This is a genomic window from Vibrio sp. 070316B, assembly GCF_013114115.1.
Taxonomy (GTDB): Bacteria; Pseudomonadota; Gammaproteobacteria; order Enterobacterales; family Vibrionaceae; genus Vibrio; species Vibrio chagasii_B.
The window spans coordinates 1-57671 of sequence record NZ_VTYC01000007.1 but is presented as its reverse complement, the minus strand read 5'-3'; the positions used below and the strand labels follow the sequence as shown (position 1 = coordinate 57671).

Sequence of the window (57671 nt, the reverse complement as noted above, 5' to 3'; positions counted from 1 at the left end):
GGTTAATCTTCTCCAGTTCAACGACTTGCTCCAACTTAGTTATTTATCAAACATTAGAATTTTTGCTCTAGTTAGAGCGTGCAGTTGTGCCTTCAATAGATGTTGAGGGCGCTCAACTAATTTTGAGTGGATGATACCAAGTTTAACGTTTGCTTTTTTGATTTTGATGCGAAATCGGGACATTAAGCACGTTGAATGTGTGCTTTTGTTTCATGAGTTATTTATTATTAACGAACTTCCTCTTGTTGAGGGAGATCTTGTTGTCTCAATTTCTCGTTTTTTAGTGTGCGGTTGAGGAGTTGGCTGTAAATCGGCTGACCACCTAACATTTGGGCAATGATTACGGCACCAAGACAAGTGATGATCAACGGTAAGATCAGGTAGTAATTATTGGTCATTTCGATAACCAGTAATATCCCTGTAATCGGTGCACGTACAGTAGCTGCGAACAGTGCGCCCATACCTGCAATCGCAAACATGCCCGGTTCTATATTCAGCTCAGGAAAGAGTGCTGCCGCGATAAGCCCGAATGCGTAACCAAAGAGCGTGCCCAGTGCTAGCATCGGCGCAAAGATACCGCCCGGTGCGCCAGAGCCGAAACAGAGTAACGTGGTTAGTACGCGCCCTAAAAAGATAAGCAGTAATATATTGGCACTGTAATTGCCGTTGGTGACATTTGGGATAATGCCAATACCACCACCAGTCAACTCTGGAATATAGAGAAGCAATAGGCCAAAGCACCCGCCAAGCAAAGTACCTGTAATCAAGTAACGTTTACGGTCGTTCTTATGTATTGCGACAAACATGTCTTGTGAAAGGGTGATAAGTTTATTGAATATCACCCCAAACATACCGAACAGTACGCCCAATAATAAGAATAACCAAAGCGCACTCAGATCCGGTTGTTGATACTGAGGCATGGTAATAACAGCCGACTGCCCATTGATAGAGCGAAATACAATGTTGGCTGAAACGGCAGAAATGATGACGGCTTTGATAGAAATAAGCGAGTAGCGAAACTGCGGTCTCATCTCTTCGACAACGAACATAATCCCAGCTAGTGGTGCGTTGAATGCAGCAGCTAAACCGCCAGCCGCACCCGAAGCTAGTAAAGAGTGGCGGCTGTCATCATCTTTTACACGGAAGATGTCAGTGACCATACGACCAATGCTACCACCCATTTGCACGGTTGGCCCTTCACGACCTAACACCATACCTGAACCGAGTGCGCCCATACCGCCAAAGAACTTCACGGGCAAAACTCGCCACCAACGAACCGGACGCATCCCGTCCATTGCGCCTTCAATCTCAGGAATACCAGACCCTGCGGCTTCAGGAGCAAAGCGATGAACGAGGAAATAGCCAATAAAGGCGAATGCAGCACTGATAAGAAAGGCAGCTAGCCAAAGTGGTAAATAGCTTCCAATCTCGTCTTTTAGCCAATCGGTACGTGTTTCTGTGATGAAATGAACCGCAACTTCGAAATAGGTACCAACGACACCGGCAAGGACACCAACAATGCACGAAAGGATGAGCACTGAAACGGGAGCTTTGTCTCTAGAAAGAAATTGGTTGATAGCACCCCTTGGCATTTTTGCTAAAAGGGATTGCTTAAATTTCTCTCTATTGGTCATTGAAGGTTGGTTCCTGAGTTGATGCGGTGGGACTGTCGTAAATTATACGCCTCCCTTGCTTATCCTATAGCAGCAAAGATGCAAAGTTGAATTTCATTTATGAAAGTAGTGTATTACATAAATAAGATCTATGGACAATATAGTGGAATCACCGTCACAATTTTGATCGTTTCTCGGGTGGTAACTTGAATTACCGCAAAAATGAACCATAGTTAAATCGTAAAGCAACATAACGAACCGCAAGGAGAAGTGAGGTTTTACACACAATTTGGATGGATTCAGAAACAAAGTTTTTAGTTCCTCGTTAAATGTTCAGGTCGATATTTAAGGCTTCCTGATTCGCGAACTCACGATTGAGTAACGAGGGTGAGGCGTACTCATGAAGTACGCCTTTAGTTCGTTTGGAGCATCCAAAATCTGCTTTTCTTTATTTTGCTAGCCATCAGCCAACACTCATCTCTCCCTGGATGTTAATTCCTTATTGGTCAATTTTCAGCTTCTCAGCCCGACTCTCCATTTTGCGAACCCACGCTTTGCGATTCAATATGAGTATAAACAAGTGATTGGGGTCAACTTTTCGGTAATTGTGTATATACTCCCTAAAAAAGGAGAACTGATATGACCAAAAAAGTTCCTACAAACATAATTACGGGTTTCTTAGGTGTTGGTAAGACGACAGCGATTTTGAACTTACTTAAAAACAAACCTGAGAATGAAAACTGGGCTGTACTGGTTAATGAGTTCGGTGAGATCGGCATTGATGGTGCATTGATGACAGACCAAGGTGCTTTGATTAAAGAAGTACCGGGTGGTTGCATGTGTTGTACTGCTGGCGTGCCGATGTCGGTGGGCATTAATGCGTTGCTCCGTCAAAAGCCAGACCGTTTACTTATTGAGCCAACAGGTCTAGGGCACCCAAAGCAGGTTATTGCGACCCTGACTTCAGATCAATACACGCCATACGTTGATCTTAAAGCGACGCTAGGTTTGGTAGATCCGCGTAACTTATCCAACGAAAAATACACCTCTAATCAGAACTTTAATGATCAGTTAGACAGTGCCGATGTGATTCTTGGTACTAAAGTTGACCTTGTTAACTCTGAAGACATCGATGTATTTAATGATTGGGTAACGGATCAAACGCCAGCGAAAGTGTTCCATAAGTTGATTCACGATGGTGAAGTGCCTCTAGAAGTGTTGGACATTGAACGTGTGTACGGCAGTGCGTCAACTCATCTTGAATCACACCATCATGATCACGCTGAACAAGAACCTCAATTTGAACTTCCTCCGGGCGAAGCGTTCATCCGTAAGGAAAACAAAGGGCAGGGTTATTTTAGCTGTGGTTGGCTGTTTGGCGCAGAGTATAAATTCGATTTCGATGCGCTATTCTCAATGCTGTCTGATTTAACGGCTGAGCGCGTTAAAGCGGTGGTCAACACTGACCAAGGTTGCTTTGCTTTCAACGTCGCGAATCAAGTTGTTTCAGTCAATGAAATCACACTTGATGGTTTTGAATCACGATTAGAAGTGATCGACTCACAGCTTATGCCTTGGGGCGATCTAGAGCAGATCTTGCTCAAGCTGTGTGGCATCAAATAGGGTTTATTCCCTGTTTGAGCATAATAATCGGGTGTTTGCTTCGCAGTTAGCTAGGTAAACACCAGATTAAGTGAGAAAATTTGCGTTATATCACGATAAATGTGAGATAAATCACTCTAATTACTTTATAGTGCTCGGCTGAAATAAGAATGTAGGCTGTCTGCTTAAGGAACTCGTAACAATGTCATTTTCCTCTCAAGGTTTTGCTCCTGAATTAGTCAAAGCGCTGACTGAGTGTGGTTATGAAAAACTCACTCCAATTCAACAAAAAGCAATTCCAATGGCTCGTAAAGGCCATGATATTTTTGCTACTGCTCAAACCGGTACAGGTAAAACAGCGGCATTCTCATTGCCTGTTATCCAGCATCTACTGAACAGTGGTAAAAAAGCATCTCGAGGAACGGCTCGTGGCCTTATTTTAGCTCCAACTCGTGAGCTAGCAGCGCAGATTGCTCAAAACATTAAAGATTACGTTAAATACACAGAACTAAGCGTTTCTGCGGTATACGGTGGTAACAAGATGTCTTCACAGGTTCGTCAATTAGAACTGGGTGTGGACATTCTGGTTGCGACACCAGGCCGTTTAGAAGAGCACTTAGAAGCGGGTAACGTGTCTATTGCTAACCTAGAATTCCTAGTATTTGATGAAGCTGACCGTATCTTAGATATGGGCTTTATCAATGCAGTTCGCAAGATCATGTTAGATGTAGAAACTTCTCCACAAATCATGATGTTCTCTGCGACAACATCAACTCAGTTAAACCAACTGTCGGTTGATATCTTACGTAAGCCAAAACGTATCAGTGTTGAGCGTGAAAACTCAACAGCTGCAACGGTAGGTCACGTAGTTTACCCTGTGGATCAAGAGCGTAAAACAGAGTTACTTTCTGAGCTGATTGGTCGTAAAAACTGGCGCCAAGTGTTGGTGTTTGTGAACTACAAAGAAACCGCAAACGAAGTGGTTAAAGAGCTTAAGTTAGACGGCATTAAAGCTGTACTGTGTCACGGTGATAAAGCGCAAAGTGCTCGTCGTCGTGCTTTAGATGATTTTAAAGAAGGTAAAGCACGTGTGATGGTGGCAACCGATGTTGCGGCTCGTGGTCTTGATATTGAAGACTTACCACACGTGATTAACTACGACATGCCTTTCTTAGCAGAAGATTACGTTCACCGTATTGGCCGAACTGGTCGCGCGGGTAAACAAGGTCATGCTGTCTCTTTCGTTAACCGCGAAGAAGAACTGACAGTTGTTCAAGTTGAGAAACTGATTCAACAACGTATTCGTCGTGTTGAGCAACCAGGTTACGAACCTAAGAAGCGTGATGCTTACATTGAGAAGCTAAACACGAAAGCGGCATACAAAAACCGCCAAGGTCGTAAGAACAACGCGAATGATGCTCCACAAGACCAAGCAAGTGCAGAACGTCGCCTAGCGATGATGAAGCGAATTAAAAACCGTCGTAAGTAAAATTACGGTTGGTAATGAAAAAGAGCCACTGTATTGTGGCTCTTTTTCGTGGTGTCGCTAAATATAAGGTCGCTCCTTACAAAGACAGCTCAACAAGCTAAACAATCAAATAAAAATAAGTCGATAAGGTAATAATATGGATAGCGCGCTACTTTGGGCTTTCATCCCCACGTTTTTCTTTGTATCAATCACGCCCGGCATGTGTATGACTTTGGCCTTAACGCTTGGTATGAGTATTGGTTACAAGCGCACATTATGGATGATGATCGGTGAGCTGGCAGGTGTTGCTGTTGTGTCGGTCGCCGCTGTATTGGGTATTGCTTCAATAATGCTGAACTACCCGTGGTTATTTGCTGGCTTTAAGTTCGTTGGTGCAGCATATTTGTTCTACCTAGGTATTCAGATGTGGCGCTCGAGAGGCAAACTGGCGATCAGTACTGATAATCAAGACACCCAAGTGAACAATGATTGGGATTTGGTGGTTCAAGGCTTTGTTACTGCGATTGCAAACCCGAAAGGCTGGGCGTTTATGATTTCTCTGCTGCCTCCTTTTATTAACAGCAGTAAAGACTTAGCACCGCAGTTGTTCATTCTCGTGTCGATTATTCTTGTTTCTGAGTTTGTTTGTATGACTCTGTACGCGACAGGCGGTAAGAGCCTTAAGCACATGCTCGGTAAGGCTGATAATGTGAAGTTGATGAACCGCATTGCCGGCACTTTGATGATGGGTGTTGGTGTGTGGTTGTTCGTGAGTTAACTGTGATTAACGAGAGCTTGGTATGACGATGAACTTGAATGCTAGGATTCTTACTTAAACCGAAGATTGAATAGAATAGAAAAAGAGCGATAGGGCATTTGGCCTTATCGCTCTTTTTGGTTTTACATAGCTAGATGTTAGAAATGTTTCCGATCTCAGCCAGTTCTACCGATTAAACCGCGATTTCACCACCGTCCTCACGGCGAATCACAACGGTCGATGCTCTCGGACGAACGTTGCCTTGAGTCTGAGCCGTTGCATCGTCTGATGATGGCCAGTTCGCAGGGTGTTGAATGTTCACAAACAGTGATTTGAAGTCTGGGCTGATGGTAAAGCCAGTCACTTCACAACCGTTTGGACCCACAAAGAAGCGCTTTAGCTGTGCTTGATTGTTAGCATCAATTACCGCGCTGTTACCTTGGTCATCCGTTAACTGCGATGGAACGACAGCCAGCATTTGGTCATTGGTATAGCCCGTTACTTCGTCTGCGCCGTTGTCCGTTTGAATCCACAAAATGCCACGCGCATCAAACGCTAGGCCATCAGGGCTTGCGAATTGGTTCATATCTGTTAGACCTGAGCGGTTGATAGACTTATCTTCCACTGCAGGTGAACCGAATACAAAGATATCCCAATGGAATTCGCCCGCCGTTTTGCCTTCATCCCAACGGATAACATGACCAAATTTGTTGTTTACGCGAGGGTTCGCTGAATTGGCTTCTTTGCGCTTATTGTTGTTGGTTAGCGTTAGGTAAGCCGTACCTGTCATTGGATCTACAGAGCACCATTCAGGGCGATCCATTGGCGTTGCGCCTACAAGGTCGGCTGCGCCTGCGGTATTAACGATAAGTGCCGCTTGAGAATCAAACGTATCACCTAGCTTGCCACCATTGGTGGTTTTGCTGCTCAGAGTTAACGGTAACCATGTGCCTGAACCGTCGTCGTTGAACTTGGCTACATAAAGCGTGCCTTTGTCCATGTACTTGTCGCCAGCATTTAGGCGGTTGCTTGGCTCAGCGTCACGCGGGTCCCATTTCGCTTCAGAAACAAATTTGTAGAGGTATTCGAAACGAGAATCGTGACCAGAGTAGAATACGATTGGTTCGCCTTCGGTTAACTTACCAAAGGTACAACCTTCGTGACGGAAGCACCCCAGAGCAGAGCGCTTTTTCGCACGAGAGTTTGCAGTGTAGGGGTCGATCTCAACAATGTAGCCGTGACCGTGTGCTTCGTTACGATAATCGTCCATCGCTGACTCACCTGTTGGTGTTACGTCAAAGCGTGCAAATTCGTCTAAGCGTTCTTGTTTGTTACCTGAAAGTGTGTCCCAACCGTAACGTGTTTTGTCGGTAGCGATTCCAATACGTTCTTGCGCTGGCGTTGTCTCGCCTTTATTAACGAAATAACCCGGCCAGTTTTCTTCACACGTCAGGTAAGTTCCCCATGGCGTGTAGCCATTACCACAGTTGTTCAAAGTGCCGCGAGCTTGGCTGCCGTCTTGTGAGAATTTGGTTTTGGTAAACTCACTGTGAGCGACAGGGCCAGATAGATCCATTACTGTCGCGCCAGTGTAGCGGCGGTTAAGTGGGTCGTTATCGACCATTACCCATTGATTACCTTCAAGCTTAACGCGAACCACACTCACGCCGTGTGCGTTGATCTCTTTACGTACTTCATCAAGGCTAGGGCGAGCACCTTCATTATATGTCGGGCCGTTAGCGTGCAATGCTTTTTGGTCAATGTATTCGTGGTTGATTACCAATAAGCCATCGTTGCTGTTGCCATCAAGCGGGAAGAAGTGCATGCCATCGTGGTGCATTCCCAGTGCGTTAGCTTGGTCTTGTGCGTTGTTTGTACCGTCTTTTAACCAAGCATTGCCATGTTTGTTAAGTGGTGTGCCCCAAGGAACGAGCACTTGTGCTGTGTAGCCTTTAGGCACAACAACACTGTCAGTCAATGAGCCTTTAACCGATTCAAACGCTAAAGTTGCGGTGCTTTTTTGCGCGCCTGTTGCTTGCATTGTTGCGGCGTTAGCTGTGCTGTGACCCGCTAAACCAAACGCGCCAAAAGCGGTCATTGCACTGATGCCTAAACCGCCTTTTAATACGTTTCTTCTTGAAAGGTTTGCATCTAGAACTTCTTCGAAGGGTTTGTTTTTACTCTTGTTAAAACGAGTGCTATCAAATGTTTCCTTGCTCATCGCGACTGCTTCCTATTGGCTGATTTTATTATTCGTTATTTATGACTTACCCTCGTACTAACTGATTGGTTAATAAGTTGGGTAAATGTGTGACCAATCGTGAAGCAGTTAAGTGACAGATTTTTATAGTTTTTATTAAGTTTTTGTTTCTGTAGCACGATTTTTGCCATAAGACTTCTCATGCAAGACAAAACACTTGGGGATTGGGTTAGAACTGTGTATAAATGCTTAATCAAATGAAAAGAGAGACAGTTATGAAATTAGATAAAATCGAAAACAAAAATCGTCGCCTACGCAAAAAGCTATACCTAGGTGAATTCGCGATTCTGGGTTTTGAAGTAAGCTGCAAGACATCGATTGCTGATTTTGACCAATACGATGTGTTCATTGACGAGTTCATCGATTTCATCGACAGCATCGGCTTATGCTTTGGTGGCGGTGGCCTTGAGCTGTTTGAAGGTTTCTTATGTTCTATCGAGCGTTACCGTTCTGTAACTGAAGCAGAGCAACTGCAAGTTGCACAATGGCTTGAAGCGCGTGCTGAAGTAACAAAAGTTGAAGTCAGCGAGCTTATTGACGCAAACTACGCGTTCTAAATTGATGTTGTACTGTTAGCTTCACTTAGAGGCCTACACGGCTTTTAGAACGAGCAACAATACACCCAAACAGAGGCCGAATCGGTAAATCGATTCGGCCTTTTTGCGTTTTCTTCCTTTATTATTCTCTTTTTAATGTTTCTCTTTTGCTTTGCTTTGCTTTGCTTTGCGAGGCGACTAATTTCACTTAAATATCAGCGCTCTATGGGTACTTATCTGGGCTGTAATAAGTTTGTATAAACTTGTGAGACTTTTATGAGAATTCAATGAAGTTGCTGATAGATTTGGGCGTCATTCTTAGAGTCAACACCACAGTTCGTGGCTGACTAGATAACACGTATTTCGATGTTATTGATTCGTCAGTCACGAAAGGACTCAGTAAAGGATGGAATCAAAATGAATAAACGTACTCAAATCAGCTTAGTGATCGGCTCTGCGATGTTCGCTTTTGGAGCTGTTCAAGCCCAGGCAGCCCAGCTTGAGGTGACAGTGACGAATGCAACTAAAGGAATCTACTTTACGCCAATCTTGGCAGCGGCCCATGATTCAAGCTTGTTCATGTTTAGAACGGGGGAGGCAGCTTCTGCTGAGTTGGAATCCATGGCGGAAGGCGGAGACATCTCGGGATTATCTGGTGTAATCGCCAATGCGGGTGGTGTCGTCGTTGAGAACCCTGCGAGTGGCATTCTTAACCCAGGTGTCGCGACCACATTCGATATTGATACTGGAGATCTGGCTTACTTGTCACTCGGCGCGATGTTATTGCCAACCAACGATGGCTTTGTTGGATTAGACAGCTGGAAGATCCCAACTCAAGCAGGTACCTACAAAACCACACTGAATGGCTACGATGCCGGTACTGAAGCCAATGATGAGTTGGCTAGTAGTATGCCAAATCCTCCCTTTATTACCTTTGGTGCTGGTGGTACCGGTGTAGAGACTGCCGTGTCTAACGCTAAGGTTCATATTCATCCGGGCAACATTGGTGATAGTGATGCTGCAGGCGGTATTAGTGACCTCGATAGCAGCAGCCATCGCTGGTTAAACCCTGTGGCAACCATCACGATCGTTGTGAAGTAAGGGGGATGTATGAAAGCTAGAATTTTATTTATCGCTGCTTCTGTCGCCGTGTTAGCCGGTTGTCCTGATGATGACGATGATTACTACCGCTACGATGTGAGCGTTACCAACCTCACGCCCAACCAACCTATGTCACCACTCGCGGTACTGACACACAACACTAGCTTTGAGCTGTTTGAGATCGGCCAAAGTGCTTCTGTTGACCTTGAATACCTAGCTGAAGGTGGAAGCAATGCTGAACTCATCGCGCTAAGCGACAGCGACGCGAATGTTTATCAAGGCATTTCAGGCAATGGGCTGATCCTTTCCGGAGAACAAGACACAGTGTCTATTCGTGTCGACCCAAGCTTAGAAGAGTATATTTCTGTTGCTTCAATGTTGGTGAATACCAATGATGCGTTTGTCGGTGAATCTGGTTTATCGCTGAAATCATTAGCGGTGGGCGACACATTCGTGATGAACATGAATGTGTGGGATTCAGGAACCGAGCTTAATGATGAACTCGCAGCAACCATTCCTGGGCCTGCTGGTGGTGGAGAGGGCTTTAACAGCGTTAGAAACGACACCGATGTCGTCAGCTTCCACTCTGGTGTTATTAGCCAAGATGATGGTTTGGCGACTTCTGCACTAAGTGGCAATCATCGTTTCCTTAACCCCGGTGCGCGAATCACTATTACTCGCACAGAGTAGCTGGGTAAAAACACGATGAAAGAATTCCTGCTCTGTTCCGGTCAATTGAAAGGTGGGCAGACTCCGAATAGAGCAGGGATAATGAACAGTGCTGCGGTAAATTTGATGGCAAACATATTGTTAGTCGAAGACGATGACGACTTGGCTGAGCTGGTGCAGATGCATCTCAAGTTCCAAGGACATGATGTTGTAAGGACCAACTCAATTGAAATGGCTCAAGCGCTATATCAGGGAAGCCAGTTTGATTTGATCGTGCTTGATCGAGGCTTACCTGACGGCGATGGTCTCGATTTCTGTCGATTGTTACGCCAGCAAGAAGACTGGACGCCTGTGCTAATGCTTACAGCAAGAGACACTGAGCTAGATAAGGTGTCGGGCTTAGAAGCTGGGGTTGATGATTACATTACCAAGCCTTTTAGCGTGCTCGAGTTTCAAGCTCGCGTGAGGAACGTATTGCGTCGCTTAAGTCACTCTGAATCAACAGTGAAAGATGCACAATCAACCGAACCCGTAATGAGTTTTGGCGGGCTTACCATCCAACCTGAGCGTCATCAGGTTTCATTGAATAATCAAGATGTCCCACTGACTGCAACCGAATTTACCTTACTTCACTTTTTAGCCACCCGACCGGGGCGAGTCTATAGCAAAGACGAGCTGCTCAATCACGTTTGGAATACCGACCATTCTGGTTATCACCACACGGTGTGTAGCACGGTTAACCGCTTGAGAACAAAGTTGGCCATGCCGAATAGCGACGATGACTTCATCAAAACCGTTTGGGGTGTGGGCTATAAGTTCGAATCGAAAGTTTAGGCCTATGTGTCGCGTCCTAAGCTTAAGAGCCATCGAGGAGAGAACATGAGTTTCAAATCGCGTTTAGTGTTGTTTAGCAGTTTGTGGTTTCTGCTCGTGAGTGTGGTTATCGCCTATACCTATCATTGGCAAAAAGAGACCATAGAACAAAGAACTAAGCAGAGCTTACATAAAGATCTCGCGCTGCACATGCGTGATGATAACCCTCTGATGATTGGCACGGACTACAACCCAAAAGCCCTTAAATCCATATTTCATACCTTGATGTTGATTGGTCCCGATTTCGACATCTACTTTCTCGATAGTCAGGGTAATATCACGACACACGCGGCGCCAGAAGGGACAGTATTAGCGAGCCAGATCGACTTAGCGCCTATCAAACAATTTTTAAACAACGAGCCTTATCCTATTCTTGGGGATGACCCGATCAACCCCGGTTCTCACAAGGTATTCTCTGTTGCTGCGATTGAAGAGTTGGGTTCTACGGTGGGGTATCTGTATGTGTTGATTGGCAGTAACCGCCATACCGTCATTGCCAATTCACAAGTCGATACGCCTTATATGGCGCTAGCAGGACTTATGCTGATCTCTATCTTAGGCTTTGCGATTGGCGCTTACCTGCTCGTGAAACGTAGCCTGTTGAACCCTATTGAAGAGGTCACCAATAAGCTACAACAGCAAGCAGAGCAAGATTTCCGCCTCGACCCCAACTTCATACATCAAGTACCGGAGTTGGTGCCGATCGCACGTTCTTATCAGTTGATGGCGAAACACATTCAGCAGCAATTCTTACAGCTTGAGTATCAGTCTTCGCATCGTAGACAAAGTTTATTGCAACTGAGCCATGATTTGAAAACACCGTTATCAAGTGTGTTGGGTTACTTAGAAACATGGAAGATCCAAAACCCTCAATCGGATCCACTGATTGATGTCGCGTATCGCAATGGAAATAAACTGTCTGAACAATTGCATTCACTTCTCGACAGTGCCAAACATGACAATCCTGTCCCTACTTATCGATACGCATCGATAGATTTGAATGGGTTGCTTAGCGAGTGCTTAGAAACGATTCAGAGTCAGTACCGCCATAAAGATGTCGAACTTAAGGTTGATATACCTGATGGAGTAAAAGCAGCTGGTGACAATGACTTGCTTGAAAGGTTGATTTTGAACTTACTAGACAATGCGTTGAGGCATAGCCCAACTGGAACAGTAGTTTCACTGAGTGTTGATTTAGAACCGGATTCGAAGCGGGTGAGGGTCGTGATTCAAAATGAGGTGGAGCAGGAAGCACCGAATGGTTCATTGGGAATAGGAACCAAGATCGCGCAGTCTATACTGATGTTGCATCACAGTGTGTTAGAAACAACAAAGGCAGAGAACTCATTTCAGCAAAGCTTTTATTTGCCTTCGATATAGTTCTTTCTGCCTTTGGTATTCGCTAGGCTGTTTTTGGATTGCAGCCTGCTAAAGATTAAGCGAGGTTACGCGTCTTTCTTCTCTTCGTTGCCTTCATTTACTTTTGCATAGAAGTGAAGCAACTCAGTTAATTCTTTAACCCAACCAAAGGCATCTTTTGGTGCGTTCTTTAAGATCTTCTCTACTTTCTCGCAGTGTACTTCAATCGCAATAGCTTCTTCTAAGTTGAATGAGATTGAGTAGAAGTGCCAAAGCAGTAGGCGAGTCATGCGTTCGATGTTTTGCTGTGAGTTGTCCGATTCAGAAAACGCTAGGTTTACTTCACCAAGTGCGATTGCCGTCATACGCAGCATCGCATCGAATTTTGCCGATTGCATGCGTTCTTCGCTGGTGACTTCTTCTTGTTCAAACGTGAACAACTCTGTCATTGCGTCTTCAGGAACAAGGCGATGGATCATTCTTAAACTAAATTCTTCTAGTTCATGGCGAGGCATGGTGATTAAACAATTTAAGGTGTAGTCGCGTTGCATGGTGTTCTCTTGATTCAGCAAAAAGGTCGGACAGTTTAATGGAGAAGCGAGCTTAGAAAAAGCAGATTTTAGATAAGCCTACCTTTGTAGGCTTATCTGGATGCCGCATACCTGAAAACTAGCGGAAATGGTGAATATAAACAGCGCTACGCTTTACTATGACTTGGCGGCTGATATTGCATGGATTGGTCGTTTCTCATGAAGATATTGCTCGCGACCAAGCTACCAATACAAATAGAACCAAGGGCAAGCCAGGTCATCGCATCTGGGATCTCGTTGAACAATGGAATCGCCAATAGTGTCGCCACGGCAGGTGTCGCACTGCCAAACGCAGCAGAACGCTCAGCCCCTAAGGTATTAACCGCATATAGGTAAGTGAATGCGGCAATTAAACCCGCTCCGACACCTTGTACTGCTGAATGAATGGCAAGCTCTGCAAAAGGCCATTGAGCGAAAGGTGCGTCCATTAAGTGACTAGGGAGTGTTCCTGTCAGGATAAGAAGGGCTAATAACAAAGTCGAGCAGAGAGAGATAAAGCCCGCACTGACCAAAGCATTTAAGTTGGCAACGCGAGCTGAGATAGTGAAGGTTGCCCACATTAAGCTACCGCACAGGAATAGTAAGTGGCCTTTGGTGTGCTCAAAATTGAAGTTACTCAAACTGCTCCCAAGGAACAACACAATACCAAGTAAAACCAAAGCTAGACCAACGATTCGGTGGCGGCTAAGTGGTTGCTTGAAAAAGAGCACCGCAATCCCGGTTACAAACAGAGGAAGCGTGCCGGGCACTAAAGCACTTCCGTGAGAAACTGGAACGAATTGCATCGCTGTGCCAGCAACCAGCAAATAAGGCAGGCCACTACCGATGAACATACCTGCTAAGTAACGGTTAGGCACTACTGTAATGGTATTACGCGCTTTCCACACCAAAGGTAATAAGACCAAGGCAGGAATAAGAAAGCGTGTGAGTGCGATGTCTGCGGGCGTTAAAGCTGAATTCGCACCGCCTTTAAGAGAAAGGAAAAAGCTTGCCCAGATGAGCAGAGTGACGGTAATTGATAGATAGCCAAGATTCATAATAAACAATGAAAGTGAATGATGATTCATTATGAGGGAGAGCACCTGCCTCAAGTTGGCAAGTTTGGTTCTAACTTGATCTATCATTGAGGATTTCTGCTAACATTCCTTGGATTATTAACAAATTTAACTAATGGGTGGCTTTTGCTATGGACCGGATTGATAGGCATCTTCTCGAGTTGTTACAAAAGGATGGTAGATTGACCACTGCTGAGTTAGCGGATGAAGTCGGCTTATCCCCTTCACCTTGCGCGAGACGCATCAAAAGGCTAGAAGAAAAGGGCATTATCGACGGATATCGCGTGAGTTTATCGCGAGAGAAAGTTGGTGTGGCGATGAGTGTGTTTGTTGAGGTGAGCCTAAACAACCACCAAGAAGTGTCGATTGATAAGTTCGAAGGCGCGATTGTCGAGATGGAGGAGGTGATCAGCTGTCATGTCGTTTCTGGCGCTTATGATTATCTTTTAGAGGTGGTTAGCCCAAACCTAATGGCCTATGAAGCATTTACTAGAAAACTTCAGCGGCTATCTAACGTCAAAGACATCCATACTCACTTAGCAATAAGGCAAGTAAAAGGCAATGCGCCGCTTCCAGTGTATACAGACTAACACGATGGAGAGTGTGGTTGTCATTGGGGGGGAGTGAGCTGAAAACGAAATGATTTAGCCTTGGCGCGAGAGTGCGAGGTTCAACAAAGATGTTTCATAAAGTGCCAAACTCGCAGCAATAAAAAACGGAGCACCTCGTGAAAGGTACTCCGTATATGATAGGTGCAAAACTTAGTGATACTTAAAGTGAGAGATTGAACAATCCCCAGTTTGTGCATTAATTCTGAATGAAAAAGCATGTGAATGGTAATCCACACCATCATTCCAAATTGTTTCTCCAAATATCTTACATAGCTCTAATTCACTTACTGAACCGAACTCTTCCATGTGTTTAGCTACAGACAAAAGCTTAGCTCTTATCTCTGCAGTCCATTCCGTGTTACTCAAGCAGTTGAAAGCCATAGTTTTTTGCATATTACCTAGCCAAAATGTTTCTTGTTATTAAGTTATATGAAGATTCATGATAACAATTTTCTGGCGTTTGTAAATCTATTTTGTGATGAATCTCTCACATAATTACTTGCATTGGTTGGAAATTGAACTTTGTTGTTGATAATTAGCACATTAGTTTTACAAGTTATTGATAAAGCTTTGATTAAGGCTGGGTTGAATACATTTTCATCAGACGTGGCTGATTTTGCAGATAAATCTAGCGAAGCGGTTCGTTTGATTGAACGCTTTCCCGCTCATTTGATTGGCGCGCAGCATCGATCATTGTGGCTTCCTGACGATACCTAGACGATAGTTGCCTGAACTTCTCACTCAGGACATTAAGGTCTTGCGAGAGAGATTGCGAGCTCTTTACATGTGACAGTGCACTCTCTGATTGGCGCATTAGCTTGGCTTTATCACAATCTTGAGCCATTGCTTCCCATAATCGACCAAGAGAACGAGCGCCTTCTAGCTCGGTCGATACTACATATGACTGTTTAAGCAGAACTTCGGAGATATCGTAAGCGGTATTCATGTGACTGTTGAGCTGTGTGTTAAATCTTTGCTCGTACTTTGCCCAAAGTTCAACGACTTGATCTCCAGTGAAATGTTTAGACAGTAGGGTCTGTGACTCATAGGTTGAGAGAACTTGGTTAAATTCTTTTGTGTATTGGTTATAGCGGGTTTCAAAAGCGAACTGACGAGCTAGTAGCGTTTGCCAATCTTCACTGTTACATCCGCTTGCAAGTACGGTATTCGTACTCACAGACACACTTATGATCAGAACTTTTCCCCAGAAACTCATGACCTTCCTCTACTTATGGTGTTCTCTATAGAGAGTATAGATGAGCTGTACAATGAGTTGAGGTACACTGGACATTGACTTCAAACGGAAGAGCTGGTGGATTGAATGAAAAAAGCGCTGATCGCTTTACTTGTGTTGTTAGTACTAGGCGGAGGAGGAACTGCGTATTACTTCTTCGTTATGAAAGAAGACCCAACGCCACCAGAAAAGGTTGATGAGCCAGTTGTTGAAACGATTGAGCAACCCGAAGCTGATTTAAAGCCCATTATGGAGCTAAAACCGGAGCCAGAGCAGACAGAGTTTTATGTATCAGATAGGAAGCTGAAGGTGGTAGAGCAGCCTGAGGTTGACGGGTTAATAACGGACTATCTCTATAAAGGTGAAAAAGTAGAAGTGCTTGAGAAGCAAGGTGATTGGGGACGCATTTCGGATTACATTGTTTTAAAAGAAGGTGGCTCACAAACAGCAGAGTGGGTTTCCATGTCTGGCCTATCGAATGATGAAGTGATTATTTCTGAGAAAGAAAACAAAGAGATATTGGACTCTTATTTGGTTAAATCTGATGACCTTAAGCTATACCAAGAGACATTTCGCAATTCCGTTGCTAAGTTGATCTCTGAAGGTGAATGCGAACCTGGTGATTTTGAAGAGCTAGGTGGTTGGGTCAAATCAGTTCGGTATAAAGATCGTAATGTCTACTTTATTTACTGTGGTGGATTATCTCTTGAAAACAAAATTTATCTTGATGTAAATACAAATGAAATATTTAAAGATTAAGAGATGTAAAATTATTACCGTTGAGAATGTAAATAGTCGATAGACGTTAACTTATCAATTAAAATAAAAAGCCCACTCTGTAATAGAGTGGGCTTTTTTGTTGTTTGTTAAATTAGAATGTTTCTCCATTTTCCCCTAATTTATATTGACTGATTTATGAAGCAAATAAGATAGATTTATTAATAAGAAATAATTTCTTTACTACTATTTCGGTAGTCAATAAATTGTAAATTCAATATTGCATTCTTATTGAAACAAGGTGCGGATTATATTTTTATCTTGGTTTTACAGTGACTTATCGTTTTGTTGATACAAGTAATATTAAAAATATCTGTTTAAAATCAATGGTTTGGTGTGGCTTTACATATGTGCAACATTTCACGGTTTTTGAGATCCAAGTCAGGTTTCTAGACATCAATAGAAATTATTTTCTGTTTGTAATAATAAATTTTGATTTTGATATGTAGTGTTTAATTAAAGAGAAATGAAAAGATTAATTATCGAGTAAGACATTATCTTATTAACATCATTGTTATTTAATTGCTTGTAAGGGATGGAACCATTAATGAAAAAACTTGCTTTAATTACAGGGTCAAAGGGCGGTATCGGATCGGCTATATCATCTAAGTTGGTCGCCGACGGATATCGTGTAATTGCAACGTACTTTACCGGAAACTACCAGTGTGCATTGGATTGGTTCAACGAGAAACAATTTACTGAAGATCAAGTGAGATTGTTTGAATTGGATGTCACCAATACAGAAGAGTGCGCATTGAGCTTGAGCAAGTTATTAGAGGAAGAGGGAACCGTTGATGTTCTCGTTAATAACGCTGGCATCACACGTGATAGCGTATTTAAAAAGATGAACGCCGAAGCGTGGAAAGAGGTTATCGAAACGAACTTAAACAGTTTGTTCAACGTGACTCAACCGCTGTTCGCACCTATGTGTGAGAAAGGAAACTGCCGTGTCATCAATATCTCGTCAGTGAATGGCCTTAAAGGGCAATTCGGACAAACCAACTACTCGGCGGCAAAAGCTGGGATGATTGGTTTTTCGAAAGCCTTAGCTGCAGAAGGCGCTCGCAGTGGCGTAACAGTGAACGTGATTGCCCCTGGCTACACTGCAACCCCAATGGTTGAGCAAATGAAGCCTGAAGTATTGGATTCAATCAAGAACCAAATCCCAATGAAACGTTTAGCAACACCAGTGGAAATTGCCGAAGCGGTTGGATTCCTAGCAAGCGATTCAGGTGCGTATATTACGGGCGAGACTTTGTCTGTAAATGGCGGCTTGTACATGCACTAATTGGCGAAACTGACAGGAATTGAATGATGGAAAAAGTATTTATTGTTGCAGCGAAACGTACACCAATTGGTTCATTTACGGGTTCATTGAAAAACGTTAGTGCGGGTGAGTTGGCTGGCGTAGCAATTAAAGGTGCTCTGGATTCAGTAGCTCTTCCTCTAGATGTCATTGATGAAGTGATCGTAGGTAACGTGATCTCAGCAGGGCAAGGTATGGGCGTTGCACGTCAGGCTTCAATCTACGCAGGGCTACCTGAAGAGACTCCAGCTTACGGCGTTAATATGATCTGCGGTAGTGGTATGAAATCAGTCATGGACGCTGCAGCTCATATTAAAGCGCAAGATGCAGAAATCGTGGTTGCTGCGGGCGTGGAAGTGATGTCTCAAATCCCTTTCGTGCTTCCGCCAAGTATTCGTAACGGACACAAAATGGGCGACATTTCGATGAAAGATCTGCTTGTTGGCGATGGTCTGACGGATGCTTTCAATCATTACCACATGGGTGTGACTGCGGAGAACATTGCGAATGCATTGAATATATCGCGCCTTGCTCAAGACAACTACGCGCTAGAAAGCCAACAAAAAGCGGTAGCTGCGATTGAAGCGGGTAAGTTTGATGAGCAAATTGTGCCTGTTGAAGTGAAACAGCGCAGGCAGACCGTCACCTTTGATACCGATGAATATCCGAAAGCGGATGCAACGTTCGAAGGTTTGCAAAAGCTTCGTCCTGCATTCGACCGTGAAGGTACGGTCACTGCGGGCAACGCTTCAGGTATCAATGATGGCGCGAGTGCAATCATATTGGCTTCAGAGAATGCTGTAACAAAATACGGCCTGACACCACTGGTCGAGCTAACAAGCTACGCACAATCTGGATTAGACCCAAAGATCATGGGATTGGGTCCAGTAGAGGCTGTATCTAAAGCGCTGGATAAAGCTGACTTAACACTCGAGCAAGTTGATCTTTTTGAATTAAACGAAGCGTTTGCGGCTCAAGCTTTAGGTGTGATGTATCAGTTATCAGAGCAACACGATCTGCCTCTTGAAGCCTTTAAACCAAAAGTGAATGTCAATGGCGGCGCGATTGCCCTAGGTCATCCTCTAGGAGCGTCAGGCAACCGAATCATTGTTTCACTCATCCACGAAATGCTTGAGCAAAAGACCAGTTATGGCGTTGCTTCACTCTGCGTCGGTGGGGGAATGGGAACCGCTGTTCTGCTTAAGGGTATTGAAGGTTAACGCCGGATGTATCGTTGGCAAGCTAAACAATTTATCGCTGCAGTCTACAAGGTGCGTTAGCAAACCATCGCACCTTAACTGAAACGATATCAGTACCAATTTACTACACTATGTATTCATCAGGAGTTACTTATGTACACGGATATTTTTAAAACGATTACTGACCAAACTGAAAAGCAATTTGAACCGTACTTCAAGTTCAACAAGTTGGTTGCAAAGAACGTTCAAACAATGACGGAATTGCAAATGAATGCGATGCAGACTTACACGGATATGGGTCTTGCTCAAATGAAAGCAGTAAGTGAAATTAAAGATGTGAACAGCCTTACGGCATTCAACAGCCAGCAACTAGCAGCGTTAACTCAACTCTCTCAACAGATGATGAGTGACAGTGCTAAGCTTCAAGCTGTGGCAAAAGAGTTCAAAGAAGATGTTGAAACACTAACGACTGAAAACTTGAAAACAGTTACGCCTGCATAAATAAAATCGCCATCGAATCAGCACAGTGCTTACTGTGAGGCTCGGTGGCGATTTTCCGATTATTGGAGTCATGTTATGTTTCAACACTTCTTTTCGGACTACCTTGTTAAACTTCAACAAACAAACCTGCAATGGTGGGAAAACTTTGAACAAAACAAGGAAGCCGCGCAATCTCCCCTAAATCAAGCGATGCAAGAGTTGAATTTTGATGATGCGTCAAAAATCTTCGAGCAAGCCGCTAACCAACCCGCCGTTCTCCTTCAGTTACAATCCCAGTGGTGGGAACAGCAACTTAAGATTTGGCAAAATGCCGCACTGATGGGTAATACCGAAAGCGTCATTACTGAAGAGCGCAGTGATAAACGCTTTATTGATGAAGCGTGGAAAAATGACCCGTTTTACAGCTTTATCAAGCAGTCTTATTTGTTATTCAGCAAAAGCTATATAGACACCATTAATTCAATCGAAGGCATAGACGAGAAAACCAAGGAACGTGTGGCGTTCTTTTCACGTCAGGCTATCAATGCTCTTTCTCCTAGTAACTTCATTGCGACTAACCCAGAGTTGATGAAGCTAACGCTTGAGCGCAATGGTGAAAACTTGCTAGATGGGCTTGAACAGCTACAAGCTGATGTTGAAGCGAGCGCGGATATCCTAAAGATCCGTATGACCAACAATAATGCCTTCCGATTAGGTGTTGATGTTGCGAACACGGAAGGTGATGTCGTTTTTCAAAACGAGCTGTTCGAGCTTATTCAATACTACCCAAAAACACCTCAAGTGAACGCGACGCCTTTGTTGATCGTTCCTCCATTCATCAATAAGTATTACATTCTCGACCTTCGTGAAAAGAACTCAATGGTTCGTTGGTTGCTTGAGCAAGGGCACAGCGTCTTCATGATGTCTTGGCGCAACCCAGGTGAAGCGCAAAAAGACTTAGAGTTCGGTGACTATGTCACGGAAGGCGTAGCGAAAGCCGTGACGGCAATTGAAGATATCACGGGTAAAGAGCAAATCAATGCTGCAGGTTACTGCATTGGTGGTACTGTTCTCGCTTCAACGGTCGCTTACTATGCTGCTAAAAGAATGAAGAAACGCATTAAAACCGCGACCTTCTTTACGACTCTATTAGACTTCTCTCAGCCGGGAGAGGTTGGCGCATATATCAATGAAACGATCATTAACGCCATTGAGAAACAGAACGATGCTAAAGGGTTCATGGATGGTCGTTCATTAAGCGTGACATTCAGTTTGCTTCGTGAAAACAGCCTGTACTGGAACTACTACATTGATAACTACCTAAAAGGCAGCAGCCCAATGGAGTTTGATCTGTTGTACTGGAACAGTGACAGCACTAACGTTGCAGCTAAATGCCATAATTTTTTGCTGCGTGAACTCTACCTTGAGAATAAACTTGTTCAAGACAAAGGCGTGAAAGTAGGCGGTGTCTGGATTGACCTGAATAAGATCAAAATACCAAGCTACTTCATCTCGGCTAAAGAAGACCATATTGCCTTATGGCAGGGGACTTACCGCGGCGCACTGTATACCGGTGGTAATAAAACGTTTGTGCTTGGAGAGTCTGGTCATATTGCAGGCATTGTTAATCACCCAGACAAGAAAAAGTATGGATTCTGGCTAAACGATAACTTGGATGATTCTGCAGACGAGTGGCTATCGAATGCGACTCACAATGAAGGCTCATGGTGGACTCACTGGAATCAATGGCTGCAGGGCTTTGAAGCAGATGAGAAAATCGAACCGTTTAATCAAGGTTCTGAGCTGCACCCTGTAATTGGCAAGGCGCCGGGTAACTACGTAAAACAGGTACTTCCTATCGTCGATAAAGAGAACGTTGATACAGAAGTCGCAGAGAAAGACGTACCGGAAAGTGAAGCCTAAAGTACGTATACGTATTTGAAAGTACAGAACGTGAAACAATAAAAAAGCCACTGAATTCAGTGGCTTTTTCGTGTCAACCTATCTTAAGAATAACTGATAGCGTTGATGTAATGTCGATTCTTAATCGATTTCTTTGTCTTTACCCATAGATAAAATCCAAAGAGACACGGCTGCAACACCTACGAAGCCACCAAGAATGATAACTGGCATAGCACTGTAACCTAGGATATGCCAAATTACGCTCTCTAAAGTACTCATTCAATTGCTCCTTATTGCCAGCCTTCAACGCCATGCATGTCTGGTAGTTTATGTGCGATGCCTTTGTGGCAGTCTACACATGTCTTCTCACCAGAAGCCAGCGCTGTTGAGTGTTGTTTCGCACTACGAGGACTCTGTTCGGAGAAGTCCATGTAATCGAACTGGTGACAGTTACGACACTCAAGTGAATCGTTCTTCTTCAATCGAGCCCATTCGCGCTCAGCTAAGTGATGACGACGCTCTTTGAATTTCTCAGGCGTATCAATCGTCTTTGAAATAAAGTGAGCATATAGCTCTTTTGATGCTTGAACTTTACGAACAATCTTATCCGTCCACTCATGCGGTACGTGACAGTCTGAACAGATTGCACGAACGCCTGAACGGTTAGAGTAGTGAATCGTCTCTTGGATCTCTTCAACGATAGGTGCGTGACAGCCAGAACAGAACTCTTCTGTATTGGTTGCTTCCATACCCGTGTTAAATGCCCCCCAGAATAAAAGACCACCAGAGAACCCCAAGAAAAGTACAAGGCCTACGGCTGCTTTACTTGGAGTTGTCAGTCTTTTCCAAAACGCTTTCAATAATTTCATATAATAGCCTCTCTACAATACGGCTAAGATTAGCGTAGTGAGTCAACAGGTTTGAACTCGTTCTCTACTAATGGTTTCGCATTAGCTTGAGGAACGTGACACTGCAGACAGAAGTAACGACGAGGTGAAACGTCAGCAAGTACTGCATCTTCACGGTTCATGTAGTGAGTAACACTAATTTTTGTTGCACCCATCTCTTTCGCATTTTTCCAGCTGTGGCAAGACAGACATTTGTTTGCGTTCAGAGAGACTTCGTAGCTACGGATATTGTGAGGTACCAATGGTGGTTGGTATACGTAATCGCTCTCAAGCACTTGGTCGCGAGGGTACTTTTTGAAGTCGTCTGCTGCACGCGTTGCTTCAAGTTCACTTACACCACGTAAAGACTCTACGCCACCAATGCCGCCAGGGTTATCCAGCTCAGCTTGAGCCACGCCAGCTAGCAAAAGACCAGCTGATAGTAGGGCAGTAATCAGTTTTTTCATGTTAATTTCTCCGCCTAAAGGCTAATTCTTTGAGAGGGCTACTCTTTCTAAATGGTGAAAAAGTAGCCACAATATTAAATACTTAAGATCGTTTCTCTAAGCCTAGGGCTTAAGCAACTTTAGTGATCTTAACTGGACACTTCTTGTAGTCCGTCTGTTTAGACAGAGGATCCGTTGCATCCAAGATCAACTTGTTGATCAGAATTCTTGCATCAAAGAACGGTACGAATACCAAGCCTTGTGGTGGACGGTTACGGCCGCGAGTTTCAACACGCACACGAACTTCACCACGTTTGTTTTCGATAAGAACTTCATCACCACGGCGTAAGCCACGAGCTTTAGCGTCAGCAGGGTGCATGTAACAAAGTGCATCCGGTACTGCCTTGTAAAGTTCTGGTACACGACGAGTCATAGTACCTGTGTGCCAGTGCTCAAGAACACGACCTGTACATAGCCACATATCGTATTCATCGTTTGGTACTTCAGGTGGCGCTTCGTATGGAGCATTGATGATCAGTGCTTTACCATCTGGCTTGCCGTAGAAGTCCCAACCAGAACCTTTCTTAGCGTATGGATCTGAGCCTTCTTTAAAGCGCCATAGTGTTTCTTTACCGTCAACAACTGGCCAGCGTAGGCCGCGTACTTTGTGGTAAGTATCGTATGGTGCTAAATCGTGACCGTGGTCGCGACCAAAGGCTGCGTATTCTTCGAATAGACCTTTTTGAACGTAGAAACCTTGTGCTTGTGCATCGTCGTTAAGCTCTTGAGCTTCAGACAGAGGGAAAGCATCAACATTGCCGTTTTTGTAAAGCACGTCGTACATGGTTTTGCCACGGTACTCAGGCATTTTCGCAACCAGTTCTTCACCCCAAACTTCTTCAATAGTGAAGCGTTTAGAGAACTCCATGATTTGCCATAGGTCAGACTTAGCTTCACCTACCGTTTTCACTTGTTGGTACCATGCTTGTGTACGACGCTCAGCGTTACCGTAAGCACCTTCTTTCTCAATCCACATTGCTGTAGGAAGGATAAGGTCAGCCGCTTGAGCGGTTGCTGTTGGGTACGGGTCTGAACAAACAATGAAGTTATCTGGGTTACGGTAACCAGGTAGACGCTCAGTGTTGATGTTTGGACCAGCTTGCATGTTGTTGTTACACATTACCCAGTAAGCGTTGATAGTACCGTCTTTTAATGCACGGTCTTGAGCAACAGCGTGTTTACCAGGTTTTGCTGGGATAGTGCCTTCTGGAAGTTTCCAGATGTCTTCTGCAATCTTACGGTGTTTAGGGTTAGCAACCACCATATCTGCAGGTAGACGGTGAGAGAACGTACCTACTTCACGAGCTGTACCACACGCAGATGGTTGGCCCGTTAGTGAGAATGGGCTGTTACCTGGAGTAGAAATCTTACCTGTTAGAAGGTGGATGTTGTACACAAGGCTGTTCATCCATACACCACGAGTATGTTGGTTCATACCCATTGTCCATAGAGACATTACTTTGATGTTTGGATCCGCGTATTGCTTAGCAAGTTTGATCAGGTTCTCTTCAGATACGCCTGACATTTCAGATGCTTTTTCTACTGTGTACTCTGCAACTGCTGCTTTGTACTCTTCGAAAGTGATTGCAGTCATTGCACCTGAGTTAGGGTTTGCTGCTGCTTTCTGTAGTGGGTCGTCATCACGAAGGCCGTAACCAATGTCAGTTGTTGCCTGTTTGAAGTGCGTGTGCTTGTTTACGAAGTCCCAGTTAACCGCATCGTTTTGAATGATGTAGTTTGCGATGAAGTTAGCGATCGCAAGGTCAGACTGAGGGTTGAAGATGTAACCAGTGTCAGCAAGCTCAAAAGAACGGTGGTAGTACGTAGATAGTACGTTTACTTGAACGTGTGGGTGGCTTAGACGACGGTCTGTAATACGAGTCCATAGTACTGGGTGCATTTCTGCCATGTTTGAACCCCACAGTACAAATGCGTCTGCGTGTTCAAAGTCATCGTAACAACCCATTGGCTCATCGATACCGAAGGTACGCATGAATGCACCTACCGCAGAAGCCATACAGTGACGAGCGTTTGGATCGATGTTGTTTGAACGGAAACCCGCTTTCATCATCTTAACGGCTGCGTAGCCTTCCATAACTGTCCACTGACCAGAACCGAACATACCAACACCTGTTGGGCCGTTCTTCTTAAGAGACGCTTTCCATTTCTCAGCCATCACGTCGAACGCTTTGTCCCAAGATACTGGTGCGAAATCACCATCTTTATGGAACTCGCCATCTTTCATACGAAGAAGAGGTTGTTCTAGACGGTCTTTGCCGTACATGATTTTTGAAAGGAAGTAGCCTTTGATACAGTTAAGGCCTTTGTTTACCGGTGCTTCTGGGTCGCCTTGAGTCGCAACCACTTTGCCGTTTTGAGTACCTACTAGTACCGAACAGCCCGTACCACAAAAACGACAAGGCGCTTTATCCCACGTGATTTTTGTTTGATCTGAGCTAGCAATCAGGTTGGTTGCTGTTGCCGGTAGTGTTACACCTGCAACGGCTGCCGCTGATGCAGCTGCGTTTGCTTTCACAAACGCACGTCTTGTCATTTTCATACTTCACCCTCAAGTTGAGAATTGTTGCTTCCAGTTTCTAAATCCGTTTCTTCTAGTCCAGTTTCGATTTGGTGATAAACCAAAGCTGTCCCTAAAACGTTCTTAATGTTGTTTATTGCTTCGATGGTGTCCGTTACAAAACCTTGGTTCTCGGTTTCCAGGACCACGATGATTTTGCCTTCAGGGCTATCTCCGTAGATTTCAGCGTTATCGAATTGTTCGATCTCAGCTTTGATCTCATTGAGATGCTCTGGGCTCACATGCACGACTAAACTTGATATATGCACTTCATTTAGTGCCATAAATTGCTCTCGTTATTTTTATTTATGCATTACTCACAAGAATAGCTGAAGTAGGGCAAACTGCTACGCAGGCTCCACAACCGCTACACTCATCTAACTCGATTTTTGGTAGAGCAACACTGCCTGCTCTAAGTTGAAATTGAATGGCCATAGGTTCACACATGTCACCACAGCTTCGGCATTCAACATTTTGTTGCGCTAAACACTTATCAGAAATACGTGCTTTTGCTTGCCAAGGCTCTCCTTGCTTTGGCTTAAAAATGGGTTCCGGACAAACGTCTGCACATTGATAGCAGAACGTACATTCATCGATAGAGAAATCGACAGTGGGGAACCCACCATCACCTACAATGATTATCTTAGTCTCACAACTCTCGATGCATTTTCCGCAGCGAGTGCAATCATCTACAAAGCTCTCTAGGTTATTAATCCAAGGCAAACGAATTTGGCTTGAATCGACTTTTTTTCTAGAAAACAGACGACGTTTTGACAGATCTACCACTAAAAACCCCTAGATGTTGCTAAGATGTTGTAATTGTAGGTCATTATTTCATTAATATCTTGTAATTTGTCATCACAAGTAGTGTAGGTTTAGAAACAATTGTATAAATACCCCCTAAGGGCTAATTGGGGGTATATATTGTCATAGATCAATAAATTACGAGGCGAGTGATCACATATTGAATGGAGCTATGATTTTTGATGTGTGACAATACGAGCCTAATAGCAAGTTATATATCAATAGGAAGTCACGTTTGCTTATAAAACCGGTCTCATCTGTTACTAGTACAATAGCTAAGTCATTACTCTCTATATTGCTGTTGTCCGTTGCTACTACTGGCTTTGCTATCTTTACCTTAGCTTCAAGCTTGAACGATGCTGAGGCTGTCAATGTAGCCGGTTCGATGCGTATGCAAAGCTATCGTTTAGCCCATGATATTCAAATAGAATCTGTTGATTTCGATTCCCATATCCGTGAGTTTGAAAGTTCACTTTATTCGCCTTCGATGACTAAATTGGTGAGTTGGGATGTTCCGACGGATATCACAGAAGACTACTACCTAATTATTGGCCGTTGGCATGAATTGAAACGCGTTCTGAATAGTGAAGACCGTAAACACTATCTCGTGTTGGTTGAAAACTTCGTAACTGAGATCGATGGATTTGTTTTTAAACTGCAAGAATTCTCAGAAGACAAATTGATTAAACTGGCGTGGGCTGGTGGTATCGGTTTGGGCGGAATTCTCGTCATATCTCTTTTTGTTGTTCATTTTGTACGTAAACAGGTTGTTAAACCGCTACATGCTCTTGTCGGTGCGAGCCAAAGAATCAAAAACAGCGACTTCGAGGTAGAACTCAAAGTGACCAGTAACAACGAAATGGGCATTTTGACCAAAACCTTCAACTCGATGGCCAAAGATTTAGGCGTGCTTTATCGAAACCTTGAAGATGTGGTGGATGCCAAGACGATTGAGCTGCAAAATGCGAACCAGTCGCTGCAGGCACTTTATAACTCGTCACAAGAGCTCACGGTTACGCGTATTGCTCCTGAAAACTTCCGAGCTATCTTGCAGCATCTCGTGAGCTTGGAAGGGATTGGATCACTGAGGCTCGAGATTGTAGATAACTCAGGCCGTTCGTTGATTATGGATGAAGGTTACGATTCGAATTTAGACTACGAAAAGTTTGAGATGAAACTCGACGATAACGAACTTATTCTCGGCTATTTATACTGTTCATATCACCACGGGCACTCAACTAAAGCTCTGATCGAAAGCTTCATTCAACTGCTATCGAGAGCGATCTACTACAATCGTGCTCAAAAGAAAGCTGAACAGCTTATTATCATGGAAGAGCGTGCCACGATTGCACGTGAACTCCACGATTCATTGGCTCAATCACTGTCGTACTTGAAAATCCAAGTTACACTATTAAAGCGTGTGATTGGCAAACTGCCAGAGCAACAGCACCGAGAGCAATCTGAACAAATAGCGTCTGAGATCGGAAACGGCTTAGCCGACGCTTATACCCAGTTAAGAGAACTACTCACCACATTTAGGTTGACCATTAAAGAGGGCAACTTTGGAGACGCCTTAAGTACCATGCTTGAGGAGCTCAGCGAGAGAACCGATGCGAAGATTAACCTCACTAATAATCTCTCATCGATCGAGCTTGATGCGCATAGTCAGGTTCACTTGCTTCAATTGATTCGTGAAGCAACAATAAATGCAATAAAACACGCCAATGCCGACTTGATAGATGTATGCTGTATCGATGAGGACGGTGAAGTATTAGTCGTGATAAAAGATAATGGAGATGGCTTTGACTCAAGTAGTTCCAAGGTGAACCACTACGGGATGAGCATTATGCAGGAGCGTGCGGCAAGACTGAATGGCGACTTGACGATTGAAGCGGCGCAAGGTGAAGGCTGTACAGTCATATTGAAATATAAAAGTTTGAAGGAAGTTAAAGTTGACGATTTGTAAAGTAATGCTGGTTGATGATCATCCATTGATGCGCAGAGGTATAAGCCAATTACTGAGCTTTGAAGACGAATTCGAAGTGATTGCAGAAGCAAGTAACGGCACTGAAGCGGTTGCTCTTGCTCATGAAGAAGAACCTGATTTGATCCTTTTGGATCTCAATATGAAGGGCATGTCTGGTTTAGATACCTTGAAAGCACTTCGCACTGACGGTTCTAGCGCAAACATTGTAATCCTGACGGTCTCTGACAGCCCTGCAGACATTGAAGCGATTGTAAAAGCGGGTGCTGATGGTTACTTGCTGAAAGACACCGAGCCTGATGAATTGATCGAACTTCTTAAGCAAGCACACGGTGGTGACAAGGCATACAGTAGTGTAGTTGCTCGTTACCTAAGTGACGCAGGTAGCCGCAACGACATTTTTGACCAATTGACGGAACGTGAAATGCAGATCCTGCAAGAAGTTGCGAAAGGTTACCGTAACAAGCAAATCGCGGACCACCTGTTTATTTCTGAATCGACAGTTAAGGTACATATGAAGAGCTTGCTGAAAAAGCTGCAAGTACCTTCTCGTACAGCTGCAACGGTTCTTTACCTAGAACGCTATGGTGAAATGAAGTAGGGCTTGGTCCTTTGAAATAACACTATTTCAAGCCGTATTATTCAATCCGCCTCTCCATAGCTGTAAAGGTGTTGCAGAGTGATATTAAAAAAGGCGCTGAACTTATTAAGTTCAGCGCCTTTTTGTTTAGGCATTATATATCTGTATAACTATTAACGACTTAAGCTGCCATTGGTACTAGAACCAGTGTTCCGAAGATAACCGTGATAAGGCCGCAGATGACTGGTACAGAGGTACGCTTTACCACTTCAAATGGGCTAATTTTACCCATGCCTGAAGTTGCTACCACTACGCCAGATACTGGAGAGATAGTACGACCTAGGTTTGATGCTTGAAGCATTGGGATAATAAGGAACGCTGGGTTTAGACCCATCTTCGCAGCCAGTGAAGGCGCAAGCTCAACGAATGCATAGAAAGGTGCATTACCAGAACCTGTCGCAATTGCCGCAGCAACCGTTAGACCTGTGAGGATAAGCATTAGTGCGATGCCGCCAGCGCCTGCTGCTTCAGCAAGACCGATTAGGTTATCAATTGCACCGATAGACATTAGGCCTTGAGCAAATACACCTGCCGCAACTAACAGCATTACAACGCCTTTAAATGCGTCCGCCATACCTTGGTAACAAGAATCTAGATCTTCTAGCGTCTTTTCACCGTCGAATTTCTTCACAACGTAATCAACAAGTGCACCAACGAAAATTGAGCCAACTACGATAGTGTAGATGTCTAGCTTAAGCCCTGGAATGGTACGGCCGTTGAATAGGAAAACACCGATGATAGGTAGGAAAGGAAGAGCCGCATAGAAAGCAGGCGCTGTTGTTTCAATCTCAGAAACATCAACTTTTTCCATTGGCGTGTTTTCTTTCTTATCTAGGTATTTGTTCCAGAAGAAAGCCGCTGCAGCCATTACGATGATTGCACAGATTGACACTGGCAGTACCGTTTGAACCGCGAATACGTCTAGGTCTAAACCTGATTTCTCTGCAGCGATAACTACGTCACCCGATGTTGGTGAAAGAATGATAGCCGCCGGAGATGCACATACCGCAACCGCAGCTGGGCGAGAAATACCCATTGCCGTCATCATTGGGAATAGGGTAGCCATCAATAGCACGCCAAGGCCCGTTGCAGAACTTACTGCTAGAGACATCAGACACGCTACAATGTACGCAGCAACAAGCAGTGCGTATGGAGATTTGATAACAGACAGTGGCTTAGAGAACTGTTTCACTACCACGTTGTTTGCACCGATGTGCGTCATGTAAGAAGCGAAACCACAAAGAAGCATGATTTGCATACCTAGGCCGCCGCCACGGTACTGAAGCATGTATTTAACGAATTCTAGTGAATCGGTAACCATGTTACCTGTTGAAGCTATCTTAGCTGGTAAGACTGTGTGACCAATAAGGCCAGTAATAAGAAGAAGAGCAAGGCCAGCTGTTAGTAATACGCCCGCCGCCTTATAGCCTTTTACAATAAAGTAACCAACAGCGACGGTAACCACTAATCCGATCAAGAGTTCTAACATAGAAATCTCCACAAAGTTTAAAAAAATATAAGAAACTGTTTCAGAATATGACAATGAATGTACAGAAAACTGCACTGTGGCACGAGGCATAGTTGAGGTTGATATGATCTAAGACAAACATTTTTTTTGATGTTAATTGTGGTTGTAAATCGTGATTAACTACTGTTGTTTAGTTGTTAATAAACAAATTTTATCGTTCGTTAGAATATAACTTGGATCACTTTTGAGTGGTGTTGTTGCATATAGTTGGCGAGGTTTATAAAATGCCAGGATTATCAGCCTAGTGACCGAAATGAACAGGGAAGGGCTATTATTCACATCATAGGTGGCTGTTTTCACGATCTGACGCCTACTTGATTGAGGATAGCTAGGCGTCAGCATTGGGATGAATCACTCGCAACTAGAGGTAGTTAGTCACGAGCGCTTTTCACATACGGAGCCTGTATTTAATTGATATCCAATTCAGGCTCCGAATTAGAATATGCAGGTAACTCAGCACAGATGACCTTTTTGCAAAAATGAATTAATCCACGTTGGGTCACCAGTAATAGCTCTTCATCGTTCAACGGAATGTAAGTCATCGCATCTGAAGACAGAACTGCGCCTTCACTGATCATGACTTTCTCGTAAAACGTGAGATCTCGATTAGGAATGATCTGCTCATGTTGAGTTTCGTCTAACGAAATATCATGTTGGCTAACCGCGTAAGTACCTGATGAAGTAAAGCCCGCTTCTTTAGTAGAAACATAAAGCAGCTCGTAACTGTTATTCTTTTTAAATTCGATATTAACCGAAGCCTGATTGTAAATGATTTTATCGGGCGGATTGACCACCGATGCCGTGTTGGCTAAATAATGCCCTTTAAGGTGTGTTTGAGGAATTAATGTTGTCAGCCATCCGACTAAAATACCCAATAGCGCAACTATAACGAATATTTGTTTGTCTTTATTCACAAGTAACTCCTTTAAATTCGCTTGGGAAGCTCAAAGAATTCCCTGAATTATCGATAATGATTTTTCGATCTTTATATTCATAAAGAGTAACGTTGTAGAGCTCGTTAAAAGTAAATTCATCGGTTTCTATCTTACAGGAAATAAAATGCTCTCCTGTTAGGCTTTCAGCCAAGGTATTTCTATCTAAGTACGAAAATAGATAATGGGATAGCACGGCTACAAGGGTAAATACGCCAAATAACGCCAACACATTACTGCTCTTTTTCGCAGGAGTTGTGGTTTCTTGTGTCGCTTCTTCTTTCGGAACCACCTCTAATGTTTGTTGCGAATCTTGCTTTGCTTGCGCTTGAATCTTACGAAGTGCACCTTCTTTATCTTGCGTTACTTGACCTGCGAATCGATATCCTTTGCCACGTTCAGTGACAATGATCATTCCACTCTTATCTTCTAGTGCTTTCCTGCAGATTGAGATGGTTTGCATTAGGCTTCCATCTTCAACGTAAATACCTTTAGACACCCAAACTTGTTCAATCAGGACTTGCCGTGTGATCACCTCGTTAGGTTTTGAGATGAAAAATTTAAGGAGCTCTGATTCATTAGAACCAATCGGGTATGTGCGTCCTGTCTTAAAGTGGTGGATTTCACTCTCTTCTAAATTGACCTGTATATCATCATTGATAATAAATTCAGCAGACATTTGGGTTCTCATTGTTATAAGCGTTCTAACCTAAATATAACAAATACCGTTACAAATATAAACTTGCTGAATTTGTTGTCTTTGAGGTTTAAGTTGCTGAATTTTAAATTCTTATCGACTTAATTAGATTTCCTTATATACCTTTTTGAGGTTGTTTAATGTGGTTTAAGGTGCTTGGTGTTAGCAGCTATTGGATCATTAGCATGTGACGCTGATTTAGTGGGTGTGGGTTAAGTGCTCAAATTTCTTACGTAGTTCTATCAATGTGTCATTCCAACTTCGTGTTGCCTGCTCTCTGAAACAAATCGAGTCTATCTCTGACTCAAATGGCAACTCTAATAATGATAAATCGCATGACCACACCAGTTTAATGCTAAAGCTACGAAGGAGCTGTTTTGAAAGAATTCAATAAGCCATATTTATGTGGACTAATTACGCTTGCCTTACTCGGCTGTCAGTCTGAAGACTCGACTCAAGAACCTGTTTCAGTATTGGTTCCTTACAACATTAATGAACTACCAAAACCGAACGACGGATATGGGTACGACGACGATGGCACCATTACCGGAGTCGGTGAGCCCGCTGCCGCGATGTCATCGATGAATGATGCCTACTATCAGGATTACAATAACTCATACGCGGCTTTAGACGGCTGGGGACTTTGTGCTGAGCCTATTTTAATTCCATTACAAAGCGTTAATTCTGATAAGCGTTTTCCACTGAATAATGAAACCTTAGCGGGGAATGTTGTATTAATTGATGGGGAAACAGGTGAGGAAGTGGGTACCCAGATATCCGCCGATGGTTCTAATATTAAAATTCAATGTGAATCTGGGTTAAAAGCGGGGACGACTTATTCTATTGTTGTCACCGATGGGGTAAAAACTGAATTCGATGAGCCTTTAAAAGCAGACTCTAGTTTTGATGAATTGATATATTCAGATGTACCGCTACAAAGCAATAAAGAGGAGAATATTCAAGAGCAGGTACTAAATGCTATTGACTCATATTATGCACTTTATCCAGAGAAGGGTGTTCCTGTATATGCTGCTCAATTTAAAACTCAGAGCGCTTATTCCCCTCTGGATGCGATGAGAAGAAGCCATTTATTGTATGGGAGTTCTTTCTCTAGTGCCCTTCCTGAACTTAACGAGGAAAAACGCGGGTACAATTTATACACAAAGGTCCTAAAAATCCCATCTTACTTACCTTTCACTAAAGAAAGGGAAGCGGAATGTACCGTCGATGAATTTGATCCGAAGAAAAATTGTCCACCACTTTATGAATGGATCACCAACACTGACGGTGGTTTCCCTACTGCTGACAATCCGATCCCCAAACTAACAGAAGATCTCGAGATAACAGCAGACATATACGTACCAAAAGAGTTCAACTGGGGTAGCTTTATAGAGTTACCGGTCGCTATTTTTATCCACGGTGTTACCGCTGAGCGAAGTACTGCATCTCTGATGGCTGCAGAATACACGAAAAAAGGTTATGCCGTTGTTGCTATTGATATGCCGTATCACGGGGAACGAATGCGCTATGACAACACTGATACTGACCCTGGTGATGACGAAGAAACTGGAGTAGAAATTAGTGCTCGAGCAAACAAAGCGTTTTTCATCAACATCGATTCACCTCTAGCTCTGCGTTCTAACCTTCAGCAATCAGTGTCTGACTTTTTAGGTCTTCGTTATGCGTTAAGCCAAGAAGATTGGGTTAAAAAAGATGACGTTCACTTAATTGGTCAATCGTTGGGCGGCATCATGTCGGTAATGGTCAGTGAATTCAGTCAAGCGTCTCGAGAACTTACGGCTAACTCAGACTTTGCTTTCAATACCGTGAACTTTGTTGTTCCGGGGCAGGGGCTAACCAACTTGGTTTTGTCTTCTCAAACCTTAGGCCCTGAAATGTCAGAAGGGGTTAAAAAATCCCCAGATGTTCAGCGTGGTATTGCTGAAACGGTCATCCCCGATGTCTGTACTACGGATGCAACGAATCAAGAGTGTATTGAAGCGCTACGTGAGTTTGTCGCACTTTCAACAGACAACGCGTTACTTGTGAGCCAATTAGAGGATGACATTTTCAGTTTAGTGGTCACCGACCTTAAGCAGGGTGTTCAAACAACAATTGATAGTGCGGACCCGGCGAGTTTTATCTCACGCCAAGTCTCAGCACAGCAACCAACTCTTTTGTTAGCAGCGGTTGGAGATTGTGGTGAAACCTGCGATGTAGGCGTTGATTACGTTCCGGATAGCGTCATTCCAAATACAGCCCCGGATAATATTCGAACAGGTACTGAGCCGTTGATTACTGCGCTTGGTTTAGAGCCAATTACAGGTACATCGGAAAATACAGTACAAAAGCGCGGAGCGGTAAGAACAACCACCGGCGGACATGGAACCTATTTGTTTCCTTATGAAGGTCCCGTTGATGAAAATGGACTACCGGGTATGCCAGGCGACAATATGTCGGATGTGCTTGAAGCTGTCGACACTCAGCAAGTGGCTGTTGCTTCAATGGTAATGAGTGACGGTGCTGTCGTCGTCATCAATAACGAAGATCATATCGAAACAGAGGTGCCTCAAAATGAAGAATAAACTTTTATTGGGCACTGCAGCTGCTCTTGTTCCTTGCTTGACCAACGCGGCTGGATTCCAACTTAACGCGCAGTCTGCAACGGGTTTAGGTCGCGCGTTTGCCGGTGACGCTGTAATGGCGGATAGTGCTGCGATCGTCGCTAAGAACAGTGCTGCGATGGCTTACATCGAGCAACCTACACTCTCTGTCGGTGCTATCTATATCGATAGTGGTATCGATGTCTCTAATGTGAGCTACACGCCGATGATAGGCAGTACAGAAACACTCGATGATCAATCTCTTGATGCGGGAACATTGGTTCCAAACCTTCATTATGTTCATCCTATTCAAGGCTCTAAATTTACCTTAGGTGCCACCGTACATTCTAACTTCGGTACCGATGTGGAATTTGATGACTCGTTCGAAGCGGATGAGTTTGGTGGGAAAACAGCGTTATCGAGTATTAATGTAGGTTTGGCGGTTGCCTATGAGCTGTCTGAGAAAATCAATTTAGGTGCTGGGCTCGATGTCATCTACGGGGAAGGCGAAATTCACAGGAAAAACCTGCTAGACGTTGATGCTGATGGATTTGGATTGGGCGCCAATATAGGTGCTACTTACCAAGTTAATGAAAACAACAGGTTTGGTATTACTTATCGATATAGCCCGGATATCGAAGTTGAAGGAGATATTACGAAAGGTGGAGTTCCTGCCGACAAGATGAATGTACCACTGCCAGATACATTGGAGTTTTCTGGTTGGCATCAACTTAACGAGCAATGGGCATTCCACTATAGCCTGCAATGGGTGAATTGGTCTGAGTTTGATTCACTGACTTCAGACTCTTATGACGACTCAATTAAAGAGTATCAATGGAAGGATGCAGGGCATGTATCGGTGGGGGGGACTTACACAATGTCGAAAGACGTCGTGCTACGAGCGGGTTACATGTACGACATATCTCCAACCGACGAGCTAACCTCTTTATCGATACCTGATGTAAACCGTCACTGGGTGACTGTTGGAGGAACTTACCACTTCACTGATGACAACTCGGTGGATGTAGGTATCGGCTTTATTATCGGAGAATCACAAAATATTGACGAAAGCCTGACGACGATTCCAGGAACGAGTTCCAATATTACTGCAGATGTTAGCGCTGACGCTGTTTTACTTGGTGTTCAATATCAACATCGTTTTTAACTTTTACTTTGGAGTTTAGAACGAAAACTTTAGGAATCATATAAACATTGCTGGGCTCGACAGTGAGTTGAGCCCAATTCTCATTATTAGCTGTTTTAGCATTATTTAAATAGCTGGAAGCTCATTAAGTAAAAAATAGCTGCTTAGAAAACGTTTAATTCAGATGAATTTGACGGTTATGGTTATTAAAAATGAAATTTACAAAGCTTAGTAAAACAATCTGTTTGGCTCTGTTTGCCTTACATATCACTCCCACATTTGCCGAAGACTCGCCCCTGATTCCAGTGACCATTGAAAAGGCTCACAAACAAGCATTCACTTCTTCAATCAACGAAGTCGGCAAAATTAGAGCTACAGATTCTGCTGCATTGACATTTAGCGCTTCCGATAAAATTCTCGAAATCCATTTCAAAGATGGGGATTCGGTTAAGAAAGGTGAGCTGATTGCTCAACTAGATAACACCAAAGCAAAAGCTGATTTAGATAAAGCGAGAAGCTCGTTAGCGCTAGCAAAATCAAAATTAAAGCGAGTACAAGAGCTACTGAAAAAGCAACCTGATTCAATGTCTCAACAAGATGTTGAAGAGCTAAAAGAACAAGCGAATCTTGCGGCCGCTGACTTTCGTCAGAAAGAGGCACTAATGAATGATTACTTATTGGTGGCGCCTTTTGATGGTCAGCTAACGAACTTCAACCACTCTGTGGGGAGCAAAATTGATAGCTCGACGGCCTTGGTTAGTTTGATCAAGCTTGATCCAGTTGAAGTCCAGTATTCGATTGGGCAATCGGACCTAGGTAATGCAAAATTAGGACAGAATGTATCAATCCAAGTTGATGCATTTACCGATGAAGCGTTCTCTGGCGTCGTAGACTACATAGCCCCAGCGGTTGATGAAAGCTCAGGTCGAGTTGAGGTTCACGCGCATGTGACCAACCCAGAACACCGCTTGGTTCCGGGCATGTTTGCCAAGGTGAGTCAGATGACCAGTGAAGACTCAACGAAAATGGTCGTTTCTCAAAACGCGGTCCAAGCCAAAGATGCAGAACGTTTCGTTTGGGTAGTTAATGGAAAAAATATTGAACAACGAATCGTTGAGCTCGGTGTCAATACTAATGATGGATACGTCGTTGTTGAAAAAGGGTTACAGCTCGGTGATAACGTGGTGGTTACGGGCCAGCAAAACCTAAAGAAAGCCTCTTTAGTTAAGGTCATGAACCCGAATGTTGAGCAAAAAACAGTAGAGTTGATGCCTCAAAAGATAACGAAACCTATTGAACAAACCACTGAAACACTACTTGATGAACAATACCCAGTAGAGCCGACGGTTGATTGGACTGACGGCTCAAAAGATTCAGAAGAAGAGCCAAGTGCAGCCAGCAAAACTAAGGTCACTGCTGAGCAAAGTAGTCAATCAAACAGCAAGGAAGCGATAACGAAGGAGAGCCCGAATGAAGCTTCCTGAGATTTGTATTAAGCATCCTGTTTTTGCTTCAGTGTTGAGCATCGCCATCGTACTGCTTGGCGTGCTGTCATTTCAGAAGCTATCGATTCAGTATTTCCCTGAACATAAAACTCCCTCTGCAACAGTAACGGCTGCAATTAATGGTGCAAGTGCAGAGTTTATGTCGCGCAATGTCGCGGACAAATTAATTACTGCTGCTACAGGTCTTGATAGCGTAAAGACCATGACTACGGATTGTCAGGAAGGCACCTGTAGTCTAAAAATCATCTTCGAAGATGATGTCGATGACTTTGAATACACTAGCCTGATGAACAATCTTCGCAGTAGTGTTGAAGCTATTGGCGATTTCCCGCCGAGCATGACTGATAAACCAACGGTCACAGATGACTCATCAGACACCAGTATGCCAAGTAATATCATCACGTTTGTGAACACTGGCAAAATGTCTAAACAAGATATGTACGACTACATTAGCCAGCAAGTTGTCCCTCAGTTTAAACATATTCAAGGTGTTGGTGGTATTTGGGGGCCATACGGTGGTAGCCAAAAAGCAGTGAGGGTTTGGCTTCAACCTGATCGCATGATGGCGCTCAACATGAGTGCTTCTGATGTGGTGGGTACGCTGAGTTCTTACAATGCGACATTTACCGCGGGTACGATCAAAGGCCAGGTTCGAGATTTCTCTATTAACCCGGTCAATCAGGTGACCAGCGTTGATGATGTCCGAGACCTAGTGGTACGTGTTGATAATGGAAAGATCATCCGTATTGGCGATATTGCTGAAGTCAAAATGGGAGAAGAAAGCCTAACGCCAAGTATTCTTCGTGTTGACGACAATTTAGCGATGTCGATTCAGGTCTTGCCTCTTAAAAGTGAAAATCCAGTAACGGTTGCTAATAAAGTTAAAAAGCAAATCGACCTGATTCAACCTCAATTGCCTGAAGGCATCGAGATGAAAATGGTTTATAACCAAGCTGATTTTATCAAAGCGGCTATTGATGAAGGCTTCATGACTTTGGTTGAGGCAATTGTCCTTGTTTCCGCCGTTGTTGTTCTTTTCCTTGGTTCTGTTCGCGTTGCTTCTATTCCGATTATTACCATTCCTGTGTGTGTGATTGGTGTATTTGCAGTGATGCATTTACTTGGATTTAGCATCAATGTCCTAACAATCTTGGCGATCATTTTGGCGATTGGCCTGGTGGTTGATGATGCGATCGTTGTCGCGGAAAACTGTTACCGTCATATCGAAGAGGGTGAAACTCCATTCAACGCTGCTATCAAAGGGTGTCGAGAGATCGTTTTCCCCGTTATTGCGATGACATTGACTTTGGCCGTTGTCTATTTGCCAATCGGCTTAATGGCTGGCTTAACCGCCGATCTGTTCAGGCAATTTGCTTTCACACTTGCAGCTGCTGTGATCATTTCAGGGTTTGTCGCGTTAACGCTCTCACCGATGATGAGCGCTTACTTGATGAAGCCTGTCTCGACGCCTGCAAAGTGGTATCAAAAGGTCGATGCGAAGCTCAATGTTTTGTCTGACCGATACACTAAGGAGCTTGGTAAGTGGTTTGATCGTAAAGCACTCATGAGCGGTATCGCATTAATGCTAATTGCGTTGTCTGCATTGGCCGTTTGGAAGATGCCTCAAGTTCTGTTGCCAACAGAAGATACTGGCTTTGTAGAGGTGACCTCAACACCACCAACGGGTGTTGGTCGCCAATATCATCTTGATAACAACGAACAGTTAAATAGTGTGTTTAAAGGCGATGAATCAGTTGAAGCCAACCTGTCTTACATTGAAGGCACACCGACCAATCACGTCCTACTAAAACCATGGGGAGAGCGTGACCAGTCTGCGGATGAATTAGTGAATGAGTTTATTGCCAAAGCGAAAAGTTCAGTCTCTGCTTATGGTATGTCTTTCAAGGTTCGCTCAGCGGATAACTTGAATATTGCGACTAACATGATTCTCGAACTTACAACTGTGAATCGTGATACCGGCGCTTTGTCTGAAACAGCGAGCAAAGTGGTGGAGGCTCTTGAGGATTATGAGGGTGTCACTAACGTTAAAAACTCAATGTTACGCGACCAGCTGCGCTATGACTTATCGATTGACCGCAATGCGATTGTGTTATCTGGTGTGGACTACGGCAATGTTACTAACGCACTGTCGACTTTCTTGGGTTCAGTGAAAGCTGCCGATTTACAAGCAGATGATGGCTATACATACCCAATCCAAGTACAAGTGAATCTGAAGGATCTTGGAGATTTCAAAGTCTTGGATAAATTGTATGTGGATTCACAATCGGGACAAAGGCTTCCTTTGTCTCAGTTTGTTTCCATCAAACAGGTAACATCGGAATCGAACTTTAAGACCTTCATGGGACAAGACAGTGCTGAAATTACAGCTGACCTCATGCCGGGATACACCGCAAGTGATGTGAAAGCGTATATCGACGACACGGTACCAAGTTTATTGGAACCAGCACAGAGCTACGAATTCAACGGTATTGTCAAAGACCTTGTGGATTCTACGGCAGGTGCGCAGGTACTATTCGTACTGGCGTTGGTTTTCATCTTCTTGATTTTGGCGGCGCAGTTTGAAAGCTTTGTCGACCCGATGATCATTTTGCTGACCGTTCCTCTGTGTATTGTTGGTGCGATCTTGACGTTATCGGTGTTTGGTCAAAGCCTAAACATCTATTCAAAGATCGGCTTACTGACGCTGGTGGGCCTTGTGACGAAACACGGTATTCTATTGGTGGAGTTTGCTAATGAGAAACGTAAATCAGGCGCCAGTGCAAAAGAAGCCGCGGTCAGTAGCGCACGTTCAAGGTTACGTCCTATTTTAATGACCTCACTGACGATGATCCTAGGTTCATTACCGCTAGCTTTGGCTGATGGTCCTGGTTCTCTCGGTCGTATCAACATCGGTTTAGTATTGGTGGGCGGCTTAACGGTCGGAACTTTCTTCTCATTGTTCTTGGTGCCTGTCGCGTATGTTGGTATGGCGAACTTGAAGCAAATGGATGTGCTAGTACGCTTGAGGTCAAATACAGCGTAATAGTATATCAGAGATAGAAGTTAATCGCTTTTAGATACTTTTAAGGCCCTCATTGTGAGGGCCTTTTGTTATCCGGAGTTGCGATATTAGGGGGCAGAGCAAACTGTATGGTTAGAAGTCGTAGTTTAGATTCATTGAGCTATAGATCTCGCTATTGCTTTGGTCTGAGGCAACAGTGGTGTTATAGATGTACTCAGTATCAAACGTCAGTGCTAAATTACCCATCAGAATGTTCTTTAGGTAGCCTTTAAGGTTGTAGTTCGTGTTTTCTTCACCATAGGCCATATTAGCCGTAGCACCCATGGAAAACGTTTCAGTGAGCGTTAAAGAGCCATCGATACTGGCATTGGCAATAAGTTCGTAGTTCTCTTTGTTTGGAAACTCTTCATCAGAGGATTGGCGTTTACTGATTCGATAACCTGGGCCAGCAGAGCCTTGAAGCTTGATTCTTTCGGTATCGTAAAAATGGCGACCAAGTCCAGTAGCGGTAATGAACTGCTTGCGGTAGGTGCCATAATGGTCGTGCTCAAAGCGTGCAGTCGCAACTATATAGGTGACGTCATTCAAGTCATAGGTAATCCCATAGTTGGTGGTATAGCGATTCGTTCCATCTTCATCATTTTCAGCATCCGTGTAATAGGTATCGAACTGAACCCGTTGCCCCCAGTTTTCCTTTTTATAGCCTACGGATATTCCAGAATTAATAGACAAGGATGAACTGGTGTTTTGAGAGTATATAAACCCTAACTTAGTTAACGTCGTAAACGGTGATTCGTCTTCTTGTTCTTCCTTAAGTAGAGGCTCATCGACAAGTACTGTCTCTTCTGCGATTACTGGTACCGATAAAACCAAAGCGAATAAAACTAAGGAGTTGAAACAACGTCTGCCTAGATCTGTATTGGTTGACAGGTGTTTTGTTTTAAAAATAGAGTCGGTCGACATAGTTATTAATTTGATTCGTGGTCTACACGGCGAACCCAGTGCTAACCGCGTGAGTTGTGAGAGAATGAATCGAAAGCTCGAGCGAGTTACGACGCAATAGGTAAAGGGGAGAAGATAGTTTGGATCGCTGAGAAGCCATTACCTCTGTGAGGGTTAAAATCTTCAAGGTGTACGAAGAACTCGAGTATCTCTGAGGGTTTGTCATCTTCAATCAATAAGAACTCCAACAAGCCTTTCTCGATATGGCACGAAAGAATGGTCTCATTGGAATGTTCAGCTGAAGCCTGCTCAACATTGATAACCACGCTTGTCTCAGGCAATACATTGAAAGAGTCTTGAGCACATTTAAGAACACAGCTACACACATATTCTCGATACAGTATATTTCTCTCAGGGACGGATAGGTTCTTTAGTTTTACCTCACCTTGGCACAGCACCTTTCTTTCTATAGGGATCACGTTGTCCTTATTCACCTGAATATTGATTTCTAACAGATGGCCATTCTTGTAAGTATTAAAGTTATGGTTGATCAGTTTTGTGTCGACTACAGAGGCGTTGATAGGATTCTGTTGTGCTTCTGAAAGAGCGGTCAGTTTGGCTCCGCTATCGTTATTCAGAACACCCTTTGAAAGTTGGTTCTGCTTGGCCCAGTAACTGTAGTTCTGTACCCAATGCACGAACTCGCTTTTGTAATCTTCAATATCCTGTTCTGCTGCGCGTTCAACGTTCTTAGTAAGAGTATGCAGCTTCGATTTATTCCCCAATAACATATCCAACCAATTAGGTTTGTAATCATCGAGCGCTTCCATGGCTTTGACTTTATGGTCGAAGCGAACGGTTGGCATCACAGGTGCAGGCTCCATAGCCATCGACTCCCAATTCACTTTTGGCGTCGGAATAGTATGAACAGATTGGATTAAGTGCAGGTGTTGATTGAACAAGGTCACTTCACTGACCGCGTCCTCAAGTTGTTTGGTATTCATCTACATTCCTGTCGACGGTTATTCTTGTCATTTGGCGCTCATTTTATGGTCAAAGCGCGCGAACAGTATTTAAATGAATGTGAATGATCTTTCGTGAGGTTACTTGATATTGGTTTAGGAATATTTTGGGGAGGAAAGTTGGGTTTATGATTGAGATAACAGCATAGAAACACAGAGAACAAGACGCTCTCTGTGTTGGTCATTTTGCTATTATCGAAACTCGCTGATTAGCATTACCTCTGGCGTCTTGCGACCAAAGTGAATCGGTAATCGTTAGATGTGAAGTAGTTTCGGCTGTATTCAAATACCGTGTTATTGGCGAGGTAACCGCGAGTACGTTTTTCAATGATAGGCTGAGCTGGGTCAATACCTAACTGTTTAGCAACATCTTCAGGCGGAAGAATCGGCACCAATTCCTGCTCACTTCGATCAATCACCATGCCTTTGGTGTTCTCAATAAAGTCGTATTTTGATGTCTGCATCACTTGATAAGTAAGATCTGGGAACAAAGCAACAGGCAACCAGGTTTCTTCAACTGTGATTGGATTGTTGTCGATGAAACGAACACGCTTTACGTAGAAAACCAATTCACCTTCTTTTATATCTAAGTGTTCAGACATCGCTAGAGAACAGGGCTTCATTTCAAAAGCCAGAACCTCACTGTGGGTAACGACATCCAAATGCGCCCACTTTTCTTGAAAGCTCGACTGTTTGTAGATGTCGTAATTGATCTTGTTCTCTTTGACGTAAGTTCCGCTGCCTTGAACGCTTTCAAGCTCATCGTTTTCGATGAGTAGTTTCAGTGCTTGCCTAACCGTTACGCGGCTTACCGAGAATACTTCACGCAATTGCGCTTCCGTTGGGAGTGCTTCTCCAACTTTATATTCTCCAGAACTGATCTTTTCTCTTATTGCATCGGCGATTTGGCGATACATAGGGAGTCTTGCCATTTTTGCCTCATTTGTGCGCTAGGACAACTAGACTTTGATTAACAACCTGTACCTTAAATACGTAAATTTGCTCTATATAAGCCTTGCTTTAAAGGTTAGTGTGAGCGTCGTATCGGCGTTTTGTAGTACATATAATACAAATTAAACGATACATAACAAGCTTTCTTAAAGGATTTACCAATACAGTTTAAATACAAATTAAATACAAATATGTATTGATGAGATCGTGATCACGGATTAAATGTCTTGAAGTTGTATTATTCATCTCGTCGACAGGGACGACTGTCGTACTAATCCGTGACTATGGGACAAAGGTTATGAAACTTACTACTCTAACGAATAAGTCGCTCGTAAATCTGCAAACTACGTTTAGCAGTCGAGAAGAAGCGATTTACGCACTTGCTGACCAACTGGATCAGCAAGGCAAACTGCATAACAAGCAAGAGTACCTTGATGCAGTATTTGCTCGTGAAGAACAAGGCCCGACAGCGCTTGGCGAAGGCCTAGCAGTACCGCACGGCAAGACTGACGCGGTTAAAGAAGCTGGCTTCGCTGTTGCAACATTGAAAGAAGACATGAAATGGAAAGGCCTAGATGAAGACGAAGATGTGAATCTTATCTTCCTAATTGCCATTCCAAATGCAGAAGCGGGTTCTACCCACATGCACCTGCTGACCGAACTGACAACCACTTTGGTTGATGACGATGTTCGTGAAGCAGTACTAAAAGCAACAGCCGCTGATGAAATCTTTGCACTTCTTGATGGCGATAATCAGCAAGAAGAAAAACAAGACAACTTAGATACAAATGCGCCGAAAATTGTATGTGTGACTGCGTGCCCTGCAGGCATTGCTCATACCTATATGGCTGCAGAATACCTTGAAAAGGCAGGTAAAAAGCTTGGCTACAAGGTTCATGTTGAAAAGCAGGGCGCAAATGGCATTGAAGATCGTTTGACGGCTGAGCAATTAAACAATGCCGTGGCTTGTGTATTTGCTGCTGAAGTCGCGATTAAAGAAGCGGATCGTTTTAATGGAATCCCTCGTGTTGAAACGCCAGTTGCAGAACCGATTAAACACGGTGAACGCATTCTAAATGAAGCGATTGAAGAGGCTAAAAAAGGCAACGGTGCAGAACGCACAGTGGCTACTGATGACAAACCGAAAAAACTGCCACTGAAAACTGAGCTTAAACAAGCGCTGCTTTCTGGTATTTCTTACGCAGTTCCTCTTATCGTTGCTGGTGGTACTGTTCTTGCGGTTGCTGTTCTTATCGCGCAAATTTTTGACCTGCAAGAGCTTTACGCAACAAAAGATTCTTGGCTGTGGATGTATCGTAAATTAGGTGGCGGCCTATTAGGTACATTAATGGTGCCAGTACTGGCAGCTTACACAGCTTACTCATTAGCCGACAAACCGGCACTTGGTCCTGGTTTTGCTGCGGGTATTGCTGCAAACATCATTGGTTCAGGTTTCTTAGGCGGTGTTGTTGGTGGTTTGATTGCTGGTTACGTAATGCGTTGGGTAAAAGAGCATGTTCGCTTGGGTCCTGCGTTTAACGGTTTCCTCACTTTCTACCTTTACCCTGTGATTGGTACTTTGGTAGCGGGTAGCTTGATGCTGTTTGTTATCGGTAAACCTGTTGCGTTCTTAAACCAAGGTTTAACGGACTGGTTGAACGGTATGTCAGGCACCAATGCGTTGTTATTGGGTGCAATTTTAGGTCTGTTTGTATCATTCGACCTAGGTGGCCCGGTAAACAAAGCTGCTTACGCATTCTGTTTAGGTGCAATGGCAAACGGTGTTTATGGTCCTTACGCAATCTTTGGCTCAGTAAAAATGGTATCGGCGTTCACGGTAACGGCTTCAACCATGATTGCTCCACGTTTATTCAAAGACTTTGAGATTGAAACCGGTAAATCGACATGGCTACTTGGTCTTGCGGGTATTACTGAAGGTGCAATCCCAATGGCGATTGAAGATCCAATCCGTGTAATCGGCTCATTCTTACTAGGCTCTGTAGTAACAGGTGCAATGGTGGGCGCGGCAGGTATTGGTCTATCGACTCCGGGCGCGGGTATCTTCTCTATCTTCTTGTTACACGATTCTGGTTTAGGCGCTTTCTCTGCTGCTGCGATCTGGTTCGGTGCTGCGATTGCCGGCACAGTGATTTCAACCATTACTCTTCTGATGTGGCGTGGTCATGCTGTAAAAAAGGGTAAGTTTGAAGCAAGTACTGCAACACAGAACTAACTGAATTTTGAGTTAGCTCCTAACTCACTGCGAAATCAATATATAAAAAATAACAAACAACTGGCTGTCCTAAATTCCTGTGCTCCTAACGGTTTTATTCACACAGATTCTGGGCGTGGTTTTCTGCACCCTAAATTTAGTGGCAGCCAATTTTAACCCCTTGAAAAACTTTAATTTAGTCGTATTTGAGTCGAATTTAAGATTTACTCGAAGCGACACATTTAGGTAAATGATTATGACTACATCACGCGTACATATTACTCCACACATGCACTGGGATCGTGAATGGTATTTCACAACAGAAGAGTCTCGTATTCTTCTCGTGAACAACATGGAAGAAATCATGAACCGTCTGGAGAGCGATCCAGAATACAAATACTACGTTCTAGATGGTCAAACCGCCGTTCTAGAAGATTACTTCGCGATCAAACCAGAGAACACAGAACGCGTAAAAGCATTGGTTGAAGCGGGCAAGCTAATTATTGGCCCTTGGTATTCTCAAACCGACACAATGCAAGTTTCTGGCGAGTCGATTGTACGTAACATGATGTATGGCATTCGTGACTGTATGAAATTTGGCGATGCAATGAAGATTGGTTACCTACCAGATTCATTCAGCATGAGCTCACAGCTACCAATGATCTACAACGGCTTCGACATCACGCGCGCAATGTTCTGGCGTGGTTGTTCAGAGCGTCACGGTACCAACAAAACAGAATTCTTATGGCAATCAAACGACGGCAGTGAAGTAACGGCACAAGTACTTCCGCTGGGTTACGCGATTGGTAAATACCTTCCACAAGATGAAGAAGGCCTGCGTGCTCGTCTAGATAAGTACTTCCCAGTGCTAGAAAAGCCATCGGTGACTAAAGATATCTTGTTACCGAACGGCCACGACCAAATGCCAATTCAAAAAGACATCTTTGAAGTAATGGACAAGCTTCGTGAAATCTACCCAGATCGCGAGTTCTCAATGAGCCGTTACGAAGAAGTGTTCGAGAAAGTAGAGGCGGCACGCGACCAACTCGACACAATCAAAGGCGAGTTCAACGACGGTAAATACATGCGTGTTCACCGCACGATTTCGTCAACACGTATGGACATCAAACTGATCCATGCGGAAATCGAAAACAAGATTGTAAACATCTTAGAACCACTAGCGTCTATCGCTTGGACATTAGGCTTTGAATACCACCACGGTTTGATTGAGAAAATGTGGAAAGAGAGCATGAAGAACCACGCTCATGACTCGATTGGTTGCTGTTGTTCAGACAAGGTACACGCTGAAATCTTAAACCGTTACATCCTTGCGGACGACATGGCGACAAACCTGATTCATTTCTACAAGCGTAAGATTGTCGACCATATGCCGGATCGCGAAGGTTGCGACAAACTGGCGATGTTTAACCTTTCTCCGTACGAGCGTGAAGAAGTGGTGAACACAACCATCACTATCCGTGCTCAAGAATTTTCTATCTTTGATGAAAACGAAAACCCAGTTGAGTACTTCATCCGAGACAAGCGCCAAATCGACCCAGGTAAAGTAGACCGTCAAATCGTTCACTACGGTAACTACGACCCGTTCATGGAGTTTGATATTCAAATCAAACGCACTGTACCAGCAATGGGCTTCACTACGTTACACATCCAAGGTAACGAGAAGGGCGCAGTTAAAGTTGCGGAGCAGAAAGACTACTTGCTAGAGAACGAATACTACCGAATCAATGTAAACGACAACGCTACTCTGACTATTTTCGATAAAGAGACAGAGCAAGTGTTCGACCAAGTGCTCCGCTTAGAAGACGGTTCTGATGACGGCGATGAGTACGATTACTCTCCATCTCGTCAAGAGTGGCTGTTGTACTCAGACGAATTCCCGGTAGAAACATCGATTGACCACCAAGGCCTCCAATCGGTAGCGAACATCGCTTTACGTATGAACGTGCCTGCAAACCTGGCAGAGCGTGAAGAACGCACGGGTCAAAACGGATTCATTGAAGCGCAATGCCAAGTAGTACTAAAACAAGGATCTCGCCGTATCGAAGTTCGCATGGAACTAGACAACCAAGCCGATGACCATCGTGTACGTGTGCTAGTACCAACGCCATTCGTTTCTGAAACTGTGGTCGCAGATAACCAGTTCGGTTGTATTACTCGACCAACCAATGACCCAGCAATGGCGGTTTGGGAAGAAGAGAAGTGGAAAGAAGCACCGGTTCCGGTTTACCAACTGATGAACTTCGCTGCATTAGAAAACGGTAAAGCGGGCATGGCGATCATGTCGAATGGTCTACGTGAATTTGAAGTGATTGCATCTCAAGGTGACGACAACCGAGATACCTTCGCACTGACACTATTCCGTGGTATCGGTGTGTTGGGTAAAGAGGAGCTATTGCTTCGTCCGGGTCGTCCATCAGGCATCAAGATCCCGACGCCAGATTCACAAGTGCGCGGCAAATTAGTGTGTGAATTCACACTGTGTGGCTTCTCTGGCAACCACATTGACGCGAACATCATGGCGCAAGCACGTGACAATGTCACTCAAATCGAATGTTACAACAAGATCCCGTACAACGCGATGAAGCTGAATGTGGGCGAGCAAAACCTACCAATGAACTTCAGCTTGCTATCGAAGCAACAAGCAGGTGCGGTACTAAGCGTACTTAAGAAAGCGGAAGATGAAGATGCGTTGATCATGCGTGTTTACAACCCGGCAGAAACAGGCTCAGTGTCGGATTCAATCTCCTTCACTCAAGCGGTTTCAAGCTGGAAAGAGACAAGTATGGATGAGCGAGTACGCGAAGGTGATGTAGCAACAGAAACCTTCGGCCAACTGGCATCTTGCCAAGCGAAAACATTCCAAATCAAATTCTAATTTCAATCACCCGCTCACCTTGGTGGGCGGGAATGGTGAACGACAATGAAAATTGTAATTGCCCCTGATTCATTTAAAGAATCACTCGACGCTCATCAAGTTGCGTCTTGTATTGAGCGTGGGTTTGCTGACGTTTTCCCTCATGCAGAGTTTGTGAAAATGCCACTCGCTGATGGCGGAGAAGGCACAGTAGACGTGTTACTAGAGGCGCTCCATGGTAAGAAACAACGGCTGCAAACGACAGATCCAATCGGTCGCGAATGTACGGCTTATTGGGCTTCGTTGGAACAGACTGTTGATGGCGCCAACGTAAAAACTGCCTTGGTGGAATTTGCCCAAGCATCGGGTTTAGATCGATTAACCGTAGAAGAAAGATCACCTCTCACAGCATCATCTTACGGCACTGGGTTGCTGATTAGAGATGCGCTAGATAAAGGTACAGAGCAAATCATTATTGGCTTGGGCGGTAGTGCCACCAATGACGCAGGTGCCGGCATCTTACAAGCGTTGGGAGGCAAGTTATTAGACAAGCAAGGCAACGAGCTATCTGGTGGCGGCGCCGAATTAAGCCGGTTAGCACGCATCGATCTTAATGGACTGCACCCGAGATGCAAAGAAGTGACGTTCGTGGTCGCGTGTGATGTGAATAATCCATTATGTGGCGAAAGCGGAGCCAGTGCCGTGTTTGGTCCGCAAAAAGGCGCATCAAAAGCTCAAGTTGAACAGCTTGATACTGCGATCGGACACTTTGCCGATATCGCTCAAGCACATGCGGGTACTAATCATCGCGACACAGCTGGATTTGGTGCTGCTGGTGGTACACCTCTGGGGTTAAGTCTTGCATTCAATATCCAAATTAAAGCGGGTATTGAGATGGTATTAGATGCTTTGGATGCAGATAAGGTTCTTGAAGGCGCTTCACTGGTCGTGACTGGAGAGGGGCAGATGGACAACCAAACCCTGCAAGGTAAAACACCTTACGGCATCGCTCAGCGAGCTCAAAAGCTGAATATTCCAACCATTGGAATAGCGGGCTCTTTGGGGCAAGACGTTGAAAAGCTTTACGGTTCAATGTCTAGCTTATTTGGAACCGTACGTTCACCTCAGTCTCTAGACCAAGTTTTATCAGAAGCGAATCAAAACCTGACTCGTACTGCCCGTAATATCGCCGCCACGCTCAAGCTTGGTAGCCAGATTTTTAATGAGAAGTAATTATGTCTCTATTTAAACTCGACAACGTTATTCAAAACTACGCATGGGGAAGCAAAGACTCCATTAACCAATTGTTTGGTATTGTGAACCCAAACCAGGAACCTCAAGCAGAAATTTGGATGGGTGCTCATCCAAATGGTTGTTCAAAGGTAGGCGATACCGGTGAATCGCTTTCTCACATGATTGATGAAAACAAAACCGATGTCTTAGGCGGATACACGGCAGCACGTTTCGGTGAATTGCCTTTCTTGTTTAAGGTGTTGGCTGCTGAAACACCGTTATCGATTCAGGTTCACCCGAACAAGCGAAAATCAGAATTAGGTTTTGAGCGTGAGAATGCACTTGGTATCCCTTTGAATGCGTCTAATCGCAACTACAAAGATCCAAACCATAAACCTGAGTTGGTTTATGCGTTGACCTTCTACAAAGCGATGAATGGCTTTCGTCCAATCGACGACATTATTGCCTTGTTCGAAGAAGCGGATATTCCTTCGTTAGCGATTGAACTTAATGTGCTTAAAGCCAATGCCGACAGTGATTCTCTAAAGTCGTTCTTTAGTGTCATTATGTCTCTTGAAGGTGACCGCAAAGCGTCTGCGCTTAATGAGCTTTATGCTGCGCATGCGCGACCAGCCAAAACGGTCATGGGGCGTGAAGCTCTGCAATACAGCATCGAATTCAAACAGCACTATCCGGGTGATATTGGTTTGTTTGCCCCATTGATGCTCAACACAGTTGAACTGGCGCCGGGTGAAGCGATGTTCCTATTCGCAGAAACCCCACATGCTTATGTTCAAGGCACAGGCTTGGAGATCATGGCAAACTCAGACAATGTGCTGCGTGCCGGTCTCACACCTAAATACATAGACGTTCCTGAGCTTATCGACAACACGATCTTTGAGCCGATTAAGCCAGAAGATATTCGTCTTAAGCCTGTATTGAAAGAGGGAAAGATGAGCTACCCGATTCCAGTGGATGACTTTGGCTTTGATATCTTATCTGCGACTGATGAGAGCAAGTCACAGTATTTACGTAGCGCGGAGATCTTGTTCTGTGTGGAAGGAGAGGCGACCGTCACTTCAGAAGGACGGTCAGTTTCTCTTAAGCCCGGAGAATCAGTCTTTGTAAGTAGTAATTCAAGTGTTTACCAATATCAAGGGAATGGCATTTTGGCTCGTGCTTTTAACTAGTGCCCCCGTGCTAGCGATCAGCAAAAGAAATGTCAGAGTGCCATTGTAAAGTGGCACTCAATATTGGATTGATGGTTGTTATACCAATCACGGTAAGTAAGTGATTAGAAATAGTGCAGGAAAAAGACTGGAGAACAAGGCTGCTCGTTTCGACAAGAAGTTTCGATAAGTAGTTATTCTACAATCAAAAATTCTAACGCAGTTGTCGAGTTTTTGAACTAGCTAGGCTGACAGTTATTTACTACGATTGGTATTATCTATCTGTCTTTGACAGTCATGATTATCGACCATACCCGCTACTCTGGCGGGCTTTTTCGTTTCACAAGTGAGATCGATAAAGCGTAACGCGATAGAAAAACGAAGCCCTGCTTTAAGAGCAGGGCTTGTTACTGAGTTAGTAATAAACTGCTAGTCAGGCGATGTGTGTCATTCGATTGATAACAAAGGATTCTGTACAACCTTCAGTTGCCTTAACGTAGTCTACGATATGTTGGCTTGCTAGGTGCTTTTGGAGAAGTGCTTCTGATTCCCAATTCTCGTGAAACACAAATTGAGCCGGGTTACTGTTGTCTTGATGGAGGTCGTAGTTGATACAGCCTTCTTCGGATCGGGTTTTATCGATGAGCTTAATCATCTCTGATTTTACAAACTCGATCTTCTCTTCTTTACAGACGATTGTCGCAATAATGGTTAGCTTAGTCATTGTGAATTCCTAGGGCAATAAATCTCTTTGTCCGAATAATATAAGTATCTATAAATCAAAGAAAAAGAAACGTTCTATCCAATGACTATGGCTATTTTAGTCCATAATTCTTGTTTTTAATCGCGAGATGATTAGTGAATTACGCTCATAAAAAAGCCCGACACTAAGCCGGGCATCTTAAAAAGTGAATGAATTAGTTACTGAAATCAGCCTTTACCCAGATCATTCGGTGATCAGAGGATACGTCCTTGCCGTTACCATAATCACCAATTCGTGAGTCATTGAATAGCTTGCGTCCTTCTTCATAAGAAGCGGCCCAGTAAACACCAGAATCAACGATGTTAAGTGTTGCTGAAGGCAGTGCGTAATCTACAGCAAGTCCAAATGTTGAAGTGATACGGTTCGGCTGTGGGTGAGACGATGATTTATCTACCGCATGTTCAGCGGCACCATAACTTGTTGGATACAAGCTGCCATTGGTGACATCTTGGTTAACTAATGCATCATTGTGCAAGTCTTGCATTACAGAACTAATACCGTCGCCATCAACAGGATCTAGGTTTTGATCACCCATCATGACAAAGTGTTGACCTTGCTCCAGACCGCCAGTTTTTCCAGAGTCATCATAGATGTACGATTTGTTTTGGATATATTGGTGCCAGAAGTCGACTTCTGCTGCGTTTTGCTCGATGTTCTTACCTACGTCAAAAGCCGGCGGAGTAGGGTGTGACATCAGTAAGTGAACGGTTTCTGTACCATCTTTAGTAGGGATTAGGATTGGTGCATCAACGTGGTTCTTTGAAGATAAACGAACTTCTTCCCACTCTTCAGCTGAGTACCATTCATCGCCGCAGCTCATGCCTGCAGGGATCGTATTTGACCCATCACAAACAGTGATTGTTGGAATAGTGGCACCTTCAAGATCTTTCCATTTAAATTCTTGGAATGTACGTGTGTTCGCAGTGTCTATCTCATATTTAGACATCAGAGCAAACGCGTATTGACCATGGTAGAAACCGAAGCCCCATGCATCTCCTGGCAATGTTCCAGGAGTACCATCGTTATCTAAATCAAAACCAAATTCGTTTAATAAACCTGTGTTGGTCGAGTAGCTTTCAAAATATGGGTATGAAATTGGCTCTAGGTTCGCGTCGCCACCAGCGCCTTCAATACTTTGAGCAACAGAAAGATAGTTCTTTTGAAAACCTTCTAGCGCTGATTTGTCCGTTCCAGTACCGTCATTGTTAAATTCAGCCATCATCAGAACATCAGGTCGATTCTTTTGAATCACGGCTGCTACGTTACGGATTTGAATCACTTTTGCCGCCGTCTCTTTGTCAGCCGCACTAATTGTGTTGTTGAGATAGTCAGATACAAGTACTGCTTGAGCGCTTGGTTCAATCTGCATCTCTGTTACAAGATCTTGGAAGGTGGCACGATCAAAAGACAAGTTATAAGTCGCGATCTTAACTTCTTCAGGTTGAACGTAATCGGTATCGCTGCTGCAACCAATCAAAAGAGCAGAAGAGATGGCGAAAGCGATAGATGTTTTTAACAATTTCATAAAGTGGGTCCGCTAATTGCTGAAAGAATTTTGGGACGCGCATGGTATGAGACGAGGGTTAACCTGTAAGTGATGGTGATCACGACAAATGGATTCATAATACATACTATTGCATCAAAAATGTGACAAATGGAACCGGTATTTGCAATTTGAAGAAAAGCTTTAAATTCAGGTGTTTAATTAGACCTTTAAAATAAAAAAGCCCTCATGCTTTGCACGAGGGCCTTCGAATAAGAACCAAACAGTATTGTTATTGGTGTGTTAAGTATACTGCTTTATTTTAAGCGTATTGCTCGACCGTCATCGCCCAATTTTTCTTTTGCTGTTCGAAGTTCATCTTGATTTGCTGATAACGGACCTTAAGCACTGAATGTTCGTACTTTTTCACAACGTCTTCGCGCTTGCTTTCTAGTAGCTGCTTTTTGACTTCGTAATATTCATTCATATTGGATACAAGAGAGTCAAATTCCGCCTGCAGTTTCTCCGCGATTTGAATGTTATCCGCACGATGCATGATCTTCTGCTGCGTGCGTTTTAATAGCATTGCCGCTTCGGCTTTTTCAATGCGTGCTTGCGGTGTTTTCTTAAGTTTACTCGCCAGCCCCATCAACGAAGCACTCTTAATCAGCCATTTCGTTGGATCATATTGCCACCAGTAAATGCCGTTACGGTAGTCGTTCTCAAAGATATGGTGGAAGTTGTGGTAGCCTTCGCCAAAAGTAAGTACGGCAAGCACACCATTATCGCGTGCTGTGTTCTTGTCGGTAAAAGGTTGGCTGCCCCAGATGTGCGCAAGAGAGTTAATGAAGAATGTGGTGTGGTGGTTAAGTACCAAACGAACCGCACCTACGATTAACAGCATGCCAATCACATCGCCATAGATCAGGCCCAATGCGATAGGCACACCAAAGTTCATGATGAGCGCAAGAAGAATGTAGTGTTTGTGCTGCCACATTACGATCTTGTCTTTCTTCAAGTCGCGACAGTTCTCGTGATCTTTATAGATAGACGTGTTGTAGTTGCGAATCATCCAACCGATGTGTGAGTACCAAAAGCCACGCTTTGCTGAGTAAGGGTCTTTGTCGTTGTTATCGACATGCTTGTGATGAACACGGTGGTCTGAAGACCAATGAAGAGCACTGTTTTGTAAGGCAAAGGCACCGCCCAAAGCAAATAGGAATCTGAGGCTCGAATGCGCTTCAAAGGCTTTGTGTGACCATAAGCGGTGATAGCCAGTCGTGATTGAAAGGTTACAGAAGCTAAAACAGATCGCTAGCCATACCCAATGTTCCATTCCATAGCCAAAAAAGTAGCCGTAAACGGGAGCCGCAACAACAGCAAGCAGCATACTAAACGAGAATACAAAGATATTGAGCCAGATTAACGGTGGCTTTTTTGTTGATGGTTTGTCGGCACTATTCATTAGCAATTTTCCATTGAGCTTACATCTGTGCGCTAGAATATCAGCGTACACGTGTAAGTCAATATTGAAAGTGTAAACGTGTATTAGTATGTTTTACTTAAATATTGTATAAAGGTAGTGTGAAATGTAGTAGCAAGTCATAAATGGAAGTACTAAGGGCTAATAAATGGAAATTAAGGTAGCTGAATATAAAGATTATGAGCGGATTGCCCAATTACACGCGGATAGCTGGAAGCTATATTACCGTGGCATTCTTGCTGATGATTACCTAGAACATGAGGTTTTGGAGGACAGGTCTGTTATTTGGCAGACACGTTTGATTAATCCTCCTTTTAATCAACATGTTCTATTACTCGAGGAAGGCGGTTTACTGGTTGGTTTTGTCTGCGCATTTGGCAATCATAACTTTGAACGCGGGACGTTCATCGATGCATTGCATGTAGACAGTAACTACCGAGGCCGTGGCTTAGGCAAGCGTTTGTTGTCTGAACTGTCTCAACGATTACAACAATACTATTCTGATTCAGGGCTTTACCTAGAGGTGATGTCTGAAAATCATCAAGCTATTGCGTTTTATGAAGCGATTGGTGGAAAACAAGAATTGGAGCAGGTGTGGAACGCGCCATGCGGAAGTCAAGTTAACGAGAAAGTCATCTCTTGGGCTTCTCCCGTTGACCTCGAGCAGAGAACCAAAAGCGCTGCGTTTTCGTAATTGTCACGCTCTGATGCTTTGTTCGTCATGACGCAATTTTGCGACTGAGAATACAATTGATGCCCCAAGCATGCATATGTTTGGGGCTTTTTCGTTTCGCTTGCAATAGAAAAGGGCGTCGGTAAGAAGTTAATTAGACCAAGATGTACGGTTTCGGCCGTTTTTCTTTGAAATATAGAGTGCTTGATCGGCGTCATCGATGAGTTGCTCTACCGAGCCTAGTGCTTGAGGTGAATGTTTAACACCAATTGAAATTGTGACTTCTAAACGAAGGCGAGAGGGACACTCTAGCAGCGAATCTACGAGTGATTGAATTGAATCTTCAGTCCCGTTTTGTACCAAAATCAGAAACTCTTCTCCTCCATATCGAAAACAGTTACTGCCCAGTGGTAGTTTTTTCTGAATTTCGATGGCCAACTCTTTAATGACCAGATCGCCCATCTGGTGCCCGTAGGTATCATTAATGGTTTTGAAATGGTCAATGTCGATCATAATCGATGTGATGGATAAGTCGCGATCAATGCTCGGTTCGATCACTTGGTGTAAGTAGAGTCGATTATAGCAGCCGGTGAGCGCGTCTTTATAGGAAAGCGCTTCAAACATATTCGACTGTTTACGTAATTGTATCGCTTGTTTTCGAAGTTGCTCCGATTGTGCGAAGCGTTTGTGAACTTCTAAGTCACGTCTAATACAGGCCGCTGAAATCAAAATATAAGCGGACACATAAATAGAAATGGTTTCGACTTCATGAGTAGGTTCTGCAGCATACAGCAAAGGAGATAATCCGATTAGGTAGGCGGCAAAAATAAATGAAAGTGTTGTGATGCTGTATTTAGCCGATAATCTAGAAAACGTACCTATGTAGATCATCACGAGGACGATACCACCTTGGTAATCGAAATTTCCTAGGTCAATCGCGAGCCGCCCAACGTACACTAGAAACAGCGAGCTAATGACAAGAAAGGTGCTTTCAACGAACTCTAAAACGTTAGGCCTGTGCTTGATGCAATACCGAGCAACAACCATCATCATCAAGAACAGTACGATGCGAAAGGCAATTGGTGTAATGCACTCTGTACCGAAGTGAACATAGTCCGAGACAATAAAAGCACAGAATATTGAGATCGGGATGTAGATGAAATTTATGTACGGCAGATAAATTTCATTGTCGAAATAGGTTTTAAATCGTTGATTTTTGAACCCGATGTAAGAGCGCATTGAGAAACTAGCCGAAATTGATACACAATAATTTGCGTAGTATGTCACAGTCTTGATGATTGTAAACGAGCATTTCTATAGATTTGTCAGTATGTTAGCTAGATCAACAAAGGAGGGGCACGATATTCACGTCCTACATGAAATAGAACGTGAATATGTTTAAAGGGATATATGAGAGTGATTAATCGCTATTAACGCTTGTTCTTCAAGTAACGCTTACGACGTTCTTCTTTTTTCTTAGCTTGTTGCTCGGCTTTTAGTGCTGCGGCTTCTTCAACTTCGATCAGCTCTTTTGTGATCATTTCTGGTAGTTCTAGAGTTACCTTACCCAAAGTGCCGTTACGAAGCTCGTGAAGTAAGATTTCAGAACACTTATGAAGGTCGATATGACCACCAGCACGAAGTGCTCCACGCTTACGACCGATAGCTTCCATCAACTCGATGTCAGACTCTGGCAGCTCTTCAATTTGGTAACGTTCTTGCAGTAGGTGAGGGTACTGCTTCGCAAGATACTCAACGGTGTAGAATGCTACTTCATCGTACTCCATCGCTGTATCTTTTACTGCGCCTGTAGCCGCTAGGCGGAAACCACTGTGCGGGTTTTCTACTTTAGGCCAAAGAATTCCTGGGGTATCAGAAAGGATCACGCCATTTTGTAGGTTTATACGCTGTTGACGACGAGTTACCGCAGGTTGGTTACCTGTCACTGCGATTGTGCGTCCTGCTAGACAGTTGATGATGGTTGATTTACCCACATTAGGGATACCCATGATCATAGTACGAATGTTCTTACCAATCTCTTCACGGTGTGGTGCGAGCTTACGAACCAGCTCCATGATGTGATTTACTTCTTCTTTAACGCTGGTGGTAATTGCAATAGCCTTTACACCTTGCTCTTTTTCGAAATGCTCAATCCAACGTTCAGTTAACTCAGGATCGGCAAGGTCACGCTTGTTCAGTACTTTTACACAAGGCTTATCGCCACGCAGTGAGGAGATCATTGGGTTTTCACTACTGAACGGAATACGCGCATCCAGTACTTCGATGATCACATCAACTTGTGGGATAACTTCTTCGATTTCTTTGCGGGCTTTATGCATGTGACCCGGAAACCATTGAATAGACATAGAGATAAACCTTGATAAATATAGTTGCTGCACATTGTAAGGGTTCAATAGGGCGTGTAAAGCCATATCTATAAAGGGACGATAAAGATCGGTCTTTAATGGACCTCTAACATGATTTTAGCTGAAGTTTAGGGAGCATAAAGAAGGACTAAGGTGAGTAGTTGAGAGCATTTTAACCAATGACTTGTTAGCTATAGCTTTTTTGCGTTGGGGTTATTTTACTTTTAATCACTTATCTTTACATGTGAACACATAAATCTGTCTCTTATACACATCT

The 57671-nt window shown here is 43.9% G+C and carries 49 protein-coding genes (1 of these 49 running past the window's edge); 25 read left to right on the top strand and 24 right to left on the bottom strand.

Going from position 1 to position 57671, the window contains the following annotated elements; translation table 11 throughout:
- Together F0251_RS08015 and clcA are read right to left on the bottom strand one after the other, a co-directional pair.
- Nucleotides 1-21, bottom strand: partial view of a TDT family transporter gene (locus F0251_RS08015; protein ID WP_171730738.1) — the start only. It extends 960 nt beyond the left edge of the window; only the first 21 of its 981 coding nucleotides appear in the window; its start codon is at nucleotides 19-21; the stop codon falls past the left edge of the window.
- Between the two features lie 206 nt (nucleotides 22-227).
- Nucleotides 228-1634 (bottom strand): H(+)/Cl(-) exchange transporter ClcA, encoded by a 1407-nt coding sequence (gene clcA / locus F0251_RS08010; protein ID WP_171730737.1) that lies wholly within the window; start codon nucleotides 1632-1634, stop codon nucleotides 228-230.
- Between the two features lie 618 nt (nucleotides 1635-2252).
- Here clcA and F0251_RS08005 point away from each other — a divergent pair.
- The 3 genes from F0251_RS08005 to F0251_RS07995 all read left to right on the top strand — a co-directional run bounded on the left by F0251_RS08005 (nucleotide 2253) and on the right by F0251_RS07995 (nucleotide 5461).
- Nucleotides 2253-3236 carry a GTP-binding protein gene (locus tag F0251_RS08005; RefSeq protein ID WP_171730736.1) on the top strand — a complete coding sequence of 328 codons (984 nt, stop codon included), beginning with the start codon at nucleotides 2253-2255 and terminating at the stop codon, nucleotides 3234-3236.
- Between the two features lie 181 nt (nucleotides 3237-3417).
- Nucleotides 3418-4704 carry a DEAD/DEAH box helicase gene (locus F0251_RS08000; RefSeq protein ID WP_004740103.1) on the top strand — a complete coding sequence of 429 codons (1287 nt, stop codon included), beginning with the start codon at nucleotides 3418-3420 and terminating at the stop codon, nucleotides 4702-4704.
- 136 nt (nucleotides 4705-4840) lie between these two features.
- On the top strand, nucleotides 4841-5461 hold the full coding sequence (locus F0251_RS07995) for a LysE family translocator (protein WP_105058271.1): 621 nt from the start codon (nucleotides 4841-4843) through the stop codon (nucleotides 5459-5461).
- A 172-nt stretch (nucleotides 5462-5633) separates the two neighbouring features.
- Here F0251_RS07995 and F0251_RS07990 read toward each other — a convergent pair whose 3' ends face one another.
- A complete protein-coding gene (locus F0251_RS07990) occupies nucleotides 5634-7661 on the bottom strand; it encodes a PhoX family phosphatase (RefSeq protein WP_105058270.1) in 2028 nt (675 codons plus the stop codon).
- Nucleotides 7662-7915: 254 nt separating this feature from the next.
- Between F0251_RS07990 and F0251_RS07985 the strand changes: the two genes are divergently transcribed.
- The 5 genes from F0251_RS07985 (at nucleotide 7916) to F0251_RS07965 (ending at nucleotide 12259) form a co-directional block, all read left to right on the top strand.
- Nucleotides 7916-8257 carry a YggL family protein gene (locus F0251_RS07985; protein ID WP_008219317.1) on the top strand — a complete coding sequence of 114 codons (342 nt, stop codon included), beginning with the start codon at nucleotides 7916-7918 and terminating at the stop codon, nucleotides 8255-8257.
- 396 nt (nucleotides 8258-8653) lie between these two features.
- Nucleotides 8654-9337, top strand: coding sequence for a spondin domain-containing protein (locus F0251_RS07980; protein ID WP_171730735.1), 684 nt, complete (start codon nucleotides 8654-8656; stop codon nucleotides 9335-9337).
- Nucleotides 9338-9346: 9 nt separating this feature from the next.
- Nucleotides 9347-10027 carry a spondin domain-containing protein gene (locus F0251_RS07975; protein ID WP_105058268.1) on the top strand — a complete coding sequence of 227 codons (681 nt, stop codon included), beginning with the start codon at nucleotides 9347-9349 and terminating at the stop codon, nucleotides 10025-10027.
- An 81-nt stretch (nucleotides 10028-10108) separates the two neighbouring features.
- Nucleotides 10109-10840: a response regulator transcription factor gene (locus F0251_RS07970; protein ID WP_171730784.1), complete on the top strand. Its 732-nt coding sequence runs from the start codon at nucleotides 10109-10111 to the stop codon at nucleotides 10838-10840.
- Between the two features lie 45 nt (nucleotides 10841-10885).
- Complete coding sequence (locus F0251_RS07965) at nucleotides 10886-12259, top strand: HAMP domain-containing sensor histidine kinase (protein ID WP_171730734.1); 1374 nt, start codon at nucleotides 10886-10888, stop codon at nucleotides 12257-12259.
- Nucleotides 12260-12324: 65 nt separating this feature from the next.
- Here F0251_RS07965 and F0251_RS07960 read toward each other — a convergent pair whose 3' ends face one another.
- Together F0251_RS07960 and F0251_RS07955 are read right to left on the bottom strand one after the other, a co-directional pair.
- A complete protein-coding gene (locus F0251_RS07960; protein WP_008219313.1) occupies nucleotides 12325-12789 on the bottom strand; it encodes a hypothetical protein in 465 nt (154 codons plus the stop codon).
- Nucleotides 12790-12935: 146 nt separating this feature from the next.
- Entirely contained in the window at nucleotides 12936-13865 is a 930-nt protein-coding gene (locus tag F0251_RS07955; RefSeq protein WP_105058266.1) for a DMT family transporter, read from the bottom strand.
- A 149-nt stretch (nucleotides 13866-14014) separates the two neighbouring features.
- Here F0251_RS07955 and F0251_RS07950 point away from each other — a divergent pair, with 149 nt between their 5' ends.
- The gene (locus F0251_RS07950) at nucleotides 14015-14473 is read left to right on the top strand and encodes an Lrp/AsnC family transcriptional regulator (protein WP_102423585.1); all 459 of its coding nucleotides are present in this window, start codon (nucleotides 14015-14017) and stop codon (nucleotides 14471-14473) included.
- 171 nt (nucleotides 14474-14644) lie between these two features.
- Here the strand turns inward: F0251_RS07950 and F0251_RS07945 are convergent, their stop codons facing one another.
- The gene (locus tag F0251_RS07945; protein WP_171730733.1) at nucleotides 14645-14887 is read right to left on the bottom strand and encodes a hypothetical protein; all 243 of its coding nucleotides are present in this window, start codon (nucleotides 14885-14887) and stop codon (nucleotides 14645-14647) included.
- A 235-nt stretch (nucleotides 14888-15122) separates the two neighbouring features.
- Nucleotides 15123-15710: a hypothetical protein gene (locus F0251_RS07940; protein ID WP_171730732.1), complete on the bottom strand. Its 588-nt coding sequence runs from the start codon at nucleotides 15708-15710 to the stop codon at nucleotides 15123-15125.
- Between the two features lie 105 nt (nucleotides 15711-15815).
- Here F0251_RS07940 and F0251_RS07935 point away from each other — a divergent pair, with 105 nt between their 5' ends.
- The 5 genes from F0251_RS07935 to phaC all read left to right on the top strand — a co-directional run bounded on the left by F0251_RS07935 (nucleotide 15816) and on the right by phaC (nucleotide 21413).
- Nucleotides 15816-16487 (top strand): SH3 domain-containing protein, encoded by a 672-nt coding sequence (locus tag F0251_RS07935; RefSeq protein WP_171730731.1) that lies wholly within the window; start codon nucleotides 15816-15818, stop codon nucleotides 16485-16487.
- A 565-nt stretch (nucleotides 16488-17052) separates the two neighbouring features.
- Nucleotides 17053-17793: an SDR family oxidoreductase gene (locus F0251_RS07930; RefSeq protein ID WP_061030852.1), complete on the top strand. Its 741-nt coding sequence runs from the start codon at nucleotides 17053-17055 to the stop codon at nucleotides 17791-17793.
- A 26-nt stretch (nucleotides 17794-17819) separates the two neighbouring features.
- Nucleotides 17820-19031, top strand: a complete 1212-nt coding sequence (locus F0251_RS07925) for an acetyl-CoA C-acetyltransferase (protein WP_171730783.1) — start codon at nucleotides 17820-17822, stop codon at nucleotides 19029-19031.
- A 132-nt stretch (nucleotides 19032-19163) separates the two neighbouring features.
- Nucleotides 19164-19511, top strand: coding sequence for a phasin family protein (locus F0251_RS07920; protein ID WP_008219299.1), 348 nt, complete (start codon nucleotides 19164-19166; stop codon nucleotides 19509-19511).
- Nucleotides 19512-19586: 75 nt separating this feature from the next.
- A complete protein-coding gene (gene phaC / locus F0251_RS07915) occupies nucleotides 19587-21413 on the top strand; it encodes a class I poly(R)-hydroxyalkanoic acid synthase (RefSeq protein WP_171730730.1) in 1827 nt (608 codons plus the stop codon).
- 120 nt (nucleotides 21414-21533) lie between these two features.
- Here the strand turns inward: phaC and F0251_RS07910 are convergent, their stop codons facing one another.
- The 6 genes from F0251_RS07910 to napF all read right to left on the bottom strand — a co-directional run bounded on the left by F0251_RS07910 (nucleotide 21534) and on the right by napF (nucleotide 26149).
- Nucleotides 21534-21671 (bottom strand): TIGR02808 family protein, encoded by a 138-nt coding sequence (locus F0251_RS07910; protein WP_008219295.1) that lies wholly within the window; start codon nucleotides 21669-21671, stop codon nucleotides 21534-21536.
- An 11-nt stretch (nucleotides 21672-21682) separates the two neighbouring features.
- On the bottom strand, nucleotides 21683-22261 hold the full coding sequence (locus F0251_RS07905; RefSeq protein ID WP_008219293.1) for a NapC/NirT family cytochrome c: 579 nt from the start codon (nucleotides 22259-22261) through the stop codon (nucleotides 21683-21685).
- A 29-nt stretch (nucleotides 22262-22290) separates the two neighbouring features.
- A complete protein-coding gene (locus F0251_RS07900; protein WP_008219291.1) occupies nucleotides 22291-22746 on the bottom strand; it encodes a nitrate reductase cytochrome c-type subunit in 456 nt (151 codons plus the stop codon).
- A gap of 109 nt (nucleotides 22747-22855) precedes the next feature.
- A complete protein-coding gene (gene napA, locus F0251_RS07895) occupies nucleotides 22856-25345 on the bottom strand; it encodes a periplasmic nitrate reductase subunit alpha (RefSeq protein WP_171730729.1) in 2490 nt (829 codons plus the stop codon).
- Nucleotides 25342-25647 carry a chaperone NapD gene (locus F0251_RS07890; RefSeq protein WP_017058194.1) on the bottom strand — a complete coding sequence of 102 codons (306 nt, stop codon included), beginning with the start codon at nucleotides 25645-25647 and terminating at the stop codon, nucleotides 25342-25344. Before F0251_RS07890 ends, napA begins: the two co-directional genes overlap by 4 nt.
- Before the next feature lie 22 nt (nucleotides 25648-25669).
- Nucleotides 25670-26149 carry a ferredoxin-type protein NapF gene (gene napF, locus F0251_RS07885; RefSeq protein ID WP_061030856.1) on the bottom strand — a complete coding sequence of 160 codons (480 nt, stop codon included), beginning with the start codon at nucleotides 26147-26149 and terminating at the stop codon, nucleotides 25670-25672.
- 253 nt (nucleotides 26150-26402) lie between these two features.
- On the opposite strand from napF, the gene narQ reads away from it, so the two are divergent.
- Both narQ and F0251_RS07875 read left to right on the top strand, forming a co-directional pair.
- Nucleotides 26403-28133: a nitrate/nitrite two-component system sensor histidine kinase NarQ gene (narQ, locus tag F0251_RS07880; RefSeq protein WP_061030857.1), complete on the top strand. Its 1731-nt coding sequence runs from the start codon at nucleotides 26403-26405 to the stop codon at nucleotides 28131-28133.
- The gene (locus tag F0251_RS07875) at nucleotides 28120-28752 is read left to right on the top strand and encodes a response regulator (RefSeq protein WP_061030858.1); all 633 of its coding nucleotides are present in this window, start codon (nucleotides 28120-28122) and stop codon (nucleotides 28750-28752) included. The genes narQ and F0251_RS07875 overlap by 14 nt, the downstream gene beginning before the upstream one ends.
- 160 nt (nucleotides 28753-28912) lie before the next feature.
- On the opposite strand, the gene dcuC is transcribed toward F0251_RS07875, so the two are convergent.
- From dcuC to F0251_RS07860, 3 genes are all read right to left on the bottom strand, one after another.
- Complete coding sequence (gene dcuC, locus F0251_RS07870; protein ID WP_032498406.1) at nucleotides 28913-30280, bottom strand: anaerobic C4-dicarboxylate transporter DcuC; 1368 nt, start codon at nucleotides 30278-30280, stop codon at nucleotides 28913-28915.
- Nucleotides 30281-30726: 446 nt separating this feature from the next.
- The gene (locus F0251_RS07865; RefSeq protein ID WP_171730728.1) at nucleotides 30727-31233 is read right to left on the bottom strand and encodes a hypothetical protein; all 507 of its coding nucleotides are present in this window, start codon (nucleotides 31231-31233) and stop codon (nucleotides 30727-30729) included.
- Nucleotides 31226-31930: a winged helix-turn-helix domain-containing protein gene (locus F0251_RS07860; RefSeq protein WP_171730727.1), complete on the bottom strand. Its 705-nt coding sequence runs from the start codon at nucleotides 31928-31930 to the stop codon at nucleotides 31226-31228. Before F0251_RS07860 ends, F0251_RS07865 begins: the two co-directional genes overlap by 8 nt.
- A gap of 395 nt (nucleotides 31931-32325) precedes the next feature.
- Between F0251_RS07860 and F0251_RS07855 the strand changes: the two genes are divergently transcribed.
- The 4 genes from F0251_RS07855 (at nucleotide 32326) to F0251_RS07840 (ending at nucleotide 40243) form a co-directional block, all read left to right on the top strand.
- A complete protein-coding gene (locus tag F0251_RS07855) occupies nucleotides 32326-34533 on the top strand; it encodes a lipase (protein ID WP_253821621.1) in 2208 nt (735 codons plus the stop codon).
- Nucleotides 34523-35716, top strand: coding sequence for an outer membrane protein transport protein (locus F0251_RS07850; RefSeq protein ID WP_171730726.1), 1194 nt, complete (start codon nucleotides 34523-34525; stop codon nucleotides 35714-35716). Before F0251_RS07855 ends, F0251_RS07850 begins: the two co-directional genes overlap by 11 nt.
- Before the next feature lie 191 nt (nucleotides 35717-35907).
- Entirely contained in the window at nucleotides 35908-37179 is a 1272-nt protein-coding gene (locus F0251_RS07845; RefSeq protein WP_105058253.1) for an efflux RND transporter periplasmic adaptor subunit, read from the top strand.
- Nucleotides 37166-40243, top strand: coding sequence for an efflux RND transporter permease subunit (locus F0251_RS07840; protein ID WP_171730725.1), 3078 nt, complete (start codon nucleotides 37166-37168; stop codon nucleotides 40241-40243). The genes F0251_RS07845 and F0251_RS07840 overlap by 14 nt, the downstream gene beginning before the upstream one ends.
- A 111-nt stretch (nucleotides 40244-40354) precedes the next feature.
- Here the strand turns inward: F0251_RS07840 and F0251_RS07835 are convergent, their stop codons facing one another.
- From F0251_RS07835 to F0251_RS07825, 3 genes are all read right to left on the bottom strand, one after another.
- Entirely contained in the window at nucleotides 40355-41095 is a 741-nt protein-coding gene (locus tag F0251_RS07835; protein ID WP_105058844.1) for a YdiY family protein, read from the bottom strand.
- A 176-nt stretch (nucleotides 41096-41271) separates the two neighbouring features.
- Nucleotides 41272-42168 (bottom strand): hypothetical protein, encoded by an 897-nt coding sequence (locus F0251_RS07830; protein ID WP_171730724.1) that lies wholly within the window; start codon nucleotides 42166-42168, stop codon nucleotides 41272-41274.
- Nucleotides 42169-42401: 233 nt separating this feature from the next.
- Nucleotides 42402-43118 (bottom strand): GntR family transcriptional regulator, encoded by a 717-nt coding sequence (locus tag F0251_RS07825; RefSeq protein WP_009845448.1) that lies wholly within the window; start codon nucleotides 43116-43118, stop codon nucleotides 42402-42404.
- 317 nt (nucleotides 43119-43435) lie between these two features.
- Here F0251_RS07825 and mngA point away from each other — a divergent pair, with 317 nt between their 5' ends.
- The 4 genes from mngA (at nucleotide 43436) to manA (ending at nucleotide 50647) form a co-directional block, all read left to right on the top strand.
- Entirely contained in the window at nucleotides 43436-45370 is a 1935-nt protein-coding gene (gene mngA, locus F0251_RS07820) for a PTS 2-O-a-mannosyl-D-glycerate transporter subunit IIABC (RefSeq protein WP_171730723.1), read from the top strand.
- Between the two features lie 235 nt (nucleotides 45371-45605).
- Complete coding sequence (mngB, locus tag F0251_RS07815) at nucleotides 45606-48245, top strand: mannosylglycerate hydrolase (RefSeq protein ID WP_171730722.1); 2640 nt, start codon at nucleotides 45606-45608, stop codon at nucleotides 48243-48245.
- Nucleotides 48246-48290: 45 nt separating this feature from the next.
- A complete protein-coding gene (locus tag F0251_RS07810; RefSeq protein ID WP_171730721.1) occupies nucleotides 48291-49457 on the top strand; it encodes a glycerate kinase in 1167 nt (388 codons plus the stop codon).
- A gap of 2 nt (nucleotides 49458-49459) precedes the next feature.
- Nucleotides 49460-50647: a mannose-6-phosphate isomerase, class I gene (manA, locus tag F0251_RS07805; RefSeq protein WP_171730720.1), complete on the top strand. Its 1188-nt coding sequence runs from the start codon at nucleotides 49460-49462 to the stop codon at nucleotides 50645-50647.
- A 412-nt stretch (nucleotides 50648-51059) separates the two neighbouring features.
- Here manA and F0251_RS07800 read toward each other — a convergent pair whose 3' ends face one another.
- The 3 genes from F0251_RS07800 to F0251_RS07790 form a co-directional block, all read right to left on the bottom strand.
- On the bottom strand, nucleotides 51060-51350 hold the full coding sequence (locus tag F0251_RS07800) for a putative quinol monooxygenase (protein ID WP_171730719.1): 291 nt from the start codon (nucleotides 51348-51350) through the stop codon (nucleotides 51060-51062).
- A gap of 193 nt (nucleotides 51351-51543) precedes the next feature.
- On the bottom strand, nucleotides 51544-52914 hold the full coding sequence (locus tag F0251_RS07795) for an endonuclease/exonuclease/phosphatase family protein (RefSeq protein WP_171730718.1): 1371 nt from the start codon (nucleotides 52912-52914) through the stop codon (nucleotides 51544-51546).
- Between the two features lie 280 nt (nucleotides 52915-53194).
- Nucleotides 53195-54337: a fatty acid desaturase gene (locus F0251_RS07790; protein WP_105058245.1), complete on the bottom strand. Its 1143-nt coding sequence runs from the start codon at nucleotides 54335-54337 to the stop codon at nucleotides 53195-53197.
- A 166-nt stretch (nucleotides 54338-54503) separates the two neighbouring features.
- On the opposite strand from F0251_RS07790, the gene F0251_RS07785 reads away from it, so the two are divergent.
- Nucleotides 54504-55049: an N-acetyltransferase gene (locus F0251_RS07785; protein WP_061030872.1), complete on the top strand. Its 546-nt coding sequence runs from the start codon at nucleotides 54504-54506 to the stop codon at nucleotides 55047-55049.
- A gap of 129 nt (nucleotides 55050-55178) precedes the next feature.
- Here the strand turns inward: F0251_RS07785 and F0251_RS07780 are convergent, their stop codons facing one another.
- On the bottom strand, nucleotides 55179-56204 hold the full coding sequence (locus tag F0251_RS07780; RefSeq protein WP_162884327.1) for a GGDEF domain-containing protein: 1026 nt from the start codon (nucleotides 56202-56204) through the stop codon (nucleotides 55179-55181).
- A gap of 254 nt (nucleotides 56205-56458) precedes the next feature.
- Nucleotides 56459-57394, bottom strand: coding sequence for a ribosome biogenesis GTPase YlqF (ylqF, locus tag F0251_RS07775; RefSeq protein WP_004740137.1), 936 nt, complete (start codon nucleotides 57392-57394; stop codon nucleotides 56459-56461).
- Nucleotides 57395-57671: the final 277 nt, after the last annotated feature.

Coding starts and splice junctions, on each gene's coding strand:
- F0251_RS07965 (WP_171730734.1), top strand. CDS start 10,886: ATGAGTTTCAAATCGCGTTTAGTGTTGTTTAGCAGTTTGTGGTTTCTG.
- F0251_RS07790 (WP_105058245.1), bottom strand. CDS start 54,337: ATGAATAGTGCCGACAAACCATCAACAAAAAAGCCACCGTTAATCTGG.
- F0251_RS08005 (WP_171730736.1), top strand. CDS start 2,253: ATGACCAAAAAAGTTCCTACAAACATAATTACGGGTTTCTTAGGTGTT.
- F0251_RS07940 (WP_171730732.1), bottom strand. CDS start 15,710: ATGAGTTTCTGGGGAAAAGTTCTGATCATAAGTGTGTCTGTGAGTACG.
- F0251_RS07950 (WP_102423585.1), top strand. CDS start 14,015: ATGGACCGGATTGATAGGCATCTTCTCGAGTTGTTACAAAAGGATGGT.
- napA (WP_171730729.1), bottom strand. CDS start 25,345: ATGAAAATGACAAGACGTGCGTTTGTGAAAGCAAACGCAGCTGCATCA.
- F0251_RS07905 (WP_008219293.1), bottom strand. CDS start 22,261: ATGAAATTATTGAAAGCGTTTTGGAAAAGACTGACAACTCCAAGTAAA.
- F0251_RS07980 (WP_171730735.1), top strand. CDS start 8,654: ATGAATAAACGTACTCAAATCAGCTTAGTGATCGGCTCTGCGATGTTC.
- F0251_RS07830 (WP_171730724.1), bottom strand. CDS start 42,168: ATGAATACCAAACAACTTGAGGACGCGGTCAGTGAAGTGACCTTGTTC.
- F0251_RS08000 (WP_004740103.1), top strand. CDS start 3,418: ATGTCATTTTCCTCTCAAGGTTTTGCTCCTGAATTAGTCAAAGCGCTG.
- F0251_RS07810 (WP_171730721.1), top strand. CDS start 48,291: ATGAAAATTGTAATTGCCCCTGATTCATTTAAAGAATCACTCGACGCT.
- F0251_RS07945 (WP_171730733.1), bottom strand. CDS start 14,887: ATGCAAAAAACTATGGCTTTCAACTGCTTGAGTAACACGGAATGGACT.
- ylqF (WP_004740137.1), bottom strand. CDS start 57,394: ATGTCTATTCAATGGTTTCCGGGTCACATGCATAAAGCCCGCAAAGAA.
- F0251_RS07785 (WP_061030872.1), top strand. CDS start 54,504: ATGGAAATTAAGGTAGCTGAATATAAAGATTATGAGCGGATTGCCCAA.
- F0251_RS07795 (WP_171730718.1), bottom strand. CDS start 52,914: ATGAAATTGTTAAAAACATCTATCGCTTTCGCCATCTCTTCTGCTCTT.
- F0251_RS07935 (WP_171730731.1), top strand. CDS start 15,816: ATGAAAAAAGCGCTGATCGCTTTACTTGTGTTGTTAGTACTAGGCGGA.
- F0251_RS07800 (WP_171730719.1), bottom strand. CDS start 51,350: ATGACTAAGCTAACCATTATTGCGACAATCGTCTGTAAAGAAGAGAAG.
- F0251_RS07920 (WP_008219299.1), top strand. CDS start 19,164: ATGTACACGGATATTTTTAAAACGATTACTGACCAAACTGAAAAGCAA.
- F0251_RS07960 (WP_008219313.1), bottom strand. CDS start 12,789: ATGCAACGCGACTACACCTTAAATTGTTTAATCACCATGCCTCGCCAT.
- F0251_RS07850 (WP_171730726.1), top strand. CDS start 34,523: ATGAAGAATAAACTTTTATTGGGCACTGCAGCTGCTCTTGTTCCTTGC.
- F0251_RS07990 (WP_105058270.1), bottom strand. CDS start 7,661: ATGAGCAAGGAAACATTTGATAGCACTCGTTTTAACAAGAGTAAAAAC.
- F0251_RS07890 (WP_017058194.1), bottom strand. CDS start 25,647: ATGGCACTAAATGAAGTGCATATATCAAGTTTAGTCGTGCATGTGAGC.
- mngB (WP_171730722.1), top strand. CDS start 45,606: ATGACTACATCACGCGTACATATTACTCCACACATGCACTGGGATCGT.
- clcA (WP_171730737.1), bottom strand. CDS start 1,634: ATGACCAATAGAGAGAAATTTAAGCAATCCCTTTTAGCAAAAATGCCA.
- F0251_RS07930 (WP_061030852.1), top strand. CDS start 17,053: ATGAAAAAACTTGCTTTAATTACAGGGTCAAAGGGCGGTATCGGATCG.
- F0251_RS07925 (WP_171730783.1), top strand. CDS start 17,820: ATGGAAAAAGTATTTATTGTTGCAGCGAAACGTACACCAATTGGTTCA.
- F0251_RS07985 (WP_008219317.1), top strand. CDS start 7,916: ATGAAATTAGATAAAATCGAAAACAAAAATCGTCGCCTACGCAAAAAG.
- phaC (WP_171730730.1), top strand. CDS start 19,587: ATGTTTCAACACTTCTTTTCGGACTACCTTGTTAAACTTCAACAAACA.
- F0251_RS07845 (WP_105058253.1), top strand. CDS start 35,908: ATGAAATTTACAAAGCTTAGTAAAACAATCTGTTTGGCTCTGTTTGCC.
- F0251_RS07860 (WP_171730727.1), bottom strand. CDS start 31,930: ATGTCTGCTGAATTTATTATCAATGATGATATACAGGTCAATTTAGAA.
- F0251_RS07975 (WP_105058268.1), top strand. CDS start 9,347: ATGAAAGCTAGAATTTTATTTATCGCTGCTTCTGTCGCCGTGTTAGCC.
- F0251_RS07900 (WP_008219291.1), bottom strand. CDS start 22,746: ATGAAAAAACTGATTACTGCCCTACTATCAGCTGGTCTTTTGCTAGCT.
- F0251_RS07825 (WP_009845448.1), bottom strand. CDS start 43,118: ATGGCAAGACTCCCTATGTATCGCCAAATCGCCGATGCAATAAGAGAA.
- F0251_RS07840 (WP_171730725.1), top strand. CDS start 37,166: ATGAAGCTTCCTGAGATTTGTATTAAGCATCCTGTTTTTGCTTCAGTG.
- F0251_RS07970 (WP_171730784.1), top strand. CDS start 10,109: ATGAACAGTGCTGCGGTAAATTTGATGGCAAACATATTGTTAGTCGAA.
- F0251_RS07910 (WP_008219295.1), bottom strand. CDS start 21,671: ATGAGTACTTTAGAGAGCGTAATTTGGCATATCCTAGGTTACAGTGCT.
- F0251_RS07995 (WP_105058271.1), top strand. CDS start 4,841: ATGGATAGCGCGCTACTTTGGGCTTTCATCCCCACGTTTTTCTTTGTA.
- mngA (WP_171730723.1), top strand. CDS start 43,436: ATGAAACTTACTACTCTAACGAATAAGTCGCTCGTAAATCTGCAAACT.
- F0251_RS07955 (WP_105058266.1), bottom strand. CDS start 13,865: ATGAATCTTGGCTATCTATCAATTACCGTCACTCTGCTCATCTGGGCA.
- dcuC (WP_032498406.1), bottom strand. CDS start 30,280: ATGTTAGAACTCTTGATCGGATTAGTGGTTACCGTCGCTGTTGGTTAC.
- manA (WP_171730720.1), top strand. CDS start 49,460: ATGTCTCTATTTAAACTCGACAACGTTATTCAAAACTACGCATGGGGA.